This window comes from Bartonella clarridgeiae ATCC 51734, assembly GCF_000518185.1.
In the GTDB taxonomy this organism is placed as follows: domain Bacteria; phylum Pseudomonadota; class Alphaproteobacteria; order Rhizobiales; family Rhizobiaceae; genus Bartonella; species Bartonella clarridgeiae.
Genome location: NZ_KI912397.1, coordinates 1 through 57,671, shown reverse-complemented (window position 1 = coordinate 57,671; position 57,671 = coordinate 1). Strand labels below are relative to the sequence as shown.

Here is a 57,671-nt window from a genome sequence, read left to right as displayed (position 1 = left end):
ATAATACCCATAATCTCACCTTTAAATTGTCAGAGAATGCAACTCTTTCTGGCAATCTTTTGTTACAAGCTAATAGTGGCGTTGTAAAAGTTGAGGCTGATGGATCTAAACTGGAAGGTGGTTCTTTAATTACTAATGGAGCTATAGCAAATTTGCATTTAAAAAATCATTCGACATGGACTTTGACAAAAAGGAAACAGCAACCTTCGAAAGATTTGAGTGTTACAGATTCATCTATTTCTACTATGATCCTTTCAGATAGTAGCATTATTTTTGAAAAGCCAACATCCAATATTTATCAAACGCTCCGTATTGGTAAAGGGAGCGGCACTGTTTATACAGCGCAGGGCAATGCAGAACTTTATATTAATACTTATCTAAATCAAGGAGGGGAGATTGCTCGTCAAAAGACGGATCGCCTTTTAATTCATGGAGACGTATCTGGTACTACTACAGTTCATGTTTTAGCTGTTTCAGGAAGTCCAGGAGACGAAATAGGTCGAGGTGCAAAAAATAATAACAAGGGTATTTCTATTATTCAGGTTTCTGGAGCAGCTCAGGAAGATTCTTTTAAATTATTTAATGATTATATCACCTTGTATAATTTACCTTATCAATATCGTCTTTATGCTTATGGTCCAAGTTCTGCTTTAGGGGCGGCGGATCCAAAACAAAAATTGGTTGGAAATAATGAGGAAAGAGAAAATAGAGACAGTAAATCTAGTAAGCCTTTTTGGGATTATCGTCTTCAGATTGAATATATTAGTTTTCTCCCTTTTTTAAAACCTATGTCATTAGACCTTGCATCATTTAAACCTCGACGTTTCCAGAAGCCAGGCTTACCTGAAAAAAGAGTGCCGGTAGTTGTGCCACAGCTTCCAAGTTATTTAGTCTTGCCTCATGCTTTATTCCATGCGAATTTGGTAGATATAAATAATCACTATGAACTATTAGAATCTACGCACAATGGGACCAATGAAACTGGGCACAATGGAAAGGCAAACTTTTTCATACATGGTTATGGTAGTAATTATCGCTATGCTTCAAATTTGACTGTTTTTGAATATGGTTATAGCGCTGATCTTGACTATAATGCTATGATGGCAGGTGTTGTATTAAAGACGTTAGAGAGTAAGCATAGTGCTTTGTCTTTGGGAGCTATAGGAACTTATAGTAGCCTTTCTCTTCAGCCTTATGTTGTTGAACAAAGTCAGAAGAGTATATTTAATAAATGGTCAGGAAAGCTTTATGCTCACTTACAGTATGATACAGGCTTTTATGTGAATGGAGTTATGTCTTGTGGTTCCTTTAAAGGTGATGTTTCGACTTTGGTTCGAGGGAAAACAGCGACGTTAAGGGGTGAACTTCTGAGTTCTTCTTTAATGGGAGGTCAAGCTATTTTAACGAATTATGATGGATTTGTTGTTGAGCCACAGCTGCAAGTTATTTATCAGTCTGTGATGTTTGACAAGGCTCGTGATATTGATCGGTTTGATATTGATTTAGGAAATCATAACCAATGGATTGCAAGTATTGGTGGTCGTTTCACTAAAACTATGATGGGGTCTGAAGAAGGACGTATTGTTTCTTTTTATAGCAAATTTCATTTTGCCCATAATTATGAAAATAAACGGATAGTGCATTTTAAAGATGCTTTTCAGTTAGGAGCATTTGGTTCTACAGTGGAAGCAGGTTTAGGTGTTCATGCCCAATTGCTTTCTAAAATAGTGCTTCATGGTGATTTGTTATATAAACATAAACTCACTAAAGCAGGTTTTTCTGGTACAAGTGTTTCCGGCGGAATACGCTACCAATTTTAAAAAGAAAGGATTAGTTCATTTTTATATCTGATGACCTCTTGTCAGTTTTTTTAAAAACCCTAGCAAAACTGGCTGATAATCCTTAACCTCTGATTTCAAGAAATTAGAGTATCGCTTGTGTTTTTCACTCTATCTCTGGAATGAAAATTAACTTTCTTGGAGCTTTTTATTTAAATATTTAATTTAAGGGTGCGTGTTTAAAAATCAAAGAGGCATTGTAGCTTTTTTAAGCCATTTTTTATCTTCTTTATTAAGGTAGGGTGCATTAACTTGGTAAACATGGGCGTGATAGTCGTTAAGCCATTGTTTCTCTTGTGTTGTTAAAAGCTCTATCAGGATTAATTGTCGATCAATAGGACAATTTGTAAGTGTTTCGAATGATAGCATGTCTATATCGCCATCGGCAATTTTTTGAGCTGGTTTGACAATCATCAAATTTTCAATACGAATACCAAAAGCTTGTTCACGGTAATATCCGGGTTCATTCGAAATAATCATACCGGGAATAAGTTCTTGGCTTCCATAGCGTGAAAGATTTTGTGGTCCTTCATGAACAGAGAGATAAGAACCAACTCCATGACCAGTGCCATGTGCATAATCAAAACCAGCTTTCCATAATGCACTGCGTGCTAAAACATCAATATCTTGTCCACGTGTACCTTTAGGAAATCTTGCACTTGAAAGAGCAATCATGCCTTTGAGGACAAGTGTAAAACAGCGTTTTTCTTCTTCTCCAACATTTCCAATTGCTACTGTACGGGTGACATCTGTTGTACCATCTCGGTATTGTCCACCTGAATCAACAAGATAAAGCTCACCAGCATTTAACAGCCTATTTGTTTTAGTGGTTACATGATAATGAATAATTGCAGCATTTTTACCTGCTGCTGAAATGGTATCAAATGAAAGATCTTCGAGTTTCATTCCCATTTTCTGTGCTGTCATGATACGAAATTTTTCTAATTTTTTGGCAGCAGCAATTTCATTAATTGTACCTGGTCTTTGTCTATCCAGCCAAGAAAAAAAACGGGTAAGTGCTACACCATCACTTAAATGTGCTTTGCGTGAGCCATTGAGTTCTGTAGTATTTTTAATGGCACGTGGTAAGATAACAGGATCAGTCAGTGTAATAAAAGATCCGCCTTTTTCTTCAATAACGGTGCGTAATTTTTCGCACGTTAACAATGGATCTAAAGCAAAAACAGTACCTTTTTGAATATGATCTTTGATATTTGAAATAAGTTTTTCTGGTTCATATAATTTTGCATAACGTTCCAGATATTGTTTTTGCTCATTACCAATTTTTTTACTATCAATAAATAAAGTCGGTTTTTCTTTGACTAAAATTATAGCAAAAGAAAGGGAAAAGGGTGTATTAGCAACGTCATTACCACGTATATTGAATGTCCATGCAATAGAAGATGGATCCGTTAGAATAAAGGCATTTGCACCAGATTTCTTTATGTTTTTGCGAATTCGTGACAGCTTTTCATCGCTGTTATATCCCGCGTATTTAAGAGGATGAATTGATAAAGGAGTTTGTGGAAATTTTGGTTTATCATCCCAAATAAGATCGATGAGATTGGGTTGGCTTTCTATAAGTTTTCCACCTATTTTCAATTCTAATGCTTGTCTCAATATGGCTGTAGCAGTAATGGTATGAAGCCATGGATCAAAGCCAATTGAAAGCTTTTGTCTGTTTTTCTCAAACCATTGTGCTAGTGAGCAGGTCGCTAAATCTTCATAATAAAAGATACGAGAATCTGTTTGCTGACGAACTTGAAGTTTATAACGCCCATCTGTAAATATGATTGCTTTGTCTTTTAAAATCAATGCTATACCAGCTGATCCAGTAAATCCAGTTAGCCAGCCAAGACGTTGAGCATGTTTAGGAACATATTCTCCTTGATGTTCATCTGTATGTGGTACTAGAAAGCCATCTAGTCCAAAGCGATCAAATTCTTTACGAAGAGCTGCAACACGCTCTGCAGCATAAGCAGGATTTGTTATTGTTTCAAAAGATTGATACATAATGATGTTCTTTTCTTTTATTTCAGATGCAAAGTAGCCCATCCTTGCTGAAGATATGTCTCAATATGTTTTAGGCCTTGTTTGACATAAGCTTTTAAAACATCATTGTGCTGTTCTTCAAGGATCCCAGACAATATAATAGATCCATCTTTTCGCAATGCTTGTGCCATATCTTTTGCAAGTTCGATTAAAGGATTGGCAAGGATATTGGCAACGATAAGATCAAAAGGGGTGCATAATGAGATTCTATCATCGTTCAAACCTGTGACTGTAACAGCTGTAACATGTTCTGTGACACCATTGAGGCTAATATTATGTTGTGCTACTTGAATGGCTATTGGGTCTATATCAGCTGCAAGTACAGCAATAGGTTTGAGCATAGCGATACCAATAGCTAATATCCCGCTACCCGTACCAAGATCAAGGGCATTTTGCGGGTTTTCATTTTGCATTACTTTGGTAATCATTTCTAAACAACCAAATGTCGTTCCATGATGACCTGTACCAAAAGCTTGATTAGCTTCAATTTCAATGGGCAAAACATTAGGTGGAATGTTTTGTCGTTCATGGCTACCGTGAAGAAAAAAAGGACCAACACGTACCGGTTTCAGTCCTTCAAGACTTTGTTTTACCCAATCAATATTGGGTAAAATTTCTATGTTAATTTTATCTGGATCTATTGCAAGAGCACGTGAAAATTGTTGGAAAGCACTTTCTTGGTTTGCTTGATCAACATAAAGCGAAATCTCATAAATAGCATTTTTTTCATCTATTTCTGTAAGAGCAACAGGATAACCTTCCTCCTCAAAGACTGTTTCCACAAGAGTGTAAAATTGTTCTGCCTCATTTTTAAAAAATGTACAGTACAGACGAATTTGTTGCAACATACTATTCTTTAATTAGTAAGCCGAATTTGAAACGAGTTTTTTAAGTCGTGTAATAGCGATATCATCTTTTAATTTGTTATTATTTTCTTCGACATTATATGGAATAACGCCAGCTAGTTTTCCACCTTTTTTAAGCAAGAAAATTGCTGCTGTGTGATTATAGGTATAGTTGTCATCATCTGTTCCGGGTACTTTTTCAGCAACAATATTAAAAGAGCTAACCATTTTATGAACTGCGTTAGGGTCTCCACTTATACCAATGATTTTATCAGTAAAATTGCTTAAATATTCACGAAGCACTTCTGGTGTATCGCGTTCAGGGTCAACAGTGACGAACCATACATTTAATTTATCGACATTTGGACCAATTGCTGTAAGCCACCGATTAAGATCCACAAGTGTAGTAGGGCAGGTATCAGGGCACATAGTGTAGCCAAAAAAGATTACTGAAGATTTGCTTCGGATGTCCGCTTCAGTAACAATTTTACCATTAGAAGCAGTGAGTGTGAAATTCTCACCTAGGGGTTTATTCCTAAACGTATCATACGTAAAAACACTAGCAAGAAATACAATCGTTAACCCCAATATGCGTATTATATTTTTCATAGGTTGACTCTCTTAAATATGAAAAATTATAATGCTTATAACTTAATTTTGCAATCACTGTTTTGGCAGGCAAAGGATGTATGTTGATGAGTATGCAAATACTATTACTATGAAAACATCCTATCCAATATAAAGATTGGGTACGGTGTTTCGTATAATTTATTCAAAAAAAAATAAGAACATTTTGGTATTTTTGACAAAAAATCACTTTGTATTATAATAAAACAAAGTATTATAATAAAACAAAAGATTTAGAGAGCACACAAAATTTTGTAGAGACTAGATAAGAGAATTTTACTATGTCCAAAAAATATAAATCTATAGATAAAATAAGAGTTGATGATGATAAAGGCTCTGATTGCATCACTAAAGTTCTTAAGAACTCTAAGCAGAACTCTAAACGTATCCGTTCAAATGATTTGAGTGATGTTATTGAAGACATAGACAATCTATTCGATGAAGGAAATTTGCAGGTTGCTACCGATCACGCTCAGATCTACGATAAAAATAAGGTTCGCGGTAATGGTTTTTTCAAGAAATATGAACTTACAGAGGAGTCAATATTGGTCAATTCTGAGAAACTTTATCGCATTATAGCTCTTAGAGATTTTGGAGATGTAGAAGCAGGTGATCTTGGCGGTTTTATCGCAAATGAAACAAATTTATCCCACGAAGGGAATTGTTGGGTTTATGATTTTTCTCGAGTTTACGAAGCAGCTCATGTTTCTGGTAATGCTGGGATTTATGATTTTGCAGAAGTTCATGGTAGTGCTAGGGTTTTTGATGATTCTAAGGTTGGTAATAACGCTGAGATTTGTGATAGTGCTCAAGTTTATGGTAATGCTGAGATTTATGGTAATTCCATAATTTCTGGCTGTGCTGATGTTTGTGGTAATGTCGAGGTTTCTGATTTGGCTCAGGTTTGTGGAAATGCCAAAGTTTTTGGTAACTCTGAGATTTTTGGTAGTGCCACAGTTTTTGGTAGAGCTGAGATTCGCGATGGAGTTGTAATTTGTGGCAATTCAAGTGTTTTTGGAGATGCTAAGATTTATGATTATGCCTGCATTTCTGATGATGCTCAGGTTTTCGATGAAGCTGAGATTTTTGGTGCAGCTGAGATTTTTGGGAATGCTAAAATTTATGATTATGCCAAAGTTTATGATGATGCGCTAATTTGCGGCAGTTCTATAGTTTACGATAAAGCTGAAATTTATGGCAATGCTAAGATTAGCGAGAATGCCAAAATTTTTAATAATGCTAAGGTTTTTGGTGGTGCTAAGGTTTTTGGTGGTGCTTGTGTTTATGGCAATGCTCAAGTTTACGATAAAGTTAAGATTTGTTGTAATGCTGATGTTCGTGGTAATGTAAAAATTTTCGGTCTAGCTAGGGTTTGTGGTGATGCCTGTGTTTATGGCAACGCTCAAGTTTACGATGAGGCTAAGATTTATCGTAACGCTAGTGTTTATAATGATGCAAAAGTTTTCGGTCGCGCTTCGGTTTTAGGTAGTGCTAGAATTTTTGATGCTGCCCAAATTTATGGTAATACCAGGGTTTTTTGTAACGCTGAGGTTTATGGTAATGCTTGTGTTTATAACAATGTACAGCTTTACGGCAATGCTAATATTTTTGGAAATGCTAAGATTTATGGTTGTGCTAAAGTTTGTGGTGATGTCAAGATTTATGACAATGCGCGGGTTCACGGCGATGCTAATATTTTTGGTAATATCAGTATTTTAAATAACACTGAAATTTTCAATAATGATCAAATTAATAAAATTCATAGCGATTTTAAAATTTGTGAAACTAAATTTAAAGGCCATTATCTAGGTTTATAAGGGTGTTAAAGCCGATGAATATGATGAACTATTTTTATAAACAATAGATTTATCATTAATTATCATTAAGCTGTGGTTGAGTTGTTGTAAATTAGGCTTTTATTGGGAAAGATAACTTTATAGTGTGTTATACTAAATTTTTTTGATGCAATAATATCAGAATATCAGAAATAGGCTTCTCTCACGTTTTATCCGACAAGAAAGTTTATCTATTGATGAAATTTGACCCATAACCCATTATATGAAAATCTGATCATTTATTAGAGACAGTTAAGGATATGCCAAAAAGATTGATTTTGCAATAATCTTTCTTTTAATATTTTTTGTTGACGGAGTTTGGTCATCCTAATTTTGGATTAATATTACCATAACAAAAGCTGATAATTTTCTTCAAGTATTTAAATGTCGCTATCGTTTGTTTTTCCGAGACATTGCTATCTTAGCGTTGAATAATTATTACGAAAGGGATTTTGACCTTTGAGGTGTGTTTGGCCATAACCACCGTAAAGTGTTTCTTTAATTTAGAAATTAATACATAATTTCATGCATTAAAAAACATTTTGACATTTTATAAAAAAACATTATGAGAGATATGGTGAAAATATGTAATTTTTTAGAGATTAAATAGGGAAATTCTTCATGTTCGAGAAAGATGAAAAAAAAGTAGTTGATGCCGAAGTGGGTGATCAAACTAAAACTTTTAAGGTCTCTAAACGTCTCATTGTAGATGACTTAGGTAATATTAGTGAAGATGCAAGGAATTTATCCGATGAAGATAATTTTCAGGTTGTACCTGGTCATGCTCAGGTTATCGATGAAAATAAGGTTTCTGTTAATGCTACTTTAAAGAAATATGAACTCACAGACGAAGAAATATCGATCAATTCTCATAAGCTTTATCGCATTAGAGCCCTTAGGGATTTTGGACATGTAAAGGCAGGTGATCTTGGTGGTTTTATTGCAGATGAAACTAATTTATCCCATGAAGGCCATTGTTGGGTTAATTATGATGCTCGAGTTTACGAAACAGCTCGTGTTTCTGGCGATGCTCAGATTTTTGATGATGCAGAAGTTTGTGGTAATGCAAGAGTTTATGGTGATGCTGGGGTTTGGCATGATGCCAAAATTTATGGACAGGCTCAGATTTTTGGCAATACTAGGGTTTTGGCCAGTGCTCAGATTTATGACAATGCCGCAGTTTATGACAGCTCTCAGATTTCTGGCAATGCCAGGATTCATGGTGATGCTTGCATTTGTGGTTATGCTACAGTTTTCAATAATGTAGAGATTTACGATAATGCTAAGATTTATGGCTGTGCCATGATTTTTGATAATGCCTCGGTTTACGGCAATGCTGCAGTTTGGGGTGATGCTCAGGTTTGTGAAAATGCTAAGCTTCATGAAAATGTTAAAGTTTACGAAAAAGTTAAAGTTTCGGGTCATGCTAAGATTGGTGGTGATGCCATGATTTATGGTAAGGCTGAGATTTATAATAATGCTAAGGTTTATGGTTGTGCTCAAGTTGCTGAAAACGCTAAGGTGTTTGACAATGCTAAGGTGTCTGGCAATGCTAAAGTATTAGGCAGTGCTAATGTTTATGGTAATGCCCATATTTATGATAATGCTCAAACTTGCGGTAAAGTTGAGATTTTTAATAGTGCTGAGATTTATGGCGATGCCCGTATTTATGACAATGGTGGGATTTTTGGTAATGCCAGAGTTTATGGAAACGCTCGGGTTTTTGGTGATGCCAGTGTTTTTGGCAATACTGAGGTTTCAGGTAATGCTATAGTTCGTGGCCATGCTGAAGTTTATGGGAATGCTAAGGTTTATGGTAATGCCGGAATTTTTAATTTTGCTAAGGTTCACGGAAAAGCTCAAGTTTGTGGCGATTCTGTAGTTCAAGGTATTGCTGAAGTTTATGGTTCTGAGATTTTAGATAACGTTGTAATTTCTACTAGTGATCAGATTAATAAGAAGGAAATTCATAATGATGTCAAAATCCATCAAACTAAATCTAAAAATCACAGCTTATGTTTATGAAAGTGTTAAAGCTGTTGAAAATAGCAATTTAGTAAAATCAATACTGTTTTTACATTGCAAGTGCTGTTGTCTATTAGCGTATCACTGTACACTATACCGTTGTTAGCAATTTTAACGGTGTCATCAACTTAGGGAATATTCTTTAATTTAGTTTTACAATTTTACGTCTTTATAAGTATAAGTTTATTTTTTGGCCTTTTAGAAAAGGATTTTGTGGGGAAATAAAAAAATTTTCCTTTAAAAACGTTTTTAAGCAATCAGATAATTGGGGTAATATTAGTGCAAATATTGCAGATATTAGAGAATCTATTTGATAGGAGCAATTCTCAAGCTGATGATACTTTTTTCAAAAAGTATAAACTTACAGACGAAGTGATTACGATCGGTTCTCATAAACTTTACCGTATTATGGCTCTTAGAGACTTTGGATATATAAGGGCAGGTAGCCTTGGTGGTTTTATTGCAAATGAAACGAATTTGTCTCATGAAGGCGATTGTTGGGTTGATAGTGATGCTTGCGTTTACGCCAAAGCTTATGTTTCTGGCAATGCTAAGGTTTGTGATAATGCTAAGGTTTGTGATAATGCTAAGGTTTGTGATAATGCTGAGATTAAAGATGATGTTAGGATTCATGGTAATGCTGTGGTTGGAGATAATGCTTCGATTTTTGCCAATGCTCAGATTTTTGGTAATGCCAAGGTTAATGGCCATGTGAAAGTTTTTGGTAATGCTAAGATTAGTAGTGCTGCCAAAGTTTATAGCAATGCTGAAATTTATGGCAATGCTGAAATTTATGGCAATGCTGAAATTTATGGCAATGCTGAAATTTTTGAAAATGCCAAAGTTTTGGATGATGCTGAGGTTTGTGGCAATGCTAAAGTTTATGGTAATGCTGAAATTTGGAATAAGGCAAAAGTTTTGGGATGTGCTGAGGTTTTCGGTAATGTTGAAGTTTGTGGCAATGCTAGGGTTTTTAGTTATGCCAGTATTTGTGAAAATAGTAAGGTTTATGGTAATGCTAATGTTTCTGGCAGAGCTGAGATTTGCGGTGATGCCAAAGTTTATAGTAATGCTGAGGTTTATGGTAATGCCAAAGTTTATGGTAATGCTGAGGTTTATGGTAATGCCAGAGTTTATGGTAATGCTGAGGTTTATGGTAATGCCAGAGTTTATGGTAATGCCAAGATTTCCAAAAATATTATAATTAACGGCAATGCTGAAATTTATACTGGTATCAATATTTCAGATAACAACGAAATTTCCAATAATAATCAAATTAACACAAAGGAAATTCATGACCGTTCCAAATCTTTTATAAAAAAGCATTACAGAGGTTTATAGCGGTGTTAGAACTTTTGAGAATGGTACGGTTTAAGTGATATTACTGGTTTGCGGTGTTGTTTGTTGCAAAAAAGAGAGTGAAAAGCTTATAAAAAATGTGAAATTTGATAGATGTTGATTTTATTATGTTTTTTATGCTAAAAATTAGTATGCAATTTTGTTGCAAATTTCTTCCTAAAATAGGATAGACATTTCCTCTGCTTAAGCAAGGATGATTATCATACAAAATTATTTAAGAAAAAACAGAGATTTTCTATTTTTCTTAGTTTGTCACTTAAGCAACGGATATGTGCAAAAGCAACGGATATGTGCAAAGGGTCTGTAATATTTTATTGTTCTTATAGGCATGAAAAATAGTGAACTATCTTTATAAATCAATGACTTATAATTAAAATACGATTGAAAATTAAATTTCTATTTGGAAAGATAACTTTTAGTTAGTTGTACTAAGCTTTTGTTACAAAATTATCAAGAACACGCTTTTCTCCGGCTTTATCGAAGGAGATAGTTAGTTTGTTGCCATCTATTGCTGAAATTTGACCATAACCAAATTTTATATGAAAAATCCGATCATTTATAGAGAAAGCTGAGAGTGTATCAGAAATTGATTTCTCAATGGTCTTTCCTTCAATATTTTTTTGTTGGCGAATTCTGGTTATCCCAATATTTGGATTAATGTCATCACCATAACCAATTCGCTCAATCTGAACAGATGGTCGTTTTCCCCAATTATTATCTGTTGCCTCTGTTTGATTTTTCTGAGCATGTTGCCATCCTGATGTTGAGTAATTATTATAAAAAGGATTTTGGCCTTTGAATCGTGCTTGACCATAACCACCATAAGATGTTTCGATTTCTGTTACTTCTATATGTTCTTTGGGTAATTCATTGAGGAAACGGGAAGGAAGTGTAGATTGCCAAAGTCCATGAATTCGTCGATTGGATACACACCATATGTGCAAGTATTTTTTTGCTCTTGTTAGTCCTACATAAGCAAGTCGCCGTTCTTCTTCTAATCCTGAACGGCCACCTTCATCTAATGAGCGCTGATGAGGAAAGAGACCTTCTTCCCAACCAGGAAGGAAGACTGTTTCAAATTCAAGTCCTTTAGCGGAATGAAGGGTCATGATATTAACTGCATCTGTATTTTCATTGCTTTCAGAATCCATAACCAGTGAAACATGTTCTAAAAAACTAGGAAGATTTTCAAATTGTTCCATAGAACGGATCATTTCTTTAAGATTTTCTAATCGTGTTGGCGCTTCTGGTGAACGATCTTCTTGCCACATTGTTGTATAGCCTGAAGCATCAAGTATTGTTTCAGCAAGCTCCGTGTGTGGTGTATGTTGTAGCATACCTTGCCAGTGGCGGAAATTTTCCACAACATTTCGTAAAGCATTGCGTATTTTTGGTTTTAGCTCATCCGTTGCAATTAGTTCGGTGGCTGCAACAAAGAGGGGAATGGAGCGTGCACGGGCACTATCATAAAGATGACGAAGTGTTGTGTTTCCTAAACCGCGTTTGGGCGTATTGATAATACGTTCAAAAGCCAGATCATCAGCTGGTTGAACAACAACACGTAAGTAAGCCAAAGCATCACGTATTTCCATTCGTTCATAAAAGCGTGGACCACCAATAATGCGATAGTTGAGACCAAGTGTGACAAAACGATCTTCAAATTCACGCATTTGAAATGATGCTCGCACTAATATGGCTATATGATTTAATAAATGTCCATTTTGTTGTGCTTGTTCAATTTCTTTTCCGATAGCGCGGGCCTCTTCTTCTGAATCCCATGCAGCATGAATTTTCACTTTTGCATCGTCACTATTTGTTTGATCAGAAAAAAGTGTTTTTCCAAGCCTATCCTGATTATGAGAAATGAGATGAGCAGCAGTTTTTAAAATATGTGATGTAGAGCGGTAATTACGTTCTAGGCGAATAATTTTTGCAGGAGAAAAGTCTTTTTCAAAGCGCAGTATATTATCGACTTTTGCACCGCGCCATCCATAAATAGATTGATCATCATCTCCTACACAACAAAGGTTGACTTGTTTTTCATGGCGTTGAGCTAAAAGGCGGAGCCAGAGATATTGTGCTGTATTTGTGTCTTGGTATTCATCTACAAGAATATAGCGAAATTTATCATGATATTCACGAAGAATATCTGGGTTATGTTGAAAGATGAAAATAGGGTGCAGCAAAAGATCACCAAAATCACAGGCATTGAGACTTTTTAGTCGATCTTGATAACTGCGATAAAGTTGTCGTCCCATGCCATTTCCAAAAGAATAAGAATCGCCTTCTGATATATGGTTTGGCGAAAGTCCTTGATTTTTCCAAGAATCAATCATCATTGCTAAGTTACGTGCTGGCCAACGCTTATCATCCAATCCTTCGGCTTGAATGAGCTGTTTTAAAAGACGAATAACATCGTCACGATCAAGAATTGTAAAGTTGCTTTTTAAGTCAACAAGCTCTGCATAGCGGCGTAAAATCTTTACACCAGTAGAATGAAATGTTCCAAGCCAAGGCATACCTTCAACAGTTTTACCGATAAGTTCACCAATACGCATTTTCATTTCATGTGCGGATTTATTGGTAAAAGTAACGGCCAATATTTGCTTAGGATGAGCAAGACCGAGATGTAAAATATGAGAAATACGGGTAGTAAGAACACGAGTTTTTCCAGTACCAGCACCCGCAAGAACTAAAATCGGACCCTCTGTGTTTATGACAGCTTGTTTCTGTTCTGGGTTAAGCTTTTCTAAATATTCAGGTTCGTATTGCGTTGTTCTTCTTTCTACTGAAGTATGATTAACTAAGCTGGAATTATTTTCAGGCTTATAAGAAGAGACATCATTTTTAAAAGACGTTATATGATCGGAAAAGTCACTCATTTTATAATTTTGTCTAGTATTTTTTTTGATTTGAACGCTCGATAAAAATTATTTCTTTAAAAAAAACGCAACATGCTAAGTTAAATAAAGGCATAGAGATTACAAGAAAAGGTAAAGAATAATGTTGTAATGTAAGAAGCTATCAAGGACATATATGCGTAAATAAAGCTGCAAGCTTATTTTATTCTTTGATTATAATGGGTGCATAAAAAAATTGCAACGTAAAGACGGGTAAGGCTTTTCTCAATATGAAATTACACTGATAATTATAAAAAAATCACATTTTTTGATGAAATAAAAAAACTTTTAGAGAAAATTGCTTTTAACTAATTAATAGTATCATTCTTGTTTATTTTTATTCATCACTAGAGAGACGATTTTGATCAAGAAATTTTTGAGCTTTTAGAGTTTCTTTTTTATCAAAAAGTTTTTCAAGTTTTGTTCGTCCAAAACGATGGCGATTTTCTTCTGCATGAATAGTTCGTTCTGTACGTTTTTTCTGTTTTCGAAATTGACGAAGATTAATTGTTTCAACCATAGGGTACTTCATTTATTTTTTGCGGAAGGAGTCCAAGGAAACGATATCAGCACTTTGCTTCGAATCACTATTTGATGGTTCTTTATCCTTTTTGAGATTTGATAGTTTTGTAGATACATTTTCCTTTTTTTGTTTATTTGAAGGAATAACAGGGGTGCACGAAGTATTTTCTGAACTTTCATTCTCTCCAGAAGTGAGGTTAGAGGGGAGATCAAAAGCTGCTTCAAAAGCTGCTGTAGGGTCGTAAAAGACCTGGATAGAATTAAAAGGGATAACCAGTCTTTCAGTAATTTCTCCAAAGGAGAGTGTTACTTCAAAAGCAGTTTCTGATACACTTAGATCTCTAAATTGATGCTGCAATACAATGGTCATTTGATCAGGATAGCGCTCTTGAAGCCGAGGGGAAATTTTTATTCCTGGTGCATTTGTTAAGAAAGTAATAAAAAAATGATGATTACCTGGGAGACCTGCTTTGCCTACTTCTAATAAAACTTTACGGATGACTCCGCGAAGCGCATCCTGAACAAGAATATCGTAACGGATCTGATCTTGAACCATCGAAGTTTATTCCTTTTAATTTGTGCAGTAATTGAATATCACTAATACAGTCCAATAACATGTTTTTTAAAGCTAGCAATATTTTATTTACTATGCACCTAATTAATTAAGAAAAACACCAATTTATTTTAAGTACTGTTTGATAAATCAAATATAGACGGGCCTAAAAGTGAAGGCTTCTGTTGCCAGGTGCCTTCGAACCCCGCTTAAACCTGCGACGGTTTAAGACTTAATTTGAAGCCTTCGCATCGCTTAAGCAGCGATGAGACGTGCCTCCGCATAGTTGTCATTTGCAACTATTCATCTAGCCCGATAACGGTGGTACAATGCCGAGTAAAAGAGCAATCTTTACACCCTTGTCGATCCTGTTTCGCCCCCATAAAAATATAATCTTTGTTGATTATACTTTGGTGGAGGCGCCGGGTACCGCCCCCGGGTCCAATTGGTTTATTTCATTGTCCATTTATTACCATAGCTGAAAGACAGCTTTTTAAATATAAACGAAGAATAATTTTTAGAAAAGGGGGGATTGTTAATATTTTAAATCCTCTAATTATTTAGAAGAAATATGATGCGGCGGTATATAGTTACCGCTTGTTAGAAGGATTGCAAAATGATGAATAATCTAGCAGATATTAAATTGTATATGATGCAAGTCCTGATGAAGCTGCAATAGAACGACTTAGACGTCGTTTAATTTTGATAATGAGTCATCAGGATGCATCATTGGTTTCCATTTCAGATCAAAAAGAATTGGAGCGTGTTGAGAAATGGGCTCAAGATGTATTGGATGTTGATAAGGAAAAAGCAAAAAAATTGTTTCAAAAGTCCCTGAAATTATGTCAGGAAATCATAGAAAAAATCGTGTGACTTTTTACTATCTGATAGCCAAACAAGTAAACGCATTTGATAAAATTTAAATAATTTTAACACTGAATTCTTATATCATGATTACGAAAAAGTCCAAATTTTTTGGACTTTTTTGTTTAATATGAAAATATTTAGTGAATGCCTTCACCTTGAAGATATCCGCTTTTTCGAGCATCAGGCATCAAAAGAACTGCAATGAATGCAATAATCATCATGCCAGTTATATAAAGATAAAAGACAAATTCATATCCAATATCTTTTAATAAAAGTGCTACGGATTCAGCTGATCCACCAAATAATGCATTAGCAATGGCGTAAGATAAACCAACACCCATTGCTCGTATTGATGATGGGAACATTTCTGCTTTTACGATACCAGAGATGGATGTATAAAAACTGATAATGCATAACATTACAATAAGGGTTGATAAGGCAACCCATAAATTATCAGTATTACCAATGATTTGAAGTCCAGGAATCGTGAAAATCACAGATAGGGAACTCCAAATGAGAAGTGAGGTTTTTGTTCCAATTTTATCAGCTAAAGCGCCAAATGCTGGTTGAAGTAACATAAAAACAAACAGTGCAGCAGTCATTATAGTTGTAGCTGTATGCTTATCAAATCCAGTAGTGGTAATGAGATATTTTTGCATATAAGTTGTATAGGTATAAAATGTTAGTGATCCTCCAGCTGTAAAACCAACCACTAAAGAAAAGGCTTTTCGATGGTTGCGCCAAAGTTCTCTAATACTACCAGCTTGTTCTTTAGAACGACTTTCTTTTGTTGTTGTTTCATGAAGTGAACGACGGAGATAAATCGCCACAATAGCTCCTAATCCACCAATAGCAAATGGGATACGCCAACCCCATGCTTTTAGTTGATTCTCTGTGAGATAAAACGCTAAAATAAATATAACAAGACTGGCAAGAAGTTGACCCCCAATCAGCGTAGTATATTGGAAGGAACTAAAAAAACCTCGGCGATTTTTAAGGGCAATTTCGCTCATATAAGTTGCTGTTGTTCCATACTCACCACCAACAGAAAGTCCTTGAAGCATTCGGAGTAAAAGTAAAAGGACTGCTGCGGAGGTTCCAATAGTTTCATAGGTAGGAAGTACGGCAATTAAGAACGAACCACCACACATCATAAAAACAGAAATAAGCATTGAGCGTTTGCGTCCATAACGATCAGCAATGAATCCAAAGAGCCATCCACCGATTGGACGCATAAGAAAGCCAATAGAAAAAACTATAGCAGCTTTAAAAAGTTGGAGTATAATGTTGCCATCTGAAGGAAAAAATTGCGATGCAAAATAAATTGAAGTAAATGAATAAACATAAAAGTCATACCACTCTACTAAATTACCCGATGCGCTAGATATGATAGACAAAATACGTTTTTTCGCGTCATATAGTGCTAAAGTTTCTTCATTCTCCATGGAGAGATCCCTCTTTTTAAGTTACTTACAGTTTGCTTTTTACAATTTGAACCATCAAAATTCAATCGTATAATGGTAATTGCCTGTAAGAAAGGTCATTTTGATGCTTATTGCATTGTATTTTTATAAATTTTAAAATTTCTATTTTATACAATATGTAGAATCGGTCATAAACATTAATATGAAAGCATATCTTGATCTCTTATTCCATGTTTTGAAAAATGGGATTGACCGTTTGGATCGAACGGGTGTTGGGACGCGATCGGTCTTTGGGTATCAGATGCGGTTTAATTTACAGGACGGATTTCCACTGTTGACAACGAAAAAATTACATTTACGTTCGATTATTTACGAGCTTTTGTGGTTTCTTAAAGGTGATACAAATATTGCATGGTTAAAAGAACACGGCGTATCCATTTGGGATGAATGGGCTGACAAAGAAGGGGATCTTGGTCCTATTTACGGTTATCAGTGGCGTTCGTGGCCTGCACCAGATGGGCGCCATATTGATCAAATAAGTAATCTTTTGACTATGATTAAAAAAAATCCTGATTCACGTCGCTTAATTGTATCAGCATGGAATCCTGCATTGATAGACGAAATGGCTTTACCTCCTTGTCATTGTCTATTTCAATTTTATGTTGCTGCTGGTAAATTATCTTGTCAACTTTATCAGCGTTCGGCCGACATCTTTTTAGGTGTTCCATTCAATATTGCTTCTTATGCATTGTTGACAATGATGATTGCTCAAATAACCAATTTACAAGTAGGAGATTTTATTCATACTTTTGGCGATGCTCATCTTTATTTGAATCATTTTGAACAAGCAGAACAGCAATTATCTCGTACACCGAGTGCTTTGCCATTGATGCTTATAAATCCAGCAGTGAAAGATCTTTTTTCTTTTACATTTGAGGACTTTGAATTGCTTAATTATGAAGCTCTGCCACATATCAAAGCACCGGTGGCAGTATGACTCTTCCAATTTGTTTAATTGCAGCTGTTTCGCAAAACAGTGTTATAGGTCGTGCAGGTGCAATGCCTTGGCGTTTGTCAACAGATTTGCAACGTTTTAAAGCTTTAACTTTAAATAAGCCCATTGTTATGGGACGGAAAACTTGGGATTCTCTTAGACATCCCTTACCAGATCGCACGAATATTGTCATTACTCGTAATCGTACATTGATCTCTGAAGGTGCTGTTATTGCTCATTCTTTATCTCAAGCTTGTAATATTGCAGAAGAGGTAGCTTGTCAGAGTGGTGCGGATGCAATTTTTATTATTGGTGGTGGTGAAATTTTTCAACAAGGTTTGCAGATAGCTGATAAAATATTTCTTACTGAGATCTTAGCTTGTATTGAAGGTGATAGTTTTTTTCCTGTTTTTGATAAAGAAAAGTGGACTATTGTTAAAACACAATATATTCCAGAAAGTGATAAAGACAATTATCCAACACGTTTTGTGATTTATGAACGGAAATGATCGTTTAAAATATATGAAAGATTTATCATTCATTATTGTAAGAAGATAATAAGCACTTTAAACTGAGATCAAGGATCAAGTTTTGTAAATTATTAGACTTTGATTAATAACATTAATTTAAATGAGGTGATAATGCCCTGGACAAATCAAAATGGCAATGGCCCATGGAGTGGCGATAGAAATAAACTCGATGGGGATAAAAAATTACCACCTAAAAAGCCTTTCGGTTCTGGCAGTGGTAACGGTCCTAATATTGATGATATTTTCCGTAAAGGGCAGGATCAGCTCAAGCGGTTTGGTGGCAATAGCATTTTCATTATATTATTTCTACTTGCTTTGCTTTTATGGTTTTTCCAATCTATTTACATCGTTCAGCAAAATGAACAAGCAGTGGAATTGCGTTTTGGTATTCCTAAAGAAGGGATTATCAGTGATGGTCTACATTTTCATTTTTGGCCGATTGAAACCTATATGAAAGTGCCTCTAACAGAAAAAAACATTGCTATTGGTGGTCAGTCTGGTCAGTTGCAACAAAGTGAAGGCTTGATGCTTTCGAGTGATCAGAATATTGTTAATGTTAATTTTTCTGTATATTATCGGATTTCAAGTCCCAGCCAGTTTTTGTTTAATGTGAATGATCAGGAAGGTACAGTTCGCCAAGTTGCTGAAAGTGCAATGCGTGAGGTGATTGGTTCACGGCCAGTTGATGATGTGTTACGTGATAAGAAAGAAGAAGTGGCTGATGATGTCAAAAAAATTATTCAATTGACTGCAGATAAGTACCAACTCGGTGTTGAAATAAATCGTGTCTCAATCAGTGAAGCTGCTCCTCCTACTAAAGTTGCTGCTGCATTTAATTCTGTTCAACAGGCAGAACAGGAACGTGGGCGAATGATTGAAGAAGGTAATCGTGTGCATTTTACTAAGATGGGTTTAGCTAATGGTGAGGCTTCACGTACACGAGAAATCGCAAAAGGTGAAAAGGCGCAGATGATTGAAGAAGCAACAGGGCGTTCTGAACGTTTTCGAGCTATAGCGCGTGAAGCTGCAATTGCGCCGGAGGCTGCTCGCTATCGTCTTTATATGGAAACTATGGGGCGTATTCTTTCTTCTCCAAGAAAAGTGGTTTTGGATCAGACAGCTTCTCCAGCGGTATCTTATTTACCTCTGAACGAATTGCTGTCCAGTTCACCAAATAAAACAATAACAACAAAATCAGAACGTCCTACAGTGCGGTTAGATTCTGACGTTTCTAGGGGATACTAATATGCAGCAATCTCGTTTCTTTTTTATTTTGGGGATTATAATATTTATTTTTGTAGCCTTATGGATGTCTGTTTTTATTGTTTATCCTCGTCAACAAGTAGCGATTAAACGCTTTGGACAGATCGTTAATGTGGAGCCTAAACCTGGTATTTATTTTAAAATTCCTTTTTTTGATCATATAATTATTATTGATAATCGATTGTTGCGCTATGATTTGCCTACGCAATCTGTGCAGGTTCGAGGTGGTGCATATTATGAAGTGGATGCATTTTTTATTTATCGTATTACGAATCCTAAACTATTTTTACAGCGTATTGCATCTGGCCGTCCACAGATTGCTGCACGTGAAAACCTTGCACCGCGTTTTATTGATGCTTTGCGTGCTGTTTATGGTAAGCGAGAATTTAGAGCCGCTTTATCAGATGAACGTGGAGCAATGATGGCTGAAGTACAACGCCAATTTTCTGTAGATGCAGGCTCTTTAGGTATTACTATTGTTGATGTACGTATTCGCAAAACTGATTTAACAGATGCTGTTTCAGAGGATGTATATCGACAAATGGCGGCTGAGCGTGAGGCGGCTGCAGAAGATATTCGTGCTCGTGGTCAGCAAGAACGGGATCGCATTATTGCGGAAGCTAATCGTAAATATGAGGAAATCGTAGCAGCAGCAAAACGTGATGCTGAAATCACTCGCGGTGAAGGGCAGGCTGAAAGTATTCGTCTTTTATTGAATGCACGAAAAGCTAATCCATCATTTTACGATTTTTGGTTAGCAATGGAACAATACAAGAACTTAGAAAACACGTCGATGGTGATTTCACCAAAAGAGGACTTCTTTTTTTATTTCCGTAATCCCCCACAAGCAAATAAGGCGTTTTTACCTGTAGAGGTTTTGGATAATAAGGTGGTGATTGATAAATAGAAAGCCGTCATAAGATTATGTTGTTTTATGAAAACTTGATCTGAGATTTTTTTCTTTTTTCTTTAATGATGAAAGTGGTATGATCTTGTAGAGGGCGTACTAGTTTCATATAAATGGGTTTAATGATATTTTAGCAGTGTTGGCTAACGTATATTATAGGTAAAAATATGTTTCTTAAGCGTTTTGCTATAATGGTCACTACCTCTATGGTGTTGTTTTTATTGGCGTCAATAGGTTGGTCCAATGTTATTTTGGAAAAAGATACATCGTTATCAGTGCCTGATTTAGTTGCAACGCTTTTAGATACTGTAGTGAATATTTCTACAGCACAAATGGTTGATGGGACTGAACAGGATGAAGATACTTCTTCACCCGTTATCCCAAAAGATTCATTATTACAAGAATATTTTGATGATTTTTTTACACCTGAAGGTGATAAGAAAGATAGCCAATTTCAAAAAATTCGTTCTTTAGGATCAGGTTTTGTAATTGATGCACAAAAAGGACTTATCGTTACAAATTATCATGTTATCGTTGATTCTGATGATATTGAAGTTAATTTTACTGATGGCACAAAGCTAAAGGCAAAATTGCTTGGAAAAGATAGCAAAACAGATTTGGCTTTGCTTCAGGTTGCACCAGAGGGGAAAAAATTAAAAGCTGTACGTTTTGGTAATTCAGAAAAAGCACGTATTGGTGATTGGGTTATGGCTATAGGTAATCCCTTTGGTTTTGGTGGTAGTGTAACGGTTGGAATTATTTCTGCACGTAATCGTGACCTTAATGCTGGACCTTATGATAATTTTATTCAAACAGATGCGGCGATTAATAGAGGTAATTCTGGAGGCCCGCTATTTGATAGAAATGGTGAGGTGATTGGAATTAATACAGCGATTGTTTCTCCTTCCGGTGGATCAATTGGTATTGGCTTTGCTATACCATCTGATATGGCTCTTTCTGTTATCAATCAGTTGCGTGATTTTGGAGAAGTAAAGCGTGGTTGGCTAGCTATTCGGATTCAACCAGTTACAGATGATATTGCCAAAAATTTAAAATTAGATAAAGCTATTGGAGCATTAGTTGCAGGTAAAATAGAAAATGCAGAAGTTGATAATAGTCAGTTGCATGTTGGTGATGTTATTCTTGGTTTTGGAAATACCAAAATTAAAAATGCACATGATTTGCCGCGTTTAGTAGCAGAAGTTTCAGAAGGGGAAGTAGTTAATGTTACGGTTTTGCGTGATGGGCAAGAAAAAATAGTCAAAGTTAAACTTGGTCGTTTGGTTGAAACAGATTCAGATGAAAATATAACGGAAAACTCTGATAATGAAAAAGGTGATAGTTTCCCAGAAAAGATGACAATGCAGTTTATGGGAATGACATTATCAGAATTGACAGCTGACTTGCGTCAGCGTTATTCAATTGCAGATAAACTTAATGGATTGATTGTAACATCTGTTGCACAAAATAGTGTAGCTGATAAGAAGCGTATTCGCGTTGGTGAGGTGATTGTTGATGTTAATCAGATTGCAATCAAAACAATTGAGGATGCCAAAAAGCGTTTTCATAAATTACGTGAAGCTGGGCGTAAAAATGCTTTATTTGTAGTTGCTCGTCCAGATGGGGAATTGCGATTTGTAACAATCCAAATGGATTGATATTTTAATTTCCTTATGTGTTACTGATGTCAATAACAGTGATGTTTGCAGGAAAAAGATAAAGGCATTCCTTTTTATGACGCGAAGAACAGTTACATTGATAGCTGGCCCAACTGCAAGCGGTAAGTCAAAACTTGCATTGAAAATGGCTCAGGAAAAAAATGCTGTCATTGTTAATACCGATTCAATGCAGGTTTATGATATTTTAAACATTTTGACAGCACGGCCGACAAAAGCTGATACTACGATTGTTCCACATTATCTTTATGGTTCTGTGAATCCTTCTCTTAGTTATTCTGTAGGACAATGGTTACGTGATGTCGAAAAACTTTTAAATGTAATTACATCGCAATCAATTATTTTTGTTGGTGGAACAGGGCTCTATTTTCGTGCGCTTTTGGAAGGGTTTTCAGAAATTCCTCATATTCCAGATATTTGTAGGCAGAAATGGCGACGTCGACTTCAAGAAGAGGGAGCTGAGAGCCTTTATCGTCAGTTATTGCATGTTGATGCTGCACTCTCCGAGCGTATTGTTGAACAAGATGGTCAACGCATTATACGTGCTTTGGAAGTTTATGATGTGACTGGCAGAACGCTCAGTTGGTGGCAGAAGCAAAAAACTACATCTTTGATTGCAAAGGATTGTTTAGAAAAAATTCTTCTCATTCCACCACGTCAGCAGCTTTATGAGAGAATCAATAAGAGATTGGATAATATGGTTGAACAAGGAGTTTTACAGGAGGTGCTTGCTATAAGGCAGCTTATGCTTTCTCCTTTATTGCCAGCGATGAAAGCTATTGGTTTACCTGAACTTATAGCTTATTTAGATGGATATTTAAGTTTTGAAAATGCTATTGAAACAGCGAAAAAACAAACTAGGAGATATGCAAAAAGGCAAATGACGTGGTTTCGTAATCAATTGAATGGGGAATGGAAGATTATTGCTGCATAAAAATATTAAGCGCTTGAGGATAACTCAGAGAGGAGAGAATATTTTAGAAAAAAATTTTTTAAAGATAATTTTTATTAATAAATAATAGCATCGATAAAATTAGGATTCTATCCATACGATAGTGTTTTGACTATAACATGCATTATTTGAAATATAGTCGGTCATATGATGTTTCTTCTCATATCAGTAGGCTTTTTATAAGCCTTTATTTATTTTTTTGTGGAATGATTGAGGGAAAATGAAGAATTAGCCAAGAGCAGAATAGAGTGTAGATGGGAAAATAATGTCAGGGACTGAAATGACGATTCAAGCTCTTAATTTAATAAGAGAATGAAACATATTTTTGTTATTCTTGTGGTGCTGTTTTTAGTATTTAATGCAATTTATCAACAAGTTTCATTTCAGTGTATTTTAGTACGTCATGAGCGAATAGCAGGTTATGATATAAGGGTTATGCTTGTAATGTAGGGAAGATTTCTGTGATGTGTGTAACTTCTGCTTCTTTTGTGATCAATGCTGTATTCCTCTGCAGAATGCATTAATAGATGCAACATTGATTGTTTGTTTTCTGGTTAGGTAACTACAATGTTGACTGAAATAAATGATTGTCCAAAAGTTAGATACAGTTAGTATTGCAGATCATATACGAAAAAGAATTGGTTAGTTACAAATGTGAATGATCTTGCTATAGCTTATTCATGAAGCTTATATTCCTCAATTGGTCGTCTGGGACTAGTTTTTATTGACATTCCTAAAGATATAAAATTTGCTTCAGATATTTAATAAAATACCTCAAGGTATGATATCTATGCGTTTATAAAAGGGAGGGAAGGCTGTTAAATATACTGTTTCTCTTTTAAAAGCCTGTTATTTACTCTGGTGGGGTATTATTTCATCAGGTTTTGAAGCTGTGCAGTTATTATGTGGTTTGGTAAAATTGGAAGATTTTTCGATTACTTCCATATTAATTAGGTTTGGTACTTACTTTTCTTGTGGTAAAATTGGTTTGCGATGGATGGGACTTATGAAGCTAATATGACATTACATGACTGTGATTTTATGGTGACTGTTGATGTACGGTTTGATGATCGTACGCTGGACGATTTAATTTTGCTATTTATGTGCCGATTATTCACGTTGGTATTGATCCTTCTTTTATCAAGAATACAGTAAGATTAGATGTTGCACTTATTGGAATGCAGCCTGTATCTTGAAAGAGATAGTACAATGTTTACATCGGAAATAATCAGGATTAATAAAGAAAGCTTTAATTGAGTGGTGGGTGGAAATTAATCGCTGGCGGGTGTGTAATACGCTAGGATTCGTTGAAAAGAAAACGTTAATGCTACAATTAATTGATCAGCTTTATGTGCTTATAAAAAACTCGTATTATATTACATCTGGGGTTGGGTAAACCAGAGTGAGGGTGGTCAATATTATTATTTGATGAACCAAAGCATTAGATAGTTAGATAACATCTGTTGGATTTGGAGCAATAGATTATGTTTTTTCTTATGCTATTGGTGTTAAGTCGTACATCCTTATGGCAGTGTTATATATTGTCAGTGAAGCTTTAATTCAGATCGATATTCAGGAACTTGTAATAGCAATGCAGTTAATATCTCCAAAATTTTATTTTGAACATTTAGTACAGCGTTGTGGTGTGCTAATGTAATGGCAGCAATAATTACTATATGATAATCGTCTTTCTCATTTTTACACAGGAGTAATGCCAGATTTGTTAAATTAGTAGAGGCTTATGAAGCTGTTGGAATTCGTTGTTTAAGTTCAGATGAGTTTGATGATAAAATTAAACAGGTTATTAATTGTGATAAGCTAATTTTATTTGATTATTGTATCAACAGTTCTGTAAATTATTTTCCAATAATCTTATCTAAGTATATGGATAATTATATGTTATTTTCTGATGAGGTTAACTATAGTAGTAGTCTATATTATTTCTATTGAAGAACAAGTACTTGTATGAAAAGTGAAAAACATTACAATCCAGATTTAAAATTTTATTTTAGTCACTTCATTTTTGAAATGATTGAAGATTTGAAAATTGATTAGTTTATTAATGTTCTATAGGTTTTAACTGCCATAGAATATGCCAATAGGTATGGCAATAGTGAATTATAGCTTAGAGAATATTATACAGATAAAAACTGTTTCTTATAGTGGTTTTATTTTTAGAGTGCTTGCACTTTTTATGCGAATCTTATTTTATAGGTCATGCAGTTTTCAACAGAACAGGATAATGCATTAAAGGCTGTCGCCGCATGGTTGAAAAATGGGAAGTCGCCTGTTTTTCGTCTTTTTGGTTATGCAGGAACCGGAAAGACAACACTTGCTCGCTATTTTGCTGAAACAGTTGATGGTTCTGTTCAATTTACTGCATTCACAGGTAAAGCGGCACAAGTTTTACGTTCTAAGGGGGCGAGTAATGCTCGTACTATTCATTCATTGATTTATTGCCCTCGCGGTGAAGAAGAAGTTTCTGATGAAGTAACGGGTAAAACATCCCTTGCTCCAACGTTTGCATTAAATCGACAAAGTCCAGTTGCGCAAGCTAAACTTGTTATTGTTGATGAGTGCTCAATGGTTGATGAGCAATTAGCGCGTGATTTAATGAGTTTTCGAACCCCAATTCTTGTTCTTGGTGACCCTGGTCAGTTACCTCCCATATCGGGGGGTGGTTTTTTTTCTGAGAACGCGCCAGATTTTCTGTTATCAGAAATTCATAGACAAGCACGTGATAATCCAATTATTCGTTTAGCTATGGATGTGCGTGAGGGACGTGATATTGCTTATGGAGATTATGGTTCAGCGTGTGTTATTACTCGTAAAGAGGTTAGTCGACAATTAGTAATGGAAGCTGATCAGCTTTTAGTAGGAATTAATCGAACACGTCATCTTTATAATAAACGTTTACGTGAGTTAAAAGGATTTACAACGGATTGTCCGCAGGTTAGAGACAAACTTGTATGTTTACGAAATGATCCTAATAAAGGCTTGTTGAATGGATCTTTATGGAAAGTTATGACTTCACAAAAAGAGACTGTAAGACCAGGTATAAATCTTATTATTAAGCCAGAAGATAGTGAACGTGGCGTGGCAAAAATTAAACTTCTAAAAGCAATTTTTGAGAATCCTGATAATCAAGTTTCATGGCAATTAAAAAAAAGATATGATGATTTTGATTATGGATATGCGTTAACTGTCCATAAAGCTCAGGGCTCTCAATGGGATAATGTAGTTTTATTTGATGAAAGTTTTGCATTTCGTGATATGTACGCACGTTGGCTTTATACGGGAATTACACGAGCAGCAGAGCGCTTAACAATTGTTCGATAGCGCAAGAATATTTTATTGTTTGGTATTATGCTAAGATATTTCTTTTTAACGTTAATATTATAGAAGTGGTATAGTGTATGGCAATAAAACTTTCAGTTAATCTTAATGCTGTTGCTGTTTTGCGCAATAGGCGTAATCTTCCATGGCCAAGCATTGAAAATATTGGATATATAGCACTTTCTGCCGGTGCAGCAGGTTTGACAGTTCATCCACGTCCGGATGAAAGACATATCCGTTTTGTTGATTTACCAAATATACGTTTTTTAATGAATAATTCTTTTCCTAATGCTGAATTTAATATTGAAGGTTATCCAAGTGATACATTTTTAAATTTAGCAGAAAAATATGCTGATCAGATTACTCTTGTTCCTGATGCTCCAGATCAGCCAACTTCTGATCATGGTTGGGATTTTGCTAGCAATGCAGAATTTTTAGCACCTATTATTCAGCGTTTAAAAGAAAAAAATATTCGCGTGTCATTATTTGCTAATACAGTTTTAGATAGTCTCGATATTGCTAAAGCTATTGGTGCTGATTGTATAGAATTTTATACTGGACCCTATGGTGGTGCGTTTAATGATGAAAAAAAACAAACACAGGAATTAGATAAATTAGTTTTAGCAGCACAAAATGCAAGGGAATTAAAATTAGATATTAATGCAGGTCATGATCTGACAATTGCTAATCTTCCTGCTCTTGTTAATCGGATCCCTTGGATTAATGAAGTTTCTATTGGCCATGGACTTATCGCCGATGCATTAGAATATGGGATGCATGAAACTGTTCAGCGTTTCATTCAGTTATTGGTATAAATTTTTTGTCTATTTAATATTTAGATATCTATTCAAGAAAGTGTAATGATAGGTTATAGATTATATTTTAGTATCTAAATACTCTGATGAAATTGCCGAAAAGCACTATATTATTGTGTAATGACTTATTAACCATTAAATTATTAATTTCTATATCAGAAGCATAGAAATATTAGGCGCGAGATCTGGAAAATATTGATTGAGATCAGACTTGAATAAAATAATTTTACAATTTTAATTAAGATATGACAGGTAATATTTTTAAATAGCTTTCTAAATGTAAATTAATTTCATTTTGAGTATAGTATATTTAATTTATTAAAAATCCTAATTTCTGATATTAATTATCTGATAGTAATGGAAAGTACAGAGAATACTTTATTAATTATCTTTTTAAGCAATTGAAAAAATTATTTTTTAATTAGATTATAGTTTTTAAAGATCATTACGTTATTAATAAAATAAAAAAATAATATTGATTAATACTTGAGTGATTCAGTGCAGAATTATAAAAAGTCATAAATTTCAGCAATATTTTATTATTATTTTTTGTAATTGTATTATTTTTACTACATATTTTTTTGAAAAAATATGTATCATTATGTATTTATTGTAGCTTTTTTTCTGTAGATTTTTCGGAGTTTTATATGAAACGTTTAACAACATCTATTTTTGCATTACTTTTAGTTTCTGAAGCACAGGCAGCAGATTTTGTAATTCCTTATCAGTCATCTACCATTCCAACGGTCATTTCTCCTCCTCACTTTTCATGGACAGGTATTTATTTTGGTGGGCATGTTGGTGGTTTTGAAGGTCCGAGTACTTCCTATATGTCTACTCAAGGTGAAAGACAAAAACTCTTATTTAAAAATAATCCGTCACCTAAATTTTCAGGTGTTATAGGTGGTCTTTATGCAGGTGCAAGTTTTGATGTCAACAATGGGCTTGTTCTAGGTTTTGATACAGATATTAATTGGTCTGGTGCAAAGGATGAAAAATCTGTCGATATGGACAGTTTTGTAATGGCTTTACGAAAGATGGATAACGTTAGTAATAAGGATAACGTTAGTAATAAAATATTTCCAGGTTTTTCACTTGAGCAATTTATTAGTTTAAAGCAAACTTTAAAACAAAAATGGGTTGGTGCTACACGAGTTCGTATCGGGTTTGGTTTTGATCGTATTATGCCTTATGTTGCTGGTGGTGTTGCTTATACACATCTTAAAGATGTTTATGTAATGGAAACAGTAACACAGGAAACTCTTAAAACTGGAATAAGACAATCATCACAATCATCACAATCATCACAATCATCACAATTAGATTTTTCTATGGAGTCTGAAAAAAAGACAATGATTGGTTTTACCATTGGTGGTGGTTTAGATCTTGCAGTGACTGACAATCTTATTTTACGCGCGGAATACCGTTATTCAGATTTTAATAACAAGGAATTTACGAAGGAGAGATTTACAATTAAATATAAATCCAATGGTTTCTCTGTTGGTGTGGCTTATAAATTTTGATTTATCTTATTAATTGAAAGAGTCATATGTTTTTTCGATTTTATTTTTATATATGTCCATCTTCTCGAGATTTTAAGTTGAAAAAAAATGGAATTGTAGCAAGATCTATAATGAAAATTGCTTAAATTTAAAACATGGCTTCATCTTTTTATCTTTTCAGTCGTGGAGTTTTTTAATGCAAGATGTCATTTAATTAGTACAAAAATCAATATTAAACTCGATTTTAATATGGGAATTAATGCTATGTTGCGGTTATTCAATTCAATTGATCGAGCCAGTGATTCATTCATAACTGAGGAAAATGATATCGCAAGAGAGGCATTAGAAGGTCTTATTACTCGTTTGGAGAGTGATATCATTGATGGTAGTTGGATGACAAAAGGTTATATGGATATAGATTTTAAAATGATGCCTGCTCTTGTAAAGCAGGCAAACAATAAATATCCAGAGATGAATCTTAAACTTGCTATGACATTTGAAGATCTTTGCGTATCAGTACAAAAAACTATCGATGATGGGATTCAATCTTCAAGGTTTATAACGAATATACTGAATAGGAGTATGCCCCATTTTGTGGTAATTGACTTAAAAACCATCGATGACAAGACTTCCTTGGTATTATTTGAGGCTACAAAACTTGATCATAAGATTTCAAAGATACTTATATCGAGAATGAAAAGAGTCATTGAAGCTTCCCAATTGCCTTCTTGTTACTATTCCATTGTGGAAATGGATATTCAGAGAAGTTTCTCTGAGTGTGGAATTTTTAGTTTGGCTCTTGCTAAAAAGCTGTATCATGAGGCAGAAAAGTTGGAAAGAATACACAAAGATAATATTGACGGTGTTTTATGTGATTGCGAGTCATATTTACCTTATGATAAGTTGGATACATATCTTCCAGTTACTTTTTACAAACATGCACAAGGTATCAGTCGTATTAATGAATATGTGAAATCGAATCCAGAGGCTGCAAATAAAATTATTAATAAAAAAAATGAAACTATTTTTGAAAGGTTTGATAGAAATTCAATTGTGGTCAATAAGAAAAATGTATCTGTTTCATCACATAGAAAAAGGATTTCTGAATATAGATCATTAATAAGATGATGAAATTTTAGTTATTATTAGCTTATGTGAATGAAAAGCGATATGTATATTTCCGATGTGTTAATTTTTGTGAATTCATTTGATTTTTGCACTATCTTGCCTGTCAAAGGAAGGGAGTTACTTTTGTAGGTATTTGTGTCAAGATGGTAAATAGTATAGAGAATAAAAGCTACGTTTTTTATTTATGCAAGCCAATTAAGCAGCAAGGCAGAGTTCGTGAAAAATATTAATTAGTCATTTTATAATTCTCAAGACAATTTGTAATGGTATTGCAGACCAGTGGATACAGTCATTAATCTGTGTGCGGGGGAAGGTTTTTTTACTAAAATACTTAAATTTTAGAAGGATACACAAGGGGGGAGATTATTTACTATAGAAATTTAGCATTTTTATAAAATATATAAGGTTTCAACTATGAAAGAGTCAAAGCGAGTAAGTATAACGGTAACGCTACAACAACCTGACCTATTCTCACCTTACAATTACGTCTATCCTAATAGTAATGTGCTGAAAAATAAATATGGAATCACGGATTTTAAAAGTTTGGAGTCGAGATGTGCCCATGATTCAGCAAAAGCAGTCGTTAATTTGATGAAGGAACCTTGTCCAGAACGGTTTGATTCTACCTATCTAAAATATTTGCATAAACGCTTATTTGAGAATACGTTTGAATGGGCTGGACACACTCGTGATGTTCCATTTGCATTTTCAGATGGCACAAGTGCCGTGGTGTTAAAGATGAAAAAGAGCAATTCCAATATGTATTTCGCAGTTGGTAAAAAGATTCAGCAAAACTTAGCAAAGATAGACCGAATACTTGTCGAGAAGAATAATTTACAAGGTTTATCGCGTGAAGAATTTGTCTATCATGCAGCAGAATTATTTGCTTCTATCAATTATACACATCCTTTTAGAGAAGGTAATGGACGCACACAACGAATGTTTTTTTTAAAACTTGCCGAAGCTGCAGGTCATACGCTTGACTTCTCTGTCGTGACAACAAAACGTATGGAGTATGTGAGTGTTAAGGCAATGCAAGATAGAAATTTAGAGCCTATGCAACATATGTTTGAAGATATTTCCAATCCAGAGAAGCGGCGTATTTTAAAGCAATTCATGAGCGATATGAATGAGGTTGATCTTTTAAAGTTGGGATGTCAGATCGTTATGGTACCAAAAGAAGATGTGACCTATACGGGGTATTGTAAAAGCTTTGGTTCAGATTTCATTACAATAGAAATGCAAGATGTTTGCATCGTATGCAATAAAGATTATTTTACACCAGAACAATTAAGGGCATTAAAGCTTGATGACAAGCTCACTTTTACCATTGCAAAAACTGCAAATCTTGAAAACATTTTTATCCCAGAGGAAAAAATAGCTACTTTGACGGAAGATGAAATTATTGAAAAGATTGTAAAACATGTCTCTGTTCAAGCACAACGGGAGAAAATTAAACATTATTCAAAACTTGTTTATGGCGATTCAAAAAGGTTGGAAGAAACTATAGACATGATTAATGCAGAGCCGAGTTTTGCTAAAATGTTTGCTAAACAAATTATAGATTCTTCTGAATCTATTATTAAATTTTCGAATATCGGAATAAGCATAGAGGATCCGGCATACAATCAGAATAAGCATAGAGGATCCGGCATACAAAAAGTTGAGGAGAATCTTTATAAACTTGGTAATGCAATTGAAGATTATGGGAATGTTGTAGAAGCTTCTAAAAATGCAATTTTAAAGGAGCATCAAGAAAAACAAAAACGTTGTAAACAAGCGGTAAAAATGCCCAGCCAGGTAGTTCAGCGCATTCTTAATTTGCCAGAAAATATGTGGCAAGAAGCTTTAAAATCAGTAGCTCTTTTGTCTTTTAATAAAGATCTCTGTAATTTTATGGCTAAGGTTAATTCTCGTCTTTCTCCATGTGAATGTAAAGCACTCAATGATGATAACTATGAGCATTTCGCTCAAAGTATTGGTACATCAGTAAGTAAAGCAAAAACTGTTATAAGAACTATTAAGAAAATCAAAGAAATGCAGAGACAATTGCAAGTGGCCAGAATGAAACGGTTAAATGCAATGAATATGACTTGTTAACTTGTTAAAATGCGTGCTTTTGCATCTTCATTAAATATTTATGAGGGATTTTTGAAACAACTCTCAAGATCAGCAGAGCTAAGCGTAAAGCATTATATCACTTGAAACATGGCAAAAAAGTTTGCTATGATTAGGTTTAATTTCTGAATTCAAAGCAAAAGTGTTTGAAGGTTTGAAACGTTCAGATAGCGCATTTGATTTTATTGAAGTAGCGAAATTTTTATAAATACAAAGGAGAGTTTGATCCGCAGTTTTTTGCCATGATCAGATTCTATTTGATAGTGTTGTGATGGTATTACCAAAGGATAATTAAAAGTTAGTTCTTAAACTATCTGAGGAGGGTGATTTATAAAAAATGAAGCGGATGGTGAGAAAACTATGTAAGTGCATTCAATGCTTTACTAATATGTGAAGATACTTTTATTTTAATACACATCGTTGGTTATTTAATACAAACTTTTAAAATCATTTGAAAGAATTAATTATCACTTAAATGAAAATTTATGGAATACACAAGTCGAAGCACAATTAAAAAATTGCAATGAGAATCTAGTAGGTTTTTAGAAAAAGCCATAAAAGCTGCTACGAAAGAAAATAAGCATAAAGGGAATTCATCAGAAAATCATGATGAGGTCATTGCTACAATAAAATAACATTAACAATTATAATAAGAAGAAAAAATTAAAATTATCATTATAATAAATAAAAAAAAAGACTTTTGAGGTTTTTGAAACTAAAGGATCAGGTTCGTGAGCAAAAAGAGCCTCGTGATTGTGAGAAGCTTTTAAATGCAATTGAGCGCTCATCAGAAAATCAATCACCTGTTCATGAGTAAAAAATCGATTTCGTTTATGATGCTCTATACCTTATGGCGTATTGACGTGGTGGATGAGTTAGAAAAATTGCTATCAATAGTTTCATAAGAATAAGTGCTTTCAAAAATTCTTAATGACGTTGTTCAAGAGTTAGCCTGTACTCATAAGTAAGAAAACGTTTCTAAAAAGGGGAAAAATTCTCAAGCTGAATAGCTGTTGTTTAATTACTAGCTGATTTTGAGCCTAATTACGGTTTTGGCGATATAGAAAGGTACGCTTCCAGAGCCTGTGAAAGCAGAGGTTGCTAAATTTCAAGTTTATTTAGGTAGCCAAGATAGGAAAAGATGTCACCAAGTGTGATTAGCTAGAAAACTAGCTAGCTGGATGCATAATGTGGTTGAAAAGCTAAAAAAGGAAAAACGTTATGGAAAGTTTTTATCAAGTAGGGTAACAACATGGGTGGAGATATGCACAACACAGGTTTGAGATTAAAAATGTAAACAGTGTATACAAATTTTTGTTTGAGAATGACGAGATAATTACTGTTTTTTTGGCTCTTGATATAAAAACTATCGATTTGCATAAAAAGTTACGTCCTTAGCAATGGTGTATCTTAAACTTTTAAGAAAAAAGTACAGAAAAAGAAATTAAAACGACATTTTTTGTTTTTTCGAGTGGGTTTAAAGTCAACTGGGTTCAAATGGAAAATTATAGCATTTGTATATTTTTATACGCTTGAAGGCATAAGAAGCTGGGCGTTCCAAATGGGAACTAAAAATCCGTTGAAAGTTAAAGTGGATGGTTTAAATCTGACATTTATGCTGTCCGCAGGTAAATTATATAATTACTATGAAAACTTTTTGAAAGTGAGATGTGAAAGTATGCAGATCGTATCATGAAGAGTCTTAAAAAAAAACTGGGATAAATGGCAAGAGTAAGCTTTGAAGCCGCTTACGCTTATTTAGAAGTTAGCATTTACACACTGTAAAAGACATAGATTTTCAGCTTCTGCGTAAAAATACTGATCAGATTTAAATTAGATATACTTTATAAATCGATATAAACAACACCATAGAAAGCGATTTGATAATTTTTGATCCAAATTTATAGAGAAAGAAATGCATTGTGCAGTCAAATTTGAGAAAATGGAACATGATGCAAAAATATGAGAGAAAACATGCAGATTTTAAAACATTTCCATTTAACACGGCGTAAATCTCAAATGCAAAAAGTTCATAAAAATAATGGTGAGTCATCTAACATGGGATATTGGGGCTGTTGAGTATTTTTATAAGCATAAAGATGGCACACAAGAGTTTTAAGACACTTATCAGTATGATATTCCTGAGGCTGTAAATTATATTACCAAAGTGCAGGTAAAAGCGTGGATTTATGAGAGGGCAAGTACCTAGAAAGATGCTTAATTACAAGTTACTCAATAAAAAGATAAAAATTGTATAAAATCAAATTTTTAAAAATTTATTTTAATTAAATTTATTCACTTTTATAAAAATTAATGTATTTATTTAAATAATATTTTTATATTATTGAATAATAATGTATAAATTATTATAATATTTTTTTGTGCAGTGTAAATATGGTGAATATCTACAAAAACGTTTAATAAAGTAATTTAATTGGTTATCTTGGCGCTGATCCGAAAGCAAAAATGATAGCTTCTAGTGTAGAAATTGTGAATTTTCGCATGGTATCTCTTATAGCTATCAGATAAAGAAACTAATTAGAAAATAAAAAAACGGAAAGGCAATAACACAGTTTTTCGAAATAGATATTATTGACTTATCTTTACCATTGTCTCTAAAAAATTTTAATTCAAGAGAAACTAAAATCAATGTAGTCTACAAAATTTTGGAAAAAAGCAATCTTGCTTTATGATTTCATTCAAGGAAGAGAATTTCCTAAGTGCGCTCATTTAAAAATGGGAGATCATGTTTTTCAAGAGTTCATAAAGGTAAATTCTCTATTGAAAAACAAAAAAACATCTTGATTGCATTTGTTACATTCAAATCAGAAATGTCAAATGCTAATGAAAAACTTACTCACGAAAGATTAACCACTAAAATATACGACATCAACTCACTTATCAGGAATGTCGCAATAGAAGACACTAGATTATGTTCTTAAGCTGTTATGCTTAGTGCTAACAGAGTGATTTTATCATTTGTGATAATATTCTATGAATGAATCAGGCCTAAAAAACAACTTAAACATATAGCGGATAGATTGATAAAATAATTTTTTCTCTGCGAAAATTTAAAAGATTTTGACTTAGATAGTATATGATAATTTCGTTGGGTGCAGTTGCGCTATAAAATACCTTTGTGAGGAAAGCGTAACTATTAGCTAGTTACGTGTTTTGAGTGCTTGACACTTTTTTAGGGTGTCAATCAAAATATCTAATAACTAGGAGTTCTCATGAATATTCTTATAAAGATATCGGAATAAGCGATTGATTAAGAAATTGTTTAAACGTTTAACGCACGTGAGTTGCATGCGTTTTTGCAAGTAGGAAAAGGTTTTTCTACCTGGATGAAAGAGTATATCTTTCAATAAAAATTTGAGGAGGATAAAGATTTCGATTTCATAAGGGTGTAAGATTTATTATTCCAAAAATCTGGAAGGACGGAATCTAAAGTTGTTAAAGTAGTAGACTGTTATATCGCTTTGAATATGGCAAAAGAACTTTTCATAGTTAGAGCGTAATGAAAAAGGTAAACAGGTATGACAGTACTTTATCGAATGGGAACGACTTGCAAAGCAAGTAGTGGCGACATAGATAGAGTACTCAAGCTACAGTGAATGATAAATGATAGGCTTTTTTATAGGGACAAATAGAGAGGAAAGACAATATTATTGCTGAATTAATTTTAACAGTAGAAGCGTTTGAAAGTTTAAAATGCTCTGTTGGTTTGTTTGGTTTCATTGAAGTGGCCAAGGTATAATGCTACCAAAAGATTGAACGAATTACTTGCATAGTCATGATTGGGTTTCTCGTTGTGCTTCAGGCGCTTTTTTGTTATCTTACAAGATAAAAACCAAGAAAGATCTTATAGACTGTCCTACGATTATAATTTAAAATCAAATGGGGCAAGTCATTTCTTCAATTAAACATAACCTAAAGGATTAGCATACCTGAGTGAATAAATTCACAGAGGTGTACAATGGTGACAGTATCGACTGCTTCTTATGTGGTTTATGGATAAAATTGTTTCAGCTTTCCAATCATGAAGACATTAAATATAAAGACTGTAAGGTTCTGTTCAGAATTATGGGCATGATAGAAAAGGCTTTAATTACAAAACTTCAAGATGAAATGCCAAATGCCATTAAGATTCTGACAATTATGAGAGATTTTTGAAATTTAGAATTTTCTAAATTATGGATCTTTTGTTAACAGTTTATGAACCAAGTTTAAAAAATCTATCACGAAAGTAACTTAGTTTTCAAAGAAAAACTTTATCTCTTCGTTTTCTAGAACGAGGAAGAGATTAATGCACAACATTGTAAAACCACAATGTGAAATTAGTTCTCCAATGGTAATTCTGAATATGGAAATTAATTTATGCTCAAACTAAGAGATTTACTAAATAAAATTCGTTGTTCAAAACAAAATAAAAACAATGTTGTATCTGAGCAAAAGGAAAAAGCTATACTTAGGAAAAAATACAATTTTATCTTTTGGAAAGATTCATCATTAAAAATTAATATTGCACGTCTAGAGAATGACATTACTCATGGTAGTTGGTTTGATATGTGTTATGAAGAGTTGGATCTCGAAATGATGCCTGCTCTGATAGAGAAAGCAAACAAAAAATATCCACTGATGAACCTTAAATTTTCTGCAACACCTGAAGATGTTCCTGTATTAATACAAAACACAATAGATAATGAGATTCAATCTTCCAGATTGATAGTTAACGTAGGGAATGACAGAATTCATTTTTCAGTAATTGATCATCAAACTGTTAATAATAAGACATCTTTGATATTATTTGAACCTGTATCATTCAGGCATATGAAACCGGCAATGCTAGCAATCGAGGTAAAAATAGCTCTTGAGAGAAGTCAATTACCTTGTCATTTTTCTGTAGTGGAAATGGATATTCAACGGAGTTCTTCTGAATGTGGAATTATTAGTTTGGCTTTAGCTAAAAAGCTTTATTGTGAATCTGATAAATTAGAAAGATTACATAGAGATAATATTAACGGTGTCTTATATAAATCAGATACTTTTTTTGTATCTTATGATCAGTTAGATAAGTATCTTCCAGTCACTTTTTACAAACATACGCAAAGTGTAAACCGACTTAATGAGTATATAAAATCAAATCCGGAAGCTAAACATGAAATTGTTAACAAGAAGGATGAAGTTATTTTTGAGAGGTTTGATAAGAACTCAGTTGTTATAGATGATAAAAAAGTGTCTTGTTCGCCACATAAGAAAAGGATTTATGAATATAAATCTTTAATGAGATAAGTATAAATCTCTAATTAAATTATCAATTTTGAAAAAAATAAGGGCTGGGATTAAACCTTCAGGTTGTTGTGGGCTCTCATTCTATATAATTGTGCATTTATCGCATATAGCAATTTTATTGGATGTGATGGTGTGCTTACAATATCCTTACAAGGAAAGTGTGGTTATTGTTATATTATTTGTGATTTAACTAATAGGATAAAAGAATGTTGCGAGGATGCGAATTTGATATACTAACAATCGATTCTATGGGATATTTTGGGTATCATAAGAAATATAAACCTTATAAGTAGTTTCATTTGATTAGCTTATAAATAATGCTAAAAAAAGATATAAATTATTCTTTGATGCTTTGGGACTTTCTACAACTTAACCTAACTTTTGAATATTTTCTCAAGCCATTCCTAATATGAAAGATGTTTATAGTACGTGATAAATACCTAAGTAATTTGCTGTATTAAGAATTTTTGATTCGCAATTTTTCAGAACTAAATCCTACCTGATAGCGTTATAATGTCTTTACAAAAGGTGGTTTATTTTTAATTCTGAGATAGCTTATTGAAAAATAAGGAAAAATCTAAGAAAATGGTGCGGACGGCGGGACTTGAACCCGCAAGGCTTTAGGCCGGCAGATTTTAAGTCTGCTATGTTTACCGATTTCATCACGTCCGCGGACAGTTTTCCATAAGGCATATCTTTTATTGAATCAAGGATTAATAATTAAAAGATAAAGTGTTCAACTTTTAATAAAATTTTTGACAGAAAATTTATAACCTATGATTAAAGGAAATCTGTGTGATATTTATGTTATGAGAAAATAAATTCACGCTATGAGTAAATTTGTTTAGGATATAACTAAAACTATGATGGCTTTACATAATTTTTGAAATGCTGTCTCAATGAAATGGCTTTTTTGGTTAAAAATATGATGCAGATGTTTATTTGAAACATAAAGATTTAATAGCTGTACATGGCATATAAAATTTGTAATGCTTTCAATTTTGTTTCCAAAATTCTTGATAAGTAGCAAACGACAAATTTTATGCTAAGCTGCTTTCTAATAAATCAATGAAAATAAACGAGCTAGATCTGATTATTGTATTTGTAGGAGGAACTGATTTGGTTAGTGGTGTAAGTAATTTGTTATGTTAATGTGATTGACAAACAGAGTTTCACTTTGTTGGGCTAAAAGGAGTTGAAAGTTGATTTCTTTGTTTAAGTAAATCTGTCAAATTGAAAATATCGATACACTTTGTAGATGAGGCTATTGTAGCTGAAATTAGTCCATTAAATTATGATATATTGGAGCAGTTTTACTAGATTTATTATTATAGTTTTTAAAAATCGAATTTGTTTTCAATAATTTGAAATGCTGAATTTTGGAAGTATTGTTCTTGAAATAGCTGATTTTTTGTCGATTGATGCTCTGAAAAGTATTTTTCATCAAGAATTTAAGGAAAAAGATTCTTCTAATTGTTTCTGATGGTAATTTTAATTTTGAACATTTTCGAGATATTAAAGGACCGATTTTATATTTTCAGGGAGATATTTTATTTTTAGTTTTTCACAACGTTCTAGTTTAAGTAGTTTTCAGTTCAATTATCATCATTCTGATGATGATATTTTGTATATTTTTAGTATCTTTAAAGAAGTCAGCTAGAAATTTTGATTCTGTATTAATTATTTTTTCAAAAAAATATTAATTTCTATATTTTATAGGGAAAATTTAAAGATTTTTATTAATCATATCGTAATATTGCAGACGATCAAGAGTTATTTGATTTTGTAATTTGAAAATTTTTTGAACAAAAGGATATAAAAAGTGAAATCCATTTTTTGTTTTATGCTGAGTGTGTTTTTATTATTAGGCATTGGAGCATATAATGTAGTAGCTGAACCAACAATAATGCAAAAAACTGCACTTTCAAGTTTAGTTGTTGATATTAATAATGCTGTGAAAAATAGAAATTTTTCTATTATTGCTACTCACATGCCTGATCGGCTTTATAAAGAAATGGCACGTCGGTTAAACACAACAGAGGATAGTTTACGCAATAATTTCCTCGAGAAACTCCGTATTCAGTTTGAAAGTCTGCCTGCTGATGCTTATCATTTAGATGAAACAGAAATAGACTATAAGCAAATTAATAAAGATATTTTTTATGCTTTGATTCCAACTATGATTGAGACAAAGGATCGTATCATAAAATATAAAACCTTAGCGATTTTTGATAATGCTAAATGGTCTTTAGTTTATGGGGGACAGAAGACTATACAAAATACAATCTTTTTAGAGATTTATCCTGATTTTAATCGAATGAATATGCCTAAGGAAATAGTAATAGAAAAATAAATAATTTTGCAAAATGCTTGCTTTTTATTTTAATTCAATGATATTGCTATTGAAGCGTTTGTGTTGATTTTAAATCTTTGCACAAAAGTATTTTATATACCTTATTTTGATAAAATGCTCAAATGGAGTATTTTGCAGCTTGTTTTTATTTAAAGCGTTGGTCCACAAAGTTAAATATTAGGACTCTACTCTTCTATTGCGTGAGTTTTTGAATGTTGCGGTTTAGCTTGTGATTTATTGATAATTATCGAGCTAGGGAAAGTTTTATTTTGAGTATAAGTAAAGAAAATGTTTTTGCAGAACTAGGTTTGTCCTCTCTTTTAATTAAAAACCTATTTAATGCTGGTATGAGCAAACCTAAGCTTATTCAAGCACAAGCTATTCCAGTAATGTTAAAAGGACATGATGTTTTAGGGATTGCACAAACTGGTTCTGGAAAAACATTGGCATTTAGTTTACCTATTTTGAACCGAATTTTAACTTTAGGTGATAAGCGTCATCCTAAAACTGCACGAGCTTTAATTTTGGTTCCTACACGTGAGCTTGCTGTTCAGATTGAAGAAGCAATTAGTGCTGTTGCAAAAGGAACTCATCTTTCAACGTGTTTGATTTTAGGTGGAATGTCGCGTTTGATACAAATTAAACGGATGGCAAAGGGGGTGGATATTTTAATTGCAACACCTGGACGTTTAATGGATCTTATCCGTAGTAAATATATTGATCTTTCTCAGTCACGTTTTTTTGTTCTAGATGAGGCTGATCGTATGTTAGATATGGGTTTTATTAGTGATGTGCGACAAATTGCAAACTTTCTGCATAAAAAATGTCAAACAGCACTTTTTTCTGCTACAATGCCAAAAGAAGTTAATGTGCTTGCAGATAATTTACTTAAGAAACCGATAAAAATAGAAGTTGTTCCTCAGGGAACCACTGCTGTAGAAATTACTCAAGTGCTGTATTGTGTTTCTACAAGTGAAAAAAAAAGTGTTTTGAGTAAACTTTTGACAAATCCTGCTTTGGCTTCAGTTATTGTGTTTATACGTACTAAACATGGAGCTGATTCTGTTGCGCGTAGTTTGAAAAAAACAGGATATTCTGTTGCGACAATCCATGGAAATAAATCACAAAATGCTCGGCAGTGTGCATTAAAAGATTTTCGTGAAGGATTGGTAAGAATTTTGGTTGCAACTGATATTGTTGCACGTGGTATTGATATACCGGGAATTAGCCATGTTATTAATTATGATTTGCCAGATAACGCTGAAAGTTATGTGCATCGTATTGGTCGTACCGGACGTAATGGTGCGTCTGGTGATGCTATTACGCTTTTTGATGAAAAGGTAGAACGGGCACGTTTGTCTGCTATAGAGCGCTTGATTCGTATAAAATTAACACGCAAAGAAATTCCTCCTCAGTTTGCAGCATTGCCGGAAAAGCTACCTGAACCGAAAACTCATAAGCGAGAAGATAATAAGGAACGCCATTTAAAAAGGTCTAAAGGTTGGAAAAAATTTAAGTAGCACTGGTAAAATTGCACAATCACAAAGTAAAAACTTTCGATTAATAACATAAAAAAACAAAATATGCGAAGTCATTCTGTTCTGAAAGTTAGTGAAATTATGTAGCGCAGGTTTACAAAGCATTACTAAAACTTAATACCGTACAGTGTTAGATATAAAACTATTATCTAGGTGCAATAAGCAAAAAAATACGCTGTTATGCTGTTGTGTTTTTCTTAATATGAAATTAGTTTACTTTGTATATTGTAGTGTCATTTAAGTCCACCATTCTCACTATTGGTGCTATTGATGATAGCGATTTTGGCCACTTTTTTATAACTTTAGCAAGAGTTTTTTTATTTTGGAAAGACGTTAAACATAAAAAAACAAATAGAAAAAATTGTAAAGAGAGCAATAACGTGGCTGGAAGTAGAAAATGAAATTAAAATTAAAATGCCGACATGCTTGCTTAATCTTGCTCAATGGGTAAGCGACAAATGAATGTGATTCTTGTACCGATTGGTCTTCAATTTATTTAGAGCGAAAAGACTTTACTGTCATCAGACTAAATTTGGCAAAACAAATCTTACAGCGTAACAAACAAAATGCCCAATAATATGTTTGGAAAAATGTCCAAAAAATCAAATCACAAAGATTAAAGAGTTTATAAAAACGATAAAACAATTCACAAAAGTATTGATTCGCGATACATTGTAGAAGAAAATTTAAGATTTTATTCCCTTATCTTTATGTATCGTCCCTCATCTTTAAAAATATCAATAAATTAAGTTACGCGTTCTATAAAAATATATGGCTCCCCGGGCCGGATTCGAACCAGCGACCAACCGGTTAACAGCCGGTTGCTCTACCACTGAGCTACCGGGGAACAGTATATAATCACCTAAATTACAAAGGCTATAGCAAAGCAATGTTGATTTGCAAAGAGAAAAATTACTTTAATTTTTTAAATATCAAAATTACAATGTTGAATGAATGAAAAAAGGTTAGAAAAAGCTTCTTTGCCTTGACGGATGCTTTGCCTTCCCTTATTGACGATCTTTACATTTTTAATGAGGCCTCGTGGCAGAATGGTTACGCAGAGGACTGCAAATCCTTGTATCCCGGTTCGATTCCGGGCGAGGCCTCCAGCTATTTTGATTGATAATTCTCAAAATCTCAAATGAGCTGCTTTCGTACCTAGTAGCGAGTAGCAAGTAGAATGTCGTGTACATTAAAATTGGTGCAATGAGGATCTTAATTATTGACTGTAGCATGCTTTATTTGTCAAACCGATAGTAGTAGAAGATGTTCATGTCTTAATTGTTACTGCTTTGTTGGGGCTTTTATTGCGTATGGGAGAGAAGACTAGTGATGGTAATAGATTTTGTAGAACTTCGCCGCAAAATGGTTGACAATCAAATTCGTACAGTAGATGTAACTGATTTGTTGGTTCTCGAAGCATTTTTAACAGTGCCACGTGAAGATTTTGTTCCAGAAAATATTAGAGATTTAAGTTATCGTGATACTGATATTGTTTTGTTGCCTGCGCAGAATGATTTATCTGCACGTCATTTAATGAGACCTGCATCTTTAGCAAAATTGTTACAACTGGCAGCTGTAAAATCATCAGATGTTGTTTTGGATATTGGTGCAAATAGTGGTTATTGTGCTGCATTGTTTTCAAAACTTGCGAAATCTGTTATTGCATTAGAAAGCAATAAGGTACTTGTAGAACAGGCTGTTAAGATTTTGGAGCGTAATCAGTGTGATAATGTGATGGTCGTTCATGGGACCTTAGAGAAGGGATATACTGTTAAAGGACCTTATGATGTAATTCTTATTGAAGGTTCTGTTGATTTCATTCCTGATGGTATTTTTGATCAAATGAGAGAAGGCGGGCGCCTTGTTGTGGTTGAAGGATATGGTAATGCTGGTGTTGCACGAATCTATATAAAAAAAGAGAGCACTATTTCGGCTTGTCGTGGTTTTAATCTTTCTGTGAAACCCTTATCTGGATTTTTAAAAATCCCTAATTTTGTTTTTTAATGCTGATTTTTTTTATGAATAGATAAAAAGAGTAGTATGATTAGTTTAGGATTTATATTGTGTTTAAAATAAACAAAAAACTTCAAGTATGTTTATTTCTGATTTTTTGCATTTCTGTCTTTGAATTAGCTTACGCTGATACATTGATGGATGCTTTTGCTAAAGCTTATCTGTATAATGCTAAATTGAATAGTGAGCGCGCGGCTGTGCGAATATCAAATGATGATGTAGTTATTGCAGGCTCAGGCTTTTTACCAAAAATTGAAGGGATTGGAAGCTATGGTCGAAACAAAGCTGTTACAGCTCCTTATAGTAATTCTGGATTTATAGGAATAAGGTTAAATCAAAGATTATTTGATGGTTTTATCACACAAAATACGTTCTTTTCAGCTAAATTAAAAATGAAAGCGCAACGTGAATATTTTCGTAATGTTGAGCAAAATATGTTTCTCGATGTTGTAATAGCATATGCTAATGTATACAAAGCGCGTCGTATTGCTGATCTTCGTCGAAAAAATTTGATTGCCCTTGAAGAGCAAGTGCGTTCAGATAAAGCAAAACTTGAAGTAGGAGAAGGAGGACGTGTTGATTTTGCCCAAGCACAAGCAGCTCGTTCTGTTGCTGTTTCTGAGCTCAGTATTGCTCATGCTAATATAAAATCAGCAGAAGCAATTTATCGGCAAGTAATTGGCGTTGATCCTGCAAAATTAGAACGTCCACTGGTGGCAAGAGAATTACCAGTGAATCTTGATGCTGGTTATCAAATTAGTATTGTTACGCATCCAGCGATTCTTTATGCAAGATATTTAATTGATTCTAGTTTTTATAATGTCAAAGCCAAAGAAGGAGCATTGCTTCCTAAAGTTGATTTATCTGCAACAACATCTTATAATCGAATTTATAGGGGACCTGGGGAAGATGGAGTTTCTCAATCAGTAGGGCTTTCACTTAGTTTTCCAATTTTTGAAGGGGGACGTATGTCTGCGCAGATTCGCCAGGCAAAAGAACAATATAGGCAAGCTTATTTTCAATTTGATTTAGCCCAAAGTAATGTGAAACAGGCGCTCACTTCTGCTTGGTTTCAGCTAGAAGGTGCACGTGCATCTGTTGCAGCTTATCGCGAGAGTGTTCGTGCTGCTGACATTGCTTTTAAAGGTCGTATTCAAGAAAATCGTGTAGGGCAGGCAACTACACTGGATGTTTTAAATTCTCAAACCCAGTTAATTAACGCTCAGATTGCACTAATAGCTGCAGAATGTGATGTTGTAATTGCGAGCTATAATGTTCAATATTCTATTGGTAAATTGACTGCAAATTATTTGGGTTTGAAAACGATTAAATATGTTCGCTGAGGATCGAGTATATAGTCGGTAATTTTTACCGCTGGGATGATTTTAGCTTTCATAAACGAGTAGATTGTAAATTAATTATTGATATTGGAAATATGTTTTGCCTAAATAAAATTTTGTATCACGTTGGAAAAAAGTTGTGTGTAGTATCATATTTAAGATGAAGAGATGTGTTAATTTCGTCATTCTTTTGCTACAGTAAAATATTAGTTTATTTGTTTTTGCGTTTTTGAGAGGGTTTTAAGTATGGTACAGAGTTCAAATGCGTTACATGAGCCAAATATGGATGAGATTTTGACATCTATCCGTGAAATAATTGAAGAGAATTCAGTTCGGTCTGATGATTTTTCAAGTGAATCCATTGCAGAAAATGCTTCTGCAAAGAGTTCAATAATGTCATCAGAAAGTATTTATGATAGGACTTTATCTGTCGATGATGCGATGAAGGCTTTGGCTGATCGTATTGGTTTTTCTGCTGAAGATAGAGTTTCTTCTTTAAAAGCTGATACAAAATTAGAAGATAATATCGATATGGAAAGGGTAAAGCTTTCCTCTGAAGAGCAAGATTCTATTCATAAAGTAAAACAATATGATGAGGCGTTTGTGTCACAGAAAAAAAATACATCTTCTGATTGTGTAGAATTATCTGCGTATGTTGTTTCCTCTGCTGAAAAGGTTGCAAGAGATGTATTGCGTCCAGCCATAGCAGAATGGTTGCAATGTCAATTGCCTATTTTACTTGAAAAAATCCTACGTGAAGAGATTGTCAAAACCCTTAAAAATTTACCTTAAGAGCTTTTAAACTCATTATTTTTGCAGTCTGGCATTTAATTTGATTATCAGAGTTCATGTATAGTTTTACAAAGCCATTTTAGATAAGTAGTGTTTGCATGTAATGTGGTTGGGTATTTTGACCATAAGTTGTTTTTTCAGCGATGTTATGAATAAGTGGATAAGATGCTAGAAAAAAACTATGATGCTGCCTCTGTAGAACCTAGAATTGCAAAAGAATGGGAAAAATGTGGAGCTTTTAAAACAGAGATAGATTTGGAACGAAACGCAGAATCTTTTTGCGTTATGCTTCCGCCGCCAAATGTCACAGGCTCGCTTCATATGGGGCATGCGTTAAATGCGACAATTCAGGATATTATGGTGCGTTTTCAACGGATGCGAGGCAAAAATGTGCTGTGGCAACCAGGTATGGATCATGCAGGGATTGCAACACAAATGGTTGTTGAACGCCAACTTGCAGAACGTCAAGAACCAGCACGTCAAGAAATGGGAAGAGAAAAGTTTATTGAACGTGTTTGGAAATGGCGTAATGAAGCGGGTGGAATTATTACTAATCAGCTTAAACGCCTTGGCGTTTCTTGTGACTGGTCGCGTGAGCGGTTCACAATGGATGAGGGTTTATCTCAGGCTGTTCTTGAAGTTTTTGTTACACTTTACAAGCAAGGGTTGATATATAAGGACAAGCGTTTAGTCAATTGGGATCCAAGGTTATTGACGGCTATTTCAGATCTTGAAGTTGAATTGAAAGAAATCAAAGGTTATTTGTGGCATTTTAGATATCCGCTTGAAGGGAAAATTTTTGATCCGGATGATTCTACAACTTTTATAACAGTTGCAACAACACGTCCTGAAACAATGCTTGGGGATACCGGTATTGCGGTTAATCCTGAAGATGATCGTTATAAAGATCTCATAGGGAAAAATGCTATTTTACCACTCGTTGGTCGCAAGTTGTTAATTGTTGGTGATTCTTATGCCAATCCTGAAGAGGGGAGTGGCGCTGTAAAAATCACACCAGCACATGATTTTAATGATTTTGAAGTAGGACAGCGGTACAATTTACGCTTAATTAATATTTTAACGCAAAAGGCTGAGATTTTTTTGCGTGATAATGAGGCGTTTTTTGATGGTTTGGTCTTATCTGATGAATTGAAGATGTTGGTAGAGCATTTAGATAAAGTTGATCGTTTTGTTGCACGAAATCGAATTGTTTCTTGGATGGAAGAGAGAGACTATTGTGTAACTATTCAAGATCACCTTCATGCTGTTCCTCATGGTGATCGAAGTGGAGTACCCATTGAACCCCTTTTAACAGATCAGTGGTACGTCAATGCTGCAAAATTAGCAGAGCCAGCGATAGAGGCGGTTCGCCAAGGGAAAACGAAATTTATTCCGGCTAGTTGGGAGAAAACTTATTTCAATTGGATGCAGAATATTCAGCCTTGGTGTATTTCTCGCCAATTATGGTGGGGACATCAGATACCTGCTTGGTATGGTCCTGATGGCATGATTTTTGTTGAAAAAAGTGAAAAAGAGGCTTTAGATTCGGCTTTATCTTATTATGGTAAAACAGTTCAGTTAACACGTGATCAGGATGTTTTGGATACTTGGTTTTCATCTGCTCTTTGGCCTTTTTCAACGCTAGGTTGGCCTGATAAAACGATGGAGTTAACGAATTTTTATCCAACATCTCTATCGGTCACTGGATTTGATATTATTTTTTTCTGGGTTGCTCGTATGATGATGATGGGTATACACTTTATGGGAGAAGTACCTTTCCCAACCGTTTATGTACATGCTCTCGTGCGGGATCAGCATGGCGCGAAGATGTCAAAATCAAAGGGAAATATTGTTGATCCGTTGGAACTAATTGATCAATATAGTGCAGATGCATTACGTTTTACTTTAGCTATTATGGCGGCGCAAGGTCGTGATGTAAAACTTAATCCCTCGCGTGTTGCAGGCTATCGTAATTTTATTACGAAATTGTGGAATGCCACTCGATTTGCGGAAATGAATGGTGTTAGGCATGATTTATCTTTCAAACCAGAAAAAACGAAACTTGCATTTAATCGTTGGATTTTAACAGAATTATCCAAAACTGTTTCAGCAGTTACTAAGGGTATTGAAAACTATAAATTTAATGATGCTGCTCACGCACTATATCGATTCATTTGGAATGCATTATGCGATTGGTATCTTGAACTTCTTAAACCTGTGTTTCAAGGTTCGGATGAAGATTCTAAAAAGGAAGCACAAGCATGTACAGCTTGGGTCCTTGATGAAGTTTATAAACTTCTCCACCCTTTTATGCCTCATGTAACAGAGGAGTTGTGGTCTCTTACAGCGATGCAAGACATGAAGCGTGAGAATATATTAGCATTGATGCAATGGCCACAAGTTACATTTAAAGATGAAGAAGCTGCAAATGATATTAGTTGGATTATTGATGTAGTTAGTGGTATTCGTTCTGTGCGTGCTGAAATGAATGTTCCAGCAAGTGCGCTAGCACCTCTCGTAATTTTAGAAGGAGGGCAGGTAATTCAAGAGCGTGTACACCGTTATGGGGCTATTCTTAAAAGATTAGCACGTATTGGAGAAATCCATTTTTCTGATCATGTTCCTGCTATATCAGCTCAAATAATTTTGGGAGATGCAATTTTTTGTTTACCATTAGGGCAGTTGATTAATTTAGATGCTGAACGCATTCGTTTGAAAAGAGATATGGGTAAAATTGAACAAGATATTGAGAAAATATCAATTAAATTAAATAATCCGAAATTCATAGCAAATGCAAAACAAGAAATTGTTGAGCTTGAACGTAAAAGAATTACAGAGCTATATGACGCAAAAAAGAAAGTATCTATTGCTTTAGAGAGGCTAGTTTAACTCAAATTTTATGTCCATTTTAAAAAAATATTTTGGATAGCTTTTTTGATACTTCATGCATTTACATCCGTGACTAAATTTATGATTAAGTGGAAACTCATAAATTAATAAATATCTCGACACTGTTAAAGTGAAAATTAATAAGGAGAAAAAAATCTTATACCAGAGGATAATAATTTTTATTTGTAATTGAAAAAAGCGATCTTTCTGCTCACACACTATTTTTGCAAATATAATATTTTAGGAAAAAACTTGTATGTAACAATATTGATTAGGTCTTATTTAAATAATCAATGCGCAAGATCGATATTGGATTTGTCCATTTAAGAATTCATTTTGCTACTTTTAGATAAATATAATATATAACAATATCATGAATTGTTAATTTTATTTAAAAATAACAATTCTTAAAAAACCTCAGTTAAAAATTTAGTTTATTTATAATCTATCATCGATATAATCTGAATTACAATGTAATGATTAATGATTAAGAATTTTTGATAAAAATTCTTGAGCCCGTGGCGTTCTAGCTTGTGGATCAGAGAAAAATTCTTCAGATGAACAGTCTTCGAGAATCATCCCTTTATCCATAAAAATTATACGTTTTGATACTTTTTGAGCGAAGCTCATTTCGTGAGTAACACAAATCATTGTCATACCTTCTTCTGCTAAGCCTATCATGACATCTAATACTTCACCTACCATTTCTGGATCTAAAGCAGAAGTTGGTTCATCAAAGAGCATAACAAGTGGATCCATAGTTAAAGAACGTGCAATGGCAACACGCTGTTGTTGTCCTCCAGAAAGCTGACCAGGATATTTATCTTTATGTTCTACAAGTCCAACGCGTTCAAGATATAATAAGCCACGCTCAAGCGCTTCTTTTTTACTGCGTTTTAAAACTTTAATTTGTGCAATAGTTAAATTTTCCATGACGGATAAATGTGGAAAAAGCTCGAAATGTTGAAACACCATTCCTACATGGCTACGCAATTTGGATAAATTGGTTTGTTTTGAATGAACTGGTATGCCATCAATCCAAATTTCACCTTTTTGAAAAGGTACTAGGGCATTAATGGTTTTTATGAGGGTTGATTTACCTGATCCTGACGGTCCACAAACTACAACCACTTCTCCTTTGTTGATATTGGTTGTACAGTTTTTAAGAATGTTAACTTCGCCATACCAGTTAGAAACATTTTTCATTTCGATCATATGAGTAGACATCATTTTCCCCCTGTTAGCGAATAATGGATATTTTTTTCTGCAAGAGTAAAACTATCTGCGATAATGTAAAACAGATAACAAAATAGAAAATTGCGGCTAAAATATAAGCTTCTTGCTTTACACCGAAATTGTTAGAAACAATATCAAAGCCATTTAAAAGGCTATTGCCACTGATTGCATAGACAAGTGTTGTATCCTGAAACAGGATAATAATTTGTGTTAAAAAGACTGGTAGCATATTTCTGAAAGCTTGAGGAAGAATGACAATGCGCATATTTTGCCAATACGTCATTCCGAGAGCTTGACCTGCCTGTTTTTGTCCTTGCGAAATTGAAAGTATGCCAGCGCGCATAATTTCGGCAAAATAAGCAGCTTCGAATGCAGTAAAAGTAATTAATGCTGATTTATTAGCACCGATTGATGTACCTGTTATAAAAGGCAGAAGCACAAAAAACCATAAAATAACCATTACAAGCGGTATTGATCGCATGGCAGTAATGTAAATTATAGAAAGTGTAGAAAGCAGTTTAACGGAAGAAAGACGCATCATTGCCAATAATATGCCGAAGATAAGACCAAATACGGTTGTAACAATCGTTAGAAAAACGCTAAAAAGTAAACCTGATAAAATATAAGAACAGAATATATCAAAAGTAAAAAACGAAAAATCAAATTCTGAAAAATTAAAAGGAGAATAAGAGTTTATAAATTCTATTACCATAGTTAACGCCCCTCTTTTTGAAAACAGGGAATTTTAATTATTCTCTCAATTATTGTCATGATGACAAATATGAATAGGGATATAAGAATATAAAGGATTGTAACAAGAAGATAATTTTCATAAACATGACTTACTTCTTCAATCGTTTGATATTGAAATTGCATTAGCTCATTAATAGAAACAGCGAATGCTATAGATGAATTTTTCACAATGCCCATTGCTTCTGAAGTGAGTGGTGGCATGATTGTACGAATAGCACGTGGTAATATGATGTAACGATAACTCTGATAAGTATTAAATCCCATTGCCATAGCAGCATAACGTTGCCCAGAGGGAATAGATTCAATACCGGAGCGAATTTGCTCTGCGATACGTGCGGATGTAAAAAAACCTAAAGCACAGGTTATTAATAAAATGGGTGGGAAATTCATTGCGGGTGGATAAATTTTAGGCACAACAAAATACCATAAAAATACTTGTACAAGTAAAGGAATATTACGCATAGTTTCTACCCAAAAAGCACCAATAGCACGCAGAAAGCTATTAATAATGGAAGTCTTGGGCAGGGTACGTATCATTCCTATAATAACACCAACAAATACAGCCAATATCAATGAATAAATAGATAATATTGCTGTATTTTTAAAACCATCGAGGAGTGTATCCAAATAGGTATGACTTATGCCAGGAGTTCCGAGGCACCCGGCTACTAATGTATGATTAAGATCATCTGTGCAAAGGAACGAGAAGTCCATTAATTGATTTTCCTCAAGTTAATCAGCTGCTAATTAGAGAGAATAAATCAGCCATATTGATGTATGCTAAGTGTATTGAAAATTTAGAATATGATTATACTCAATTTGTAAGGAGTATAATCATTTTCTTGTAATGATTTTATAGCTTGTTTTCTATATAATTTTCCCGTGGTTTATTATTTGGGTGCTCCCAAGCATATTGAGTTTCTTTAGATAGAGGAAGATTGATGATAGTATTTGTAGGGGGAATTGGTTCCATGAACCACTTATTATAGAGTTTTTCGAGTGATGAATCATTGATTTGACGTACGATGCTATCGTTAATGACCTGTTCAAAGTTTTTGTCATTTAGGCGGAGCATACAAGCGATAGGTTCAACGGAGAGTGTAGTGTCAAGAATTATATAATCGGATGGATTTTTTGATTTAGCGATATTTGCAGAGAGAATTGATGTATCCATGACAAATGCATCAGCTCGACCGGATTCTAATAATAGGAAGCTATCTCCGTGGTCTTTACCATTCACGACTTTAAAATGAATGTTTTTTTGACGTTTATTTTTACGGATGAGCTGTACAGCTGTCGTACCAGTGGTTGTTGCAACTGTTTTGCCATTTAAATCGTCAATAGATTTAATGCCAGAATTTTTCTTTACAACAATTTTAACTGATTCAACATAGGTTGTATATGCAAATGCAGCTTCTTTACTACGAGCAGAATCATTTGTTGTAGATCCACATTCAAAATCATAAGTACCGTTTTTCAGTAGAGGGATTCGATTTTGTGATGTAATGGGAAGATAATTAACTTTGATTGGTTTACCAATTTTTTTTGAGATATCATCAATGATACGTTCCGCCATTTCCGTATGGAATCCTGTATATTTACCATTACCAAGTGCATAAGCTAGACCTGATGATTCGCGAACACCTAAAGTGATTTCTCCTGTTTTTTTAATTTTCTCAAGTGTATCATTTGTAGCATGAGCAATGCTCGTTAACCCCATAGAAATTACTACAATAAATATTAAAAGTGATTTTCTCATTATTTCCTCCATTTTTTTATTTCTTTATTCTTTTTGCTTTATTCAGGATATATTTCGATATGTGATGTAGCATATTTATTATTTTAGGTGGGATTTTTTTTATATATCCATTTTTTATATATCCCATCAAACAAAAATTATATTTCATTAATCGCAGTTGAGTTGGACCCAAATGGGAATGTGGTCTGATGGTTTTTGATGTCCTCTCATTTCTGTTTGGCTGTACGCACAAATCAGTTGATCTGCGGCTTCTGGCGATAATAATAAATGGTCAATACGTATACCATTATTTTTTTTCCATGCACCAGCTTGAAAATCCCAAAAACTAAACGATGGAGTGTCTGTAACACATCGAATAGCGTCATAGAAACCTAAATGAACAATACATTGAAATATTTGTCTTATTTGTGGAAGGAATAAAGCATCATTGCTCCATTCTTGGGGATTTTTTGCATCTAATGGGGTCGGAATGACATTATAGTCACCAGCGAGGATTAGAGGTTCTTCATATGCAAGTAACGATTTTGCATGTGTATAGAATCTCTTCATCCATTCCATTTTATAAAGGTATTTCTCGCTATTGATAGGGTTGCCATTTGGAAGATAGAGGGAAGCAACACGAATACTTCCTTTATTTGTTGAATAAACAGTTTCAATATAACGTGCTTGCTTATCATTATTATCACCTGGTAATCGACGAATAATTTCATCAGGTACTTTTTTGGAGAGAATTGCAACACCATTGAAGCTTTTTTGTCCATGCGTTTCTATATGATAGCCTAAACTTTCAATTGTATCACGCGGGAAATTCTCATCAACACTTTTAATTTCTTGTAAGCAAACTATATCGGGTTGATTCTGTTTTAGCCATTTACATAATGTTTCATGTCGCGCTTTTATACCAGCTATATTCCATGTTGCTATTTTCATGTTGTTTAGTTTTAAGTATCAGGTGTGTAATTAGCAAGTCGTTCTGTTGAGTATTATGCAATTACCCCCAATATATTGTAGTCATTTTGTCGTGTGAGCTTATTATTTTGTGTATTAGCTTTTTTGCTCAATTGAATTTTTAATTTTGCAAATTTTTCTGATGTTTAGTACTTGACGAACGTATGTGTTCCCGCTATTAGAAGCTATCGCAATCAGTATGAAAGTGATTAAGGATTAGGGTGATTTTGAATTCATCTTAAGGAAAGTTTGTAAGATTTAAAGAAAATGCTAATGCAAGAGGCTATTGCCTCCTATGCTAGTAGTCGGGTAAACTGTTTTATACAGTCATGCCCGATTTTGTATTATGAACTATGTATTTATTCTGGATATTATCGGAGTAAATGTATGGTAATGGAAGCCCAAGTGGGTACGACGAATGCAGATTGTTTAAAGAGGAAGGTTGCATGCCTACCGTAAATCAGTTGATTAGAAAGCCACGAGTAGTGCCAGTTAAACGCAATAAGGTTCCTGCTCTTCAAGAGAATCCGCAAAAGCGTGGCGTTTGTACGCGTGTATATACAACGACACCGAAGAAGCCGAATTCTGCTCTTCGTAAAGTTGCGAAAGTTCGTTTGACGAATGGGTTTGAGGTAATTGGTTATATTCCTGGTGAGGGGCATAATCTTCAGGAGCACTCTGTTGTGATGATTCGTGGTGGTCGTGTAAAGGATCTGCCTGGGGTTCGATATCACATTGTTCGTGGTTTGCTTGATACTCAGGGTGTCAAAAATCGTAAACAGCGTCGTTCTAAGTATGGCGCAAAGCGTCCAAAATAAATTGAGAGACAAAGCCAATGTCCCGTCGCCATAGAGCAGAAAAACGTGAAATTAATCCAGATCCTAAATACGGTGATTTGGTTATTGCGAAATTTATGAACGCCATTATGTTTGATGGTAAAAAGTCAGTAGCTGAGCGTATTGTTTATGGTGCGCTTGATTCTGTTGAGAATAAGGTTAAGACAGATCCTGTTGCTGTGTTTCATCAGGCGTTGGAAAATATAGCTCCGCATATTGAAGTTCGTTCGCGTCGTGTTGGGGGTGCGACTTATCAGGTCCCAATTGATGTCCGTCCTGATCGGCGTCAGGCTTTAGCTATTCGTTGGTTGATTGCGGCGGCGCGTGGGCGAAATGAAACAACAATGATTGATCGCCTTTCTGGTGAGTTGGTTGATGCTGCTAATAATCGTGGTTCTGCAGTGAAAAAGAGGGAAGATGTTCATCGTATGGCTGAAGCTAATCGTGCATTTTCTCATTATCGCTGGTAGGTGTATTTAGAAAAAAATCTAAGGCAAAAAAGAATGGCTCGCGAATATAAAATTGAGGACTATCGTAATTTTGGTATTATGGCGCATATTGATGCCGGTAAGACCACGATGACTGAGCGTATTTTGTTCTATACTGGTAAGAATCACAAAATTGGTGAAACGCATGATGGTGCTTCTACGATGGATTGGATGGAGCAGGAGCAGGAGCGTGGTATTACAATTACATCCGCTGCGACGACTACTTTTTGGAAAGGACATGATGGTCGGAAGCGCCGCTTTAATATCATTGATACACCTGGTCACGTTGATTTTACAATTGAAGTTGAGCGCTCTTTGCGTGTTCTTGATGGTGCTATAGCGTTGTTGGATGCGAATGCAGGAGTGGAGCCTCAAACAGAAACTGTTTGGCGGCAGGCTGAGAAGTATCATGTGCCCCGTATGATATTTGTTAATAAGATGGATAAAATTGGGGCCGATTTCTATCGTAGTGTAGAAATGGTTGCTTCTCGGTTAGGTGCTAGGGCGCTTGTTCTGCAATTGCCGATAGGTGCTGAAAATGATTTTGAAGGTGTTGTTGATCTTATCGAGATGAAAGCGTTGAAATGGGATGGTTCCATTGGAGCTTCAGCTACGGTAAGTGAGATACCTGCTGAATTAAAGGAAAAGGCAGAAGAATACCGAGAAAAATTGATTGAGATGGCTGTTGAAGTTGATGAAGCTGCAACAGAAGCTTATTTAGAGGGGGTTATGCCAACCAAGGAGCAGCTTGTTGCTCTTGTTCGTAAAGGAACAATAGAAGTTCAATTTCATCCGGTTCTTTGTGGTACAGCTTTTAAAAATAAAGGTGTTCAACCACTTTTAGATGCTATTGTTTCTTATCTTCCTTCTCCGGTTGATGTTCCAGCTATTAGTGGTATTGATGTTAAGACTGAGGCTGAAACAACGCGTGAATCTTCAGATGAAGCTCCGCTTTCTATGCTTGCTTTTAAAATTATGAATGATCCGTTTGTTGGGTCATTGACTTTTTGTCGCATTTATTCTGGTAAGGTTCAAAAAGGTATTTCTCTTGAAAATACTGTAAAGGGAAAAAGAGAGCGTTTGGGACGTATGCTTCAGATGCATTCTAATTCTCGTGAGGATATTGAAGAGGCATTTGCAGGTGATATTGTTGCTCTTGCTGGTCTTAAGGAGACAACAACGGGTGATACTCTTTGTGATCCTTTGAAGCCTGTTATTTTGGAGCGGATGGAATTTCCTGAACCTGTTATTGAAATTGCTATTGAGCCGAAAACAAAGGCGGATCAAGAAAAAATGGGTCTTGCTCTTAATCGTTTGGCTGCGGAAGATCCTTCGTTTCGTGTTAAGTCGGATGAGGAATCTGGTCAGACGATTATTGCTGGAATGGGTGAGCTTCATCTTGATATTATTGTTGATCGTATGCGGCGTGAATTTAAGGTTGAAGCTAATGTCGGACAGCCTCAAGTGGCTTATCGTGAATCGATAACGAAGGTTGCTGAAATTGATTATACTCATAAGAAGCAGTCTGGTGGTGCTGGGCAATTTGCTCGTGTAAAAATTATTTTTGAACCTCATGGGGGCGATGATTTCATTTTTGAATCAAAAATTGTTGGTGGTGCTGTCCCTAAAGAGTATATTCCAGGTGTTCAAAAAGGTATTGAAAGTGTTATGGGGTCAGGTCCTCTTGCCGGATTTCCTATGCTTGGTGTAAAAGCTACTTTGATTGATGGTGGCTATCATGATGTTGATTCTTCTGTTTTAGCCTTTGAGATTGCTGCGCGTGCAGCATTTCGGGAAGGTGCAAAAAAAGCTGGTGCTCAACTTCTTGAACCAATTATGAAGGTGGAGGTTGTAGCGCCGGAAGATTATGTTGGTGATGTAATTGGTGATTTAAATTCTCGTCGAGGTCAGATTTCAGGTACTGAAGTCCGTGGTATTGCGACAGTTGTAAATGCAATGGTTCCTTTGGCAAATATGTTTGGTTATGTAAATACACTTCGATCAATGAGTCAGGGGCGAGCTCAATATACGATGCAATTTGATCATTATGAGCCAGTTCCTTTAGCTGTAGCGCAGGAGATTCAGAAAAGATACGCGTAATCAATATACGTAATTTGTGATCGTATATTAACTTTAACTTAGTTCATGATTTGAACAAAAAAATGGAGAGCTCAAATGGCAAAGAGCAAATTTGAACGTACGAAGCCGCATGTTAATATAGGTACGATTGGTCACGTTGATCATGGGAAGACTTCATTGACAGCAGCGATTACGAAGTATTTTGGTGAATTTAAAGCATATGATCAAATTGATGCAGCCCCTGAGGAGCGTGCTCGTGGTATAACGATATCTACTGCGCATGTTGAGTATGAAACGGAGAGTCGTCACTATGCCCATGTTGATTGTCCTGGTCATGCGGATTATGTTAAGAACATGATTACAGGGGCTGCGCAAATGGATGGAGCTATATTGGTTGTTTCTGCAGCGGATGGTCCTATGCCTCAGACTCGGGAGCATATTTTGTTGGCACGTCAGGTTGGTGTTCCAGCGATTGTTGTTTTTCTAAATAAAGTTGATCAGGTTGATGATGCAGAGCTTTTAGAGCTTGTTGAACTTGAGGTTCGAGAACTTTTATCGAAATATGATTTTCCTGGGGATGATATTCCCATAGTTAAAGGGTCAGCTTTAGCAGCCCTTGAGGATTCTAATAAGAGTATAGGGGAAGATTCCGTTCGTCTTTTGATGAGTGAAGTTGATAAGTATATACCGACACCTGAACGTCCAGTTGATCAACCGTTTTTGATGCCTATTGAAGATGTATTTTCCATATCTGGTCGTGGTACGGTTGTTACAGGTCGTGTTGAGCGTGGTGTTATTAAAGTTGGTGAAGAAATAGAGATTATCGGTATTCGTCCTACGTCTAAGACGACAGTCACCGGGGTTGAAATGTTTCGTAAGCTTTTGGATCAAGGTCAGGCTGGTGATAATATTGGAGCTTTGCTTCGTGGTGTTGATCGTGAAGGGATTGAGCGTGGTCAGGTGTTGGCAAAGCCTGGTTCTGTTACGCCGCATACTAAGTTTAAAGCTGAGGCCTATATTTTAACGAAAGATGAAGGTGGTCGTCACACACCGTTTTTCACGAATTATCGTCCGCAATTTTATTTTCGTACGACAGATGTCACCGGTATAGTTACGTTGCCTGAGGGCACAGAAATGGTTATGCCAGGTGATAATGTCGCTATGGATGTTTCTTTGATTGTGCCGATTGCAATGGAGGAGAAGCTCCGTTTTGCAATTCGAGAAGGTGGCCGTACCGTTGGGGCTGGTATCGTATCTAAAATCATTGAATAAATGAAATAA

Annotated in this window: 38 protein-coding genes, 3 tRNA genes, 1 other RNA gene and 2 pseudogenes (1 of these 44 running past the window's edge); 29 read left to right on the top strand and 15 right to left on the bottom strand. The window is 34.6% G+C overall.

Annotated elements, in window-relative coordinates:
• Positions 1 to 1,820: the 3' portion of an autotransporter outer membrane beta-barrel domain-containing protein gene (locus T420_RS07080; RefSeq protein WP_051406287.1), read on the top strand. 1,195 nt of this gene lie to the left of the window's left edge; 1,820 of the gene's 3,015 nt are visible here — the last part of the coding sequence; its start codon lies beyond the left edge, outside the window; its stop codon occupies positions 1,818 to 1,820.
• A 204-nt stretch (positions 1,821 to 2,024) separates the two neighbouring features.
• Here T420_RS07080 and T420_RS0105730 read toward each other — a convergent pair whose 3' ends face one another.
• The 3 genes from T420_RS0105730 to T420_RS0105720 are packed head-to-tail and all read right to left on the bottom strand — an operon-like array spanning position 2,025 to position 5,344.
• Positions 2,025 to 3,851, bottom strand: a complete 1,827-nt coding sequence (locus T420_RS0105730) for an aminopeptidase P family protein (RefSeq protein WP_013545297.1) — start codon at positions 3,849 to 3,851, stop codon at positions 2,025 to 2,027.
• Between the two features lie 17 nt (positions 3,852 to 3,868).
• The gene (locus T420_RS0105725; protein ID WP_013545296.1) at positions 3,869 to 4,738 is read right to left on the bottom strand and encodes a 50S ribosomal protein L11 methyltransferase; all 870 of its coding nucleotides are present in this window, start codon (positions 4,736 to 4,738) and stop codon (positions 3,869 to 3,871) included.
• 12 nt (positions 4,739 to 4,750) lie between these two features.
• Positions 4,751 to 5,344, bottom strand: coding sequence for an SCO family protein (locus T420_RS0105720; RefSeq protein WP_013545295.1), 594 nt, complete (start codon positions 5,342 to 5,344; stop codon positions 4,751 to 4,753).
• Positions 5,345 to 5,643: 299 nt separating this feature from the next.
• On the opposite strand from T420_RS0105720, the gene T420_RS07145 reads away from it, so the two are divergent.
• The 3 genes from T420_RS07145 (at position 5,644) to T420_RS07065 (ending at position 10,563) form a co-directional block, all read left to right on the top strand.
• Positions 5,644 to 7,179, top strand: a complete 1,536-nt coding sequence (locus T420_RS07145) for a hypothetical protein (protein ID WP_013545293.1) — start codon at positions 5,644 to 5,646, stop codon at positions 7,177 to 7,179.
• Between the two features lie 639 nt (positions 7,180 to 7,818).
• Entirely contained in the window at positions 7,819 to 9,222 is a 1,404-nt protein-coding gene (locus tag T420_RS07070; RefSeq protein WP_013545292.1) for a hypothetical protein, read from the top strand.
• A gap of 279 nt (positions 9,223 to 9,501) precedes the next feature.
• Positions 9,502 to 10,563, top strand: coding sequence for a hypothetical protein (locus T420_RS07065; RefSeq protein WP_013545291.1), 1,062 nt, complete (start codon positions 9,502 to 9,504; stop codon positions 10,561 to 10,563).
• A 446-nt stretch (positions 10,564 to 11,009) separates the two neighbouring features.
• Here the strand turns inward: T420_RS07065 and T420_RS0105700 are convergent, their stop codons facing one another.
• The 4 genes from T420_RS0105700 to ssrA all read right to left on the bottom strand — a co-directional run bounded on the left by T420_RS0105700 (position 11,010) and on the right by ssrA (position 15,085).
• Positions 11,010 to 13,463 carry an ATP-dependent helicase gene (locus tag T420_RS0105700; RefSeq protein WP_013545290.1) on the bottom strand — a complete coding sequence of 818 codons (2,454 nt, stop codon included), beginning with the start codon at positions 13,461 to 13,463 and terminating at the stop codon, positions 11,010 to 11,012.
• 355 nt (positions 13,464 to 13,818) lie between these two features.
• Complete coding sequence (locus T420_RS0105695; protein WP_013545289.1) at positions 13,819 to 14,001, bottom strand: DUF4169 family protein; 183 nt, start codon at positions 13,999 to 14,001, stop codon at positions 13,819 to 13,821.
• A 12-nt stretch (positions 14,002 to 14,013) separates the two neighbouring features.
• Complete coding sequence (locus tag T420_RS0105690; protein WP_013545288.1) at positions 14,014 to 14,559, bottom strand: SspB family protein; 546 nt, start codon at positions 14,557 to 14,559, stop codon at positions 14,014 to 14,016.
• Positions 14,560 to 14,727: 168 nt separating this feature from the next.
• Positions 14,728 to 15,085: a transfer-messenger RNA gene (gene ssrA / locus T420_RS07245) on the bottom strand.
• Between the two features lie 87 nt (positions 15,086 to 15,172).
• Here ssrA and T420_RS07060 point away from each other — a divergent pair.
• Positions 15,173 to 15,479 (top strand): annotated as a pseudogene (locus T420_RS07060) (DUF2853 family protein).
• An 81-nt stretch (positions 15,480 to 15,560) separates the two neighbouring features.
• Here T420_RS07060 and T420_RS0105680 read toward each other — a convergent pair.
• Positions 15,561 to 16,868 (bottom strand): MFS family transporter, encoded by a 1,308-nt coding sequence (locus T420_RS0105680; protein WP_013545286.1) that lies wholly within the window; start codon positions 16,866 to 16,868, stop codon positions 15,561 to 15,563.
• Positions 16,869 to 17,049: 181 nt separating this feature from the next.
• Between T420_RS0105680 and T420_RS0105675 the strand changes: the two genes are divergently transcribed.
• The 13 genes and pseudogenes from T420_RS0105675 to T420_RS0105595 all read left to right on the top strand — a co-directional run bounded on the left by T420_RS0105675 (position 17,050) and on the right by T420_RS0105595 (position 37,363).
• Positions 17,050 to 17,844: a thymidylate synthase gene (locus tag T420_RS0105675; protein ID WP_013545285.1), complete on the top strand. Its 795-nt coding sequence runs from the start codon at positions 17,050 to 17,052 to the stop codon at positions 17,842 to 17,844.
• The gene (locus T420_RS0105670) at positions 17,841 to 18,350 is read left to right on the top strand and encodes a dihydrofolate reductase (RefSeq protein WP_013545284.1); all 510 of its coding nucleotides are present in this window, start codon (positions 17,841 to 17,843) and stop codon (positions 18,348 to 18,350) included. Before T420_RS0105675 ends, T420_RS0105670 begins: the two co-directional genes overlap by 4 nt.
• 132 nt (positions 18,351 to 18,482) lie before the next feature.
• Positions 18,483 to 19,616, top strand: a complete 1,134-nt coding sequence (hflK, locus tag T420_RS0105665; protein ID WP_013545283.1) for an FtsH protease activity modulator HflK — start codon at positions 18,483 to 18,485, stop codon at positions 19,614 to 19,616.
• 1 nt (position 19,617) lies between these two features.
• Positions 19,618 to 20,541 carry a protease modulator HflC gene (hflC, locus tag T420_RS0105660; RefSeq protein ID WP_026501216.1) on the top strand — a complete coding sequence of 308 codons (924 nt, stop codon included), beginning with the start codon at positions 19,618 to 19,620 and terminating at the stop codon, positions 20,539 to 20,541.
• Between the two features lie 167 nt (positions 20,542 to 20,708).
• Positions 20,709 to 22,199: a Do family serine endopeptidase gene (locus T420_RS0105655; RefSeq protein ID WP_013545281.1), complete on the top strand. Its 1,491-nt coding sequence runs from the start codon at positions 20,709 to 20,711 to the stop codon at positions 22,197 to 22,199.
• 76 nt (positions 22,200 to 22,275) lie between these two features.
• Positions 22,276 to 23,151, top strand: coding sequence for a tRNA (adenosine(37)-N6)-dimethylallyltransferase MiaA (gene miaA / locus T420_RS0105650; protein ID WP_013545280.1), 876 nt, complete (start codon positions 22,276 to 22,278; stop codon positions 23,149 to 23,151).
• A 2,235-nt stretch (positions 23,152 to 25,386) separates the two neighbouring features.
• Entirely contained in the window at positions 25,387 to 26,508 is a 1,122-nt protein-coding gene (locus T420_RS0105635) for an ATP-dependent DNA helicase (protein WP_013545278.1), read from the top strand.
• A 77-nt stretch (positions 26,509 to 26,585) separates the two neighbouring features.
• The gene (locus T420_RS0105630) at positions 26,586 to 27,320 is read left to right on the top strand and encodes a pyridoxine 5'-phosphate synthase (RefSeq protein ID WP_013545277.1); all 735 of its coding nucleotides are present in this window, start codon (positions 26,586 to 26,588) and stop codon (positions 27,318 to 27,320) included.
• A 647-nt stretch (positions 27,321 to 27,967) separates the two neighbouring features.
• Complete coding sequence (locus T420_RS0105625; protein WP_026501215.1) at positions 27,968 to 28,843, top strand: outer membrane protein; 876 nt, start codon at positions 27,968 to 27,970, stop codon at positions 28,841 to 28,843.
• 243 nt (positions 28,844 to 29,086) lie between these two features.
• Positions 29,087 to 29,950 carry a YopJ/AvrA family T3SS effector serine/threonine acetyltransferase gene (locus T420_RS0105620; protein ID WP_013545275.1) on the top strand — a complete coding sequence of 288 codons (864 nt, stop codon included), beginning with the start codon at positions 29,087 to 29,089 and terminating at the stop codon, positions 29,948 to 29,950.
• A 414-nt stretch (positions 29,951 to 30,364) separates the two neighbouring features.
• The gene (locus T420_RS0105615) at positions 30,365 to 32,050 is read left to right on the top strand and encodes a BID domain-containing T4SS effector (RefSeq protein WP_013545274.1); all 1,686 of its coding nucleotides are present in this window, start codon (positions 30,365 to 30,367) and stop codon (positions 32,048 to 32,050) included.
• Positions 32,051 to 35,367: 3,317 nt separating this feature from the next.
• Positions 35,368 to 35,439, top strand: a pseudogene (locus T420_RS07620) (phage antirepressor Ant); the annotation flags it as partial.
• A gap of 1,009 nt (positions 35,440 to 36,448) precedes the next feature.
• On the top strand, positions 36,449 to 37,363 hold the full coding sequence (locus tag T420_RS0105595; RefSeq protein WP_013545271.1) for a YopJ/AvrA family T3SS effector serine/threonine acetyltransferase: 915 nt from the start codon (positions 36,449 to 36,451) through the stop codon (positions 37,361 to 37,363).
• Positions 37,364 to 37,949: 586 nt separating this feature from the next.
• Here T420_RS0105595 and T420_RS0105590 read toward each other — a convergent pair.
• A tRNA-Leu gene (locus T420_RS0105590) sits at positions 37,950 to 38,035 on the bottom strand.
• Between the two features lie 1,150 nt (positions 38,036 to 39,185).
• Between T420_RS0105590 and T420_RS0105585 the strand changes: the two genes are divergently transcribed.
• Positions 39,186 to 39,716, top strand: a complete 531-nt coding sequence (locus tag T420_RS0105585; RefSeq protein WP_013545268.1) for a hypothetical protein — start codon at positions 39,186 to 39,188, stop codon at positions 39,714 to 39,716.
• A 269-nt stretch (positions 39,717 to 39,985) separates the two neighbouring features.
• Positions 39,986 to 41,236: a DEAD/DEAH box helicase gene (locus T420_RS0105580; RefSeq protein WP_013545267.1), complete on the top strand. Its 1,251-nt coding sequence runs from the start codon at positions 39,986 to 39,988 to the stop codon at positions 41,234 to 41,236.
• A 790-nt stretch (positions 41,237 to 42,026) separates the two neighbouring features.
• Here the strand turns inward: T420_RS0105580 and T420_RS0105575 are convergent.
• A tRNA-Asn gene (locus T420_RS0105575) sits at positions 42,027 to 42,101 on the bottom strand.
• Between the two features lie 188 nt (positions 42,102 to 42,289).
• On the opposite strand from T420_RS0105575, the gene T420_RS0105570 reads away from it, so the two are divergent.
• The 5 genes from T420_RS0105570 to T420_RS0105550 all read left to right on the top strand — a co-directional run bounded on the left by T420_RS0105570 (position 42,290) and on the right by T420_RS0105550 (position 48,291).
• Positions 42,290 to 42,363, top strand: a tRNA-Cys gene (locus tag T420_RS0105570).
• Positions 42,364 to 42,586: 223 nt separating this feature from the next.
• Entirely contained in the window at positions 42,587 to 43,261 is a 675-nt protein-coding gene (locus T420_RS0105565) for a protein-L-isoaspartate O-methyltransferase family protein (protein WP_026501214.1), read from the top strand.
• Between the two features lie 50 nt (positions 43,262 to 43,311).
• On the top strand, positions 43,312 to 44,613 hold the full coding sequence (locus T420_RS0105560; protein WP_423775979.1) for a TolC family outer membrane protein: 1,302 nt from the start codon (positions 43,312 to 43,314) through the stop codon (positions 44,611 to 44,613).
• A 243-nt stretch (positions 44,614 to 44,856) separates the two neighbouring features.
• Entirely contained in the window at positions 44,857 to 45,402 is a 546-nt protein-coding gene (locus tag T420_RS0105555) for a DUF2497 domain-containing protein (protein ID WP_013545263.1), read from the top strand.
• 165 nt (positions 45,403 to 45,567) lie between these two features.
• A complete protein-coding gene (locus T420_RS0105550; RefSeq protein WP_013545262.1) occupies positions 45,568 to 48,291 on the top strand; it encodes a valine--tRNA ligase in 2,724 nt (907 codons plus the stop codon).
• A 480-nt stretch (positions 48,292 to 48,771) separates the two neighbouring features.
• On the opposite strand, the gene T420_RS0105545 is transcribed toward T420_RS0105550, so the two are convergent.
• From T420_RS0105545 to xth, 5 genes are all read right to left on the bottom strand, one after another.
• Positions 48,772 to 49,518, bottom strand: a complete 747-nt coding sequence (locus tag T420_RS0105545; protein ID WP_035451003.1) for an amino acid ABC transporter ATP-binding protein — start codon at positions 49,516 to 49,518, stop codon at positions 48,772 to 48,774.
• A 13-nt stretch (positions 49,519 to 49,531) separates the two neighbouring features.
• Positions 49,532 to 50,239 carry an amino acid ABC transporter permease gene (locus T420_RS0105540; protein WP_026501211.1) on the bottom strand — a complete coding sequence of 236 codons (708 nt, stop codon included), beginning with the start codon at positions 50,237 to 50,239 and terminating at the stop codon, positions 49,532 to 49,534.
• 2 nt (positions 50,240 to 50,241) lie between these two features.
• Positions 50,242 to 50,994, bottom strand: coding sequence for an amino acid ABC transporter permease (locus T420_RS0105535; RefSeq protein ID WP_013545259.1), 753 nt, complete (start codon positions 50,992 to 50,994; stop codon positions 50,242 to 50,244).
• Positions 50,995 to 51,133: 139 nt separating this feature from the next.
• The gene (locus tag T420_RS0105530; protein WP_013545258.1) at positions 51,134 to 52,039 is read right to left on the bottom strand and encodes a transporter substrate-binding domain-containing protein; all 906 of its coding nucleotides are present in this window, start codon (positions 52,037 to 52,039) and stop codon (positions 51,134 to 51,136) included.
• Between the two features lie 147 nt (positions 52,040 to 52,186).
• Positions 52,187 to 52,969 (bottom strand): exodeoxyribonuclease III, encoded by a 783-nt coding sequence (gene xth, locus T420_RS0105525; protein WP_013545257.1) that lies wholly within the window; start codon positions 52,967 to 52,969, stop codon positions 52,187 to 52,189.
• Positions 52,970 to 53,433: 464 nt separating this feature from the next.
• Between xth and rpsL the strand changes: the two genes are divergently transcribed.
• From rpsL to tuf, 4 genes are all read left to right on the top strand, one after another.
• Positions 53,434 to 53,805: a 30S ribosomal protein S12 gene (gene rpsL, locus T420_RS0105520; RefSeq protein WP_013545256.1), complete on the top strand. Its 372-nt coding sequence runs from the start codon at positions 53,434 to 53,436 to the stop codon at positions 53,803 to 53,805.
• Positions 53,806 to 53,822: 17 nt separating this feature from the next.
• Positions 53,823 to 54,293, top strand: coding sequence for a 30S ribosomal protein S7 (gene rpsG, locus T420_RS0105515; RefSeq protein ID WP_013545255.1), 471 nt, complete (start codon positions 53,823 to 53,825; stop codon positions 54,291 to 54,293).
• Positions 54,294 to 54,326: 33 nt separating this feature from the next.
• Complete coding sequence (gene fusA, locus T420_RS0105510) at positions 54,327 to 56,411, top strand: elongation factor G (RefSeq protein WP_013545254.1); 2,085 nt, start codon at positions 54,327 to 54,329, stop codon at positions 56,409 to 56,411.
• A 75-nt stretch (positions 56,412 to 56,486) separates the two neighbouring features.
• Entirely contained in the window at positions 56,487 to 57,662 is a 1,176-nt protein-coding gene (tuf, locus tag T420_RS0105505) for an elongation factor Tu (RefSeq protein WP_013545217.1), read from the top strand.
• Positions 57,663 to 57,671: the final 9 nt, after the last annotated feature.

Excerpts from the sequence above, each read along its gene's own strand:
- T420_RS0105630 (WP_013545277.1), top strand. The coding sequence starts at position 26,586 with ATGGCAATAAAACTTTCAGTTAATCTTAATGCTGTTGCTGTTTTGCGC.
- T420_RS07070 (WP_013545292.1), top strand. The coding sequence starts at position 7,819 with ATGTTCGAGAAAGATGAAAAAAAAGTAGTTGATGCCGAAGTGGGTGAT.
- T420_RS0105680 (WP_013545286.1), bottom strand. The coding sequence starts at position 16,868 with ATGGAGAATGAAGAAACTTTAGCACTATATGACGCGAAAAAACGTATT.
- T420_RS0105635 (WP_013545278.1), top strand. The coding sequence starts at position 25,387 with ATGCAGTTTTCAACAGAACAGGATAATGCATTAAAGGCTGTCGCCGCA.
- T420_RS0105620 (WP_013545275.1), top strand. The coding sequence starts at position 29,087 with ATGTTGCGGTTATTCAATTCAATTGATCGAGCCAGTGATTCATTCATA.
- T420_RS0105720 (WP_013545295.1), bottom strand. The coding sequence starts at position 5,344 with ATGAAAAATATAATACGCATATTGGGGTTAACGATTGTATTTCTTGCT.
- T420_RS0105730 (WP_013545297.1), bottom strand. The coding sequence starts at position 3,851 with ATGTATCAATCTTTTGAAACAATAACAAATCCTGCTTATGCTGCAGAG.
- tuf (WP_013545217.1), top strand. The coding sequence starts at position 56,487 with ATGGCAAAGAGCAAATTTGAACGTACGAAGCCGCATGTTAATATAGGT.
- T420_RS0105690 (WP_013545288.1), bottom strand. The coding sequence starts at position 14,559 with ATGGTTCAAGATCAGATCCGTTACGATATTCTTGTTCAGGATGCGCTT.
- hflK (WP_013545283.1), top strand. The coding sequence starts at position 18,483 with ATGCCCTGGACAAATCAAAATGGCAATGGCCCATGGAGTGGCGATAGA.
- T420_RS0105675 (WP_013545285.1), top strand. The coding sequence starts at position 17,050 with ATGAAAGCATATCTTGATCTCTTATTCCATGTTTTGAAAAATGGGATT.
- xth (WP_013545257.1), bottom strand. The coding sequence starts at position 52,969 with ATGAAAATAGCAACATGGAATATAGCTGGTATAAAAGCGCGACATGAA.
- T420_RS0105700 (WP_013545290.1), bottom strand. The coding sequence starts at position 13,463 with ATGAGTGACTTTTCCGATCATATAACGTCTTTTAAAAATGATGTCTCT.
- T420_RS0105555 (WP_013545263.1), top strand. The coding sequence starts at position 44,857 with ATGGTACAGAGTTCAAATGCGTTACATGAGCCAAATATGGATGAGATT.
- T420_RS0105540 (WP_026501211.1), bottom strand. The coding sequence starts at position 50,239 with ATGGTAATAGAATTTATAAACTCTTATTCTCCTTTTAATTTTTCAGAA.
- T420_RS0105530 (WP_013545258.1), bottom strand. The coding sequence starts at position 52,039 with ATGAGAAAATCACTTTTAATATTTATTGTAGTAATTTCTATGGGGTTA.
- rpsL (WP_013545256.1), top strand. The coding sequence starts at position 53,434 with ATGCCTACCGTAAATCAGTTGATTAGAAAGCCACGAGTAGTGCCAGTT.
- miaA (WP_013545280.1), top strand. The coding sequence starts at position 22,276 with ATGACGCGAAGAACAGTTACATTGATAGCTGGCCCAACTGCAAGCGGT.
- T420_RS0105545 (WP_035451003.1), bottom strand. The coding sequence starts at position 49,518 with ATGTCTACTCATATGATCGAAATGAAAAATGTTTCTAACTGGTATGGC.
- T420_RS07145 (WP_013545293.1), top strand. The coding sequence starts at position 5,644 with ATGTCCAAAAAATATAAATCTATAGATAAAATAAGAGTTGATGATGAT.
- T420_RS0105565 (WP_026501214.1), top strand. The coding sequence starts at position 42,587 with ATGGTAATAGATTTTGTAGAACTTCGCCGCAAAATGGTTGACAATCAA.
- T420_RS0105595 (WP_013545271.1), top strand. The coding sequence starts at position 36,449 with ATGCTCAAACTAAGAGATTTACTAAATAAAATTCGTTGTTCAAAACAA.
- T420_RS0105550 (WP_013545262.1), top strand. The coding sequence starts at position 45,568 with ATGCTAGAAAAAAACTATGATGCTGCCTCTGTAGAACCTAGAATTGCA.
- T420_RS0105625 (WP_026501215.1), top strand. The coding sequence starts at position 27,968 with ATGAAACGTTTAACAACATCTATTTTTGCATTACTTTTAGTTTCTGAA.
- T420_RS0105535 (WP_013545259.1), bottom strand. The coding sequence starts at position 50,994 with ATGGACTTCTCGTTCCTTTGCACAGATGATCTTAATCATACATTAGTA.
- hflC (WP_026501216.1), top strand. The coding sequence starts at position 19,618 with ATGCAGCAATCTCGTTTCTTTTTTATTTTGGGGATTATAATATTTATT.
- rpsG (WP_013545255.1), top strand. The coding sequence starts at position 53,823 with ATGTCCCGTCGCCATAGAGCAGAAAAACGTGAAATTAATCCAGATCCT.
- T420_RS0105725 (WP_013545296.1), bottom strand. The coding sequence starts at position 4,738 with ATGTTGCAACAAATTCGTCTGTACTGTACATTTTTTAAAAATGAGGCA.
- T420_RS0105655 (WP_013545281.1), top strand. The coding sequence starts at position 20,709 with ATGTTTCTTAAGCGTTTTGCTATAATGGTCACTACCTCTATGGTGTTG.
- T420_RS0105670 (WP_013545284.1), top strand. The coding sequence starts at position 17,841 with ATGACTCTTCCAATTTGTTTAATTGCAGCTGTTTCGCAAAACAGTGTT.
- T420_RS0105615 (WP_013545274.1), top strand. The coding sequence starts at position 30,365 with ATGAAAGAGTCAAAGCGAGTAAGTATAACGGTAACGCTACAACAACCT.
- fusA (WP_013545254.1), top strand. The coding sequence starts at position 54,327 with ATGGCTCGCGAATATAAAATTGAGGACTATCGTAATTTTGGTATTATG.
- T420_RS0105695 (WP_013545289.1), bottom strand. The coding sequence starts at position 14,001 with ATGGTTGAAACAATTAATCTTCGTCAATTTCGAAAACAGAAAAAACGT.